We start from the raw sequence: 57,671 nt of genomic DNA, 5'->3' as shown, positions 1-57,671 counted from the left end.
TTCAGGGATACCAGTCCTCCGCCGCGCCATTGCCTCCCATCAAAAACGGTTCTACGACCTCGAGCTGGACCCAGAAACCCAGGTAGTCGTCACCACAGGCGCCACCGAGGCCATCGCCGCTGCAATCCTCGCTTTCGTTCAGCCCGGGGACGAGGTTGTCACATTCGAGCCTTACTACGACTCGTATGCGGCCATGATCGGGCTGGCGAACGCAAAACACAACGTGGTCCAGTTGCTGCTACCGGATTTCCAACCAGACCTGGCCAAGCTCCGCGCAACGGTCACTGACAATACCCGGATGATAATTCTCAACAATCCGCACAATCCAACTGGATCCGTATTTGGGGAAGATGTGCTCAATGAGATCATTGCACTGGCTCATCAGCATGATTGCATTATTCTTTCCGATGAGGTGTACGAGCACCTGACATTCGGAGTAGCCCATCTTCCCGTCGCCACCCTGCCAGGTGGATTCGAACGGACGATTACCATCTCGTCGGCGGGCAAGTCCTTCTCGTTTACCGGATGGAAGGTCGGCTGGGCGACCGGCTCTGAAAAACTGATCACCGCCGTCAGAACGGTCAAGCAGTTTCTCACCTACTCGTCGGGACCGGCATTTCAACCAGCAGTGGCACATGCGCTGGATCTTCCAGACGAATTCTTCGCCCAGTTTGCCGGCTCGCTCGGGCACACCTGTGGTCTTCTTGCCGACAGCTTGGAACAATCGGGCATTCCCGTCTTCCGCCCCCGCGGAACATACTTTCTCGTCGCCGACATTAGCCAGCTGGGCTATCAAGACGCGACTGAGCTCGCTCGACTGCTCCCCGAGCGGCTAGGAGTAGCGGCAATACCAATGTCAGTTTTTGTGCATCCGGAAAATAGGCAGGCTTACTCATCTCTCTTGCGCTTCGCATTCTGCAAGAAGGAAGACGTGATCTTGGAAGCGGCTCGACGCCTGAGCCGACTGCCGGAGCTGGCCCGATGACCACTTTAAGCCAGAAGCGCTGGCTTGGGTTTGTCCAAGCGCATGCAAACATTTATGACGATGACCTCGTACCCGGAGCGAAGATCCTGGCTATCGGCGGCGCCGAACAATCCCATGTGAACCTCGCCCATCCGGAGGAGGTTTTCTATGAGTACCTCGCCAGGATTGCGAACCATCTCAAGGTACTGCGAGGACCCGACGAACCTCTGAGGATGCTTCACCTAGGGGCGGGGGCGCTCACCCTTGTCCGTTGGGCTAGTGTCGTCTTTCCGAAGAGCACACACGTGGCAGTCGACATCGAGCGGGAACTACTTGATTTCGTAATAACGCAACTCCCTCTGCCGAAAAACTGCTCTCTTGATACCATCGTCGCCGATGCCCGCGATGTCCTGCACAACCAGCTGGACGGCCGGACATTCGATGTCATCATTGTCGATATTTTCAGCGGCCCCGAGGCACCCGAGCATCTGACGGTACCCGAGTACTATTCGGAGCTGTACACGGCGCTTGACGACCAGGGGCTGTTGTTCGTCAATATTGGCGACGATCCGCCCCTGGCATTCACGGACCGGCAGGTAGCGGCCGCCCGACAAAACTTCGACTTTGTCATGCTGAGCTCCTCGCCGGAAATGTTTACCAGGCGATACCCGGGCAACTTGATCCTGACTGCCGCCAAACACCGCTTGGACGATTCAAGCATCAACCAATGCCAAGCCTCGGGACCTTTTCCCTCGGAAATCAAGCACTCACTCGGGCTGGACAGGTTCGGCAAACCATAGGTGCGTCTCGCCGTATTTCTTGTCGGCGAACGGCTGCAGGCTAACGGGCCAAAGAGGGCGCGGAGACCGGCTGGATCGCTCCACGATGACTGTCGCATCGTCAGCAAGCACGCGGGAAACCTTCAGCAGCGTGGTTTCGAGTTCCGCGTCGGTCAATGGATACGGAGGATCCAAAAAGACCACGTCGAATGTCCTGCGAGGCATCCGAGTTGATTCGTCAAAGTAGCCGTCAAGAATCGAGTCGGCTGATCCGCGCTGGACGGAAGCAATGTCACTCTTCAGGGTTTTGTTGATCATCGCAGCATTCTGCTGGCACACCGCAACCGCCTTGGGAGCTTTTTCGACGAGAGTCACTTGACGCGCTCCCCTGCTTGCAGCTTCCAGCCCCAAAGCCCCGGAGCCGGCGAAAAGGTCCAGCACCCGAGCGCCTTGGAGAATATCCCAACTCTCCAGCCGCGAGAAGAGTGCTTCTTTGACCCTGTCCGTGGTTGGTCGCGTAGCGTCGCCGGGAACGGACTTCAGCGGGTTGCCGCCGGCCGCGCCGGCAATGATTCGGCTCATTGATTCTTGCCGCTTTCACTTAGTTCTTGTTGAGGAATTCACGGGTGGATTCATCGACCCAGTTCTTGGTGGTCGCCAGCAATACGGGGTACTTCTCCTGCCATGCCGGCATCGCCATAAGCGCCCTGACATCATCCCGTGCCTTTTCAATCAATGCCCGGTCCTTGATGATGCTCAGCTCGCGAAGCGCCGATTGGCTTCCCGATTGCTGGACGCCCAGGATATTTCCTTCCTTGCGCTCCGCCAGGTCGGCCTCCGCCAGTTCGAAACCGTCCAGGGTTGATTCGATGACGCGCAGGCGATTGACCGACGGATGATCTGCATCCAGCCATGTTGAGAGCAGGCACGTGCCGGGAAGGCCGCCACGACCCACACGTCCGCGCAGCTGATGCAGCTGGGAAATTCCGAAGCGTTCGGCGTCCATGATCACCATCAACGTTGCGTTGTGGACGTCCACACCAACCTCGATGACCGTCGTGGAGACCAGTACATCGATGTCCCCCGCCGCGAAGTCATCCATGATTCCCTGCTTGTCGTTGGAGTCCAGCTGAGAATGCAGTCCCTGCACCCTGATCGACTCGAAGTCGGGCAATCCACCGAGCAGTTCCAGCATCTTCTCAACGCTCATCGACTGTCCGGAAGTGTCCTCGTAGGTCGCCAGCAATACGCCTTGCTCACCGGCTGAATCGCTGATGCGCGGGCAGACAACATAGACTTGGTGGCCTTTTGCCACTTCTTCGCTGATACGCGTGTACAGGCGGTTCCTGTAGCCGGAAAGCTGCATCGGAACGATGTGGGTCGAGATCGGTGCCCTGCCGATGGGAAGGTGCTTGATTGTCGAGGTGTCCAGATCGCCGAAGACCGTCATCGCAACGGTGCGTGGAATCGGCGTGGCGGTCATAACTAGCGTGTGGGGCACCGAGTCGTTGGCCTTGGCCCGCAAGGCATCACGCTGCTCAACACCGAAACGGTGCTGCTCGTCGATGACGACCAACCCGAGTTCTGCAAACCTTACCTGCTCCCCCAGCAGTGCGTGGGTGCCGACAATCAGACCGGTTTCGCCGCTGGCGATGCCCAGCAGCGCTTCGCGACGTTGGGCGGTTTTCGCCGAGCCCGTCAGCAGCGCGACACCGGTTCCTTCACCTTCATTGAACAGGCCGGGGTCGGCCAATGCTCCCAGCATCTTGGTTATGGAGGCATAGTGCTGGGCTGCCAGGACTTCGGTGGGCGCCAGCAACGCTGCCTGCCCACCGGCATCGATCACCTGAAGGATGGCCCGGAGCGCGACAACGGTTTTGCCCGAGCCGACCTCGCCCTGCAGCAAACGGTGCATCGGATGGTTCAGCTCCAGATCCTGGCTGATCTCGCGTCCTACCTGCTGCTGGTCATTGGTGAGAATGAAAGGCAGCTGGGCATCAAACTTGTCGGCAAGCCCGCCGCTACGACGCGGCCGGGCGACGGAGTGCTGGGTGCCGATTTGGCGGTTTCGTTCAGCAAGCGAAAGCTGGAGCAGAAATGCCTCTTCGAAGGCGAAGCGCTGGCGGGCAACGTATGCATGCTTCAACTCGCGCGGGGCATGCCGGTTGGCGTAGGCCTGGTGCCGAATCGGATAATGATGGGCGTCCAATAGCTCCTGCGGGAGGAATTCCGGCAGATTCTCCTGCGTCATCTGCTCCAGCAGGTGAGCCATCAGGTCGCGGATCTTCTTGTTCGGCATCTTGGCCGACGCTGGATAAATCGGTATGGGGCGTGGATCTGCTTGGGAGGCCTCGTCGAGCACGGCGTAATCCGGCTGGTTCAGTTGCAGATGGTTCTGGTACCAACCGACTTTGCCGCTGAACATGGCAATCGTTCCGACGAGCAGATCCGAGCGTGCTTGATATCCGTTGAAGAAAGTCATCTTCAGCTGCTGGCCGGCATCGCCTAGTTCATCGCTGACGGTGACCTCGAAGATAAATCCCTTGCGCGAGTGCATCTGGCGCTGGCTAACGTTGACGACTTGCGCCACCACCGTGACGTGTTCATCGAAGGGAAGCTCCGCAATTGGGGTCAATTCCCCTACCTCGACGTACCGCCGAGGAAAATGGCGGAGGAACTCCCCTACCGTGCCGTAGCCGAACGCTTTCTCCAAAGCCGTTGCATTCTTGGGTCCTAGAACTTGGGAAAGCGGCGAGTTCTCAAAATCCTGCATCCTTGTTTCAGCCGTCATGGATGCAAAGATCGGTCACACTGATGTTTACCGGGTTACCCTGTTTTCGAATGAGCTCCAAGGCCGCTTCGGAATCCGTTACATGCACGTGCACCCGCCACCGGTAGGTGTCTTCTCCAAGCTGGTTCACCGGGGACATGATCACCGAATCACCCAAGGCATCCAGCTGGCCGCGAAGTGTTGCCGCGCCCAGGGCATCCAGCGCTACCGTGCACATGACTTCCACACCCTCGATTTCCTCGAAATCGAAATGCACATGCGGATCTTGAACGCTGTAACCGTGGAATCCCTCGTAATCGTCGAAATCCGTGTGTTCGTTTCGGATGGCGGCGCAAAGCTCGTCAACAATCACCAGCATGCCGATTGCTCCAGCGTCGACAACACCTGCTTTGACCAGGCTAGGCAGGGTGCTTTCTGTGCCTTTGACAGCTAGTCTGGCAGCTTGCGTCATCTGCGTCAGCAAGGTGTCTAGCGCGGCACGGCTGTCCTTGTCGACTTTCAGATGCATCAGCGTGGAAGCGGCTGCCAAGGCCAGCGCGTTGATCACTGAAAGCATGGTTCCTTCCACTGGCTCGCTCAGTGCGGACCAGGAACGGACCTTCGCCCGTTCAAGTCCCAGTGCCAGCAATGGTGCTGTCAGCCGTTCCTGCCCCTGCCATGGCTCGCTGAGGCCGCTGAGGAAGACAGCCAGCAATGTTCCCGAGTTGCCGCGGGCGGACTCCATGGCGGCGCGCGCGGCAATTTCTAGGAATCCACCAATGTCGTCACTTTCCAACTTGCTGACGGCATCATGGCCGGCACGTGCGGTCAGGTAGAGGTTGCTTCCCGTATCACCGTCGGCAACCGGAAAGACATTGATAGCGTTGAGGCGATCCGAATGATTCCCCAGGCTCTTGACACTGCGCGCCAGCCAATGGCGGATAGCGCGAACCGAAGTATCGAGTTTCTGGGTGGTCATAAAGAGTGGTTCCTTCAATGGTTACTGAGACAAGTCAGTAGAAGCTACAAATTCGTCTACCGTATCGTTTTGGAGTGCTTCTCCAAACTTGTTAATCGTATCCATATCCGGGATGACAATCGACTGTCCGTCGGCCGATCGTCCAGGTCCCTTGTTTGGGAGGGTGAAGAATTCCATATCGCTTGTTCCGATATTTCTCATGGAAGAAGCGATATCAACGACCTTTGCCGCGTCCAAGGTCTCATCAACTGCAATAAACGGCGAAAACTCACTGACGATATTCTGAACCTTCAAGGGGTTCGTCAGGGTATCTTTGGACAGGATCTGACCAAGCAATGCCTTAACGTACAGCTGCTGGTTTTTCACGCGCTGATAATCGCTGCCGGGGAATGACTTTCGTTCACGAACAAATGCCAGAGCCTGTTCTCCATCCAAAGTCTGTCTACCCTCGGGGAAGTACATGCCATTGACAATGGACTGGCGGAATGCCCGGGGGTTATTGATGGTAACTCCGCCAACAGCATCTGTCAGCCCCTTGAACCCTTCAAAATCTACGGACGCAACGTGATCGATGCGTACTCTGAAAAGGCCTTCCAACGTTTCAACTGCCTTCGGTACTCCCCCGTTGGCGAAAGCGCGGTTAATCTTTGCCTCACCGATCCCGGGGAGATCCAACCATGTATCGCGCATGATTGACGTCACGTAGACCGCGGAGCGATCGGTCGGAATATGAACCAACATCATGGTGTCGGATCGCCCTCCGTTGGGCAATGTACCGAATTCTTCGCTTCCGCCGTCCAACTCTTCGTCACGTTCGGCACGGGTATCACTACCGAGAAGCAGGATATTCAGCGCGTCTTCGGACTCCTTCTTTACCTCTGGCCGCGATTCCTCCGCTGGAAATGCGTTTTCAAGCTTCTGGCTATTGTCATTGAACGTCCGGCCAAGGTTCCATACGTATCCACCAGCTACCAACGCAGCGATGACAACTAGCGAAAGCACGCTGAGAAGTACAATCCGTCCTGTGCGCTTCTTTTTTGTACGCGGTCGTGTCACTGGCTCTTCGACTGACATATGCTACCTTTCACAGAATCAACTCAATACATCTTATCTTTCAGATTCGCACGGTACGCTTACAACGTGTCCAAAATCAGTTTGAACCCGGAACCGTCACCAAAACTTAATCGAAAATTTGGTCGAACCACGGTATTGATCGCCTTATTCGCTGTTGTCGGGCCCGGTCTGGCCGCTTGCGAATCTGTTGCATCCGTTGATGCTGCTCCTGACGCCGCCAACCCCTTGTGCGCCGAAATGATGGTCGTGCTGCCCGAAGTCATCGGAGACGCCGAGCGCCGTCCCACCTCGTCTCAAGCCACCTCAGCGTGGGGAGACCCGTCCCAGGTGGTCTTGCGCTGCGGTGTCGAAGTACCGGGACCGACCACCGACCCCTGCGTATCAGTCAATGACGTCGACTGGATCGCCCACGACGGTGCGGACGGCATCTGGACGCTGACCACCTATGGTCGCACTCCCGCAACTGAAATCATCATGGATCCGCAGGTCATCCCCTCAAGCACGGTTCTAGCCACGCTGTCTGATGCAGCCTCCCGGATTCCCGCAGAAAAACAGTGCGTCAGCATCCAAAAGGACGAGAAACTCTAGGTGCCGGTCGAGGCACCCAAGCTGCGGTCTCAAAGAGCATAAGTAAATGCGTCTTGCATCAATTCATCGGTAGGTGAGTTGAAGCAAGACGCATTTCAGCTACTGCCCTTTAGCGCAATCCGACCTTGCGTTCGCTGGCCAGCGCGATCAGTTCGTCGATCAGTTCACGATAGTTGATGCCGGTTTTAGCCCACATTTGCGGGTACATGCTCGATGGCGTGAAACCTGGCATCGTGTTGATTTCGTTGATAATCCACTCGCCTTCGGGAGTGTAGAAAAAATCAACCCGAGACAGGCCCTCGGCGTCAATGGCGTCAAAGGCCTTGACCGCAAGGTCCCGGATCTGCTTGGTCGCTTCCTCGCTGAGCTGGGCGGGGCAGCTCAATTTCGCTGCGGCACCGTCAACGTACTTCGCCTCGAAGTCATAGAACGTGTGGCCATTGTCGGCCACCGAAATCTCTCCAGGCAGTGACGCGCGTGACGGGGTCGAACCGCGGCCTTCAAGGACACCGCACTCGATCTCTCGACCAACGATTCCCTGCTCCACGATGACCTTGGGGTCTTCACGGCGTGCAACCTCGATGGCGTCCCTCAGTTCCGAAGGAACATCGACCTTGGTGATGCCAACCGACGAACCAGCTCGGGCTGGCTTGACGAACAGCGGGTATTCAAGCCCTTCGCAACGCTGGAGCGCCGACTCGCTGTCTCGCAGCCACTGCTTGTTGGTAATGACTTCGTAGGGGCCGACCTTGAACCCGGCGCTTTCGAAGACCACCTTCATGAAGTGCTTGTCCATGCCCATGGCGCTCGCGGCAATACCGGAACCCACATAGGAGACACCAGCCATTTCAAGCATGCCCTGGATCGAACCGTCCTCGCCGAACGGCCCGTGGAGCAGCGGGAAGACCACGTCGATTTCGCCAAGCTCGGAAATGGCCGACTGGGACAGGGACATCAACGAGGTTTTGTTCGGATCCGTCGAGAGCTGCACCGGGTTGTCGACATCGGAGATCTCCGGCAAGGAGCCAGTGTTAAGCGCCCAGTCCTGTGGACCTTCGGTCAAGAGCGTCCATTCACCCTGACGTGTAATGCCCACTGGCACGACATCGAAACGTTCCCTGTCGATCGCGTGCATCACGCCGGCCGCGGTGACACACGAGACCGAGTGCTCGGATGACCGGCCACCGAACAGGAGCAGGACCCGAGGTTTGCGTTCAGTCATTACTGCAATTCTCCTTCAGACTTCAATTCGCGAGCCAGCAGGCGCCGCGCCATGTTCTCGACGCTGAGCGTGCCTTCGAGCACCATCACGACGGCCTCGGTAATGGGCATGTCGACGCCGTGCGTACGGGAAAGGTCGAATACCGCTCGTGCCGACTTGATGCCCTCGGCTGTTTGCGACATCCGGTCGTTGACCTCATCGAGGAACAGGCCCTGTCCCAGAAGGCGTCCGGCGGTGTTGTTCCGCGAAAGCGAGGACGAGCAGGTGGCCACCAAGTCGCCCAAGCCCGAGAGGCCTGCCAACGTGTCCAGGCGGCCGCCCAATGCCAAGACCAGGCGAGTCGTTTCCGCGAGGCCGCGGGTGATGACGGTGGATTTGGTGTTATCCCCCATGCCCATGCCGTCGCACATGCCAACGGCCAACGCGATAATGTTCTTCACGATGCCGCCGAGCTCCACGCCCAGTACGTCATCGTTGGTGTACGGGCGGAAATAGGGAGCCGAGCACAGCTGCGCTATCCAGTTGGCGGTCGCTTCATCCGAGCAGGCGACAACGGATGCCGTAGGTTGCTCGCGAGCGATTTCCATGGCCAGGTTCGGTCCGGACAGCACCGCAATACGTTCTGCGGGCAGTTCCGCGACGTCGGCGATCACTTGGCTCATACGCAGATCCGTGCCGCGCTCCAATCCCTTCATCAAGGACAAAACTACTGCCTCCGGCTCGATGAGGTTCTTGAAACTCTCCAGTTCTGCACGTAGCGACTGGGATGGGATCGCCAGCACCACCAGATCCGCCCCGGCGAGGACTTCCTGGCGGTCGGATGAAGCGGTGATGTTCTGCGGAAGCTTCGTATCGCGCAGGTACCTGGAATTGGTATGGCGCTCATTAAGCTCACGCGCGGCATCGTCCCGGCGAGCCCAAATTTGAACCATGATGCCGTTCTCGGCCACGGCATCGGCCATCACCTTCGCGAAAGTGGTTCCCCAACTTCCGGCACCCATGACGGCGATCTTGCGTGGTAAAGGCTTGGTCACGATTCTTCTTTCGACGTTGCTGACGCGTTCTTACTTGTCAGGGTTCTCAAAGCTTCGGCCGGTCCGGGCTTGGCCATGCTCGCTGGGATCCCATGGCTTGCTCGGCGGTGTCTCACCGCGGATTTCTGCCTGGAGTTCGGTGATCGATGCCATGATGCGTTCTGTCGCTTCTTCCAGCACCTTGCGGGTACGCGGCCCGTTGCGCAAGTCGTCGAGGTCTACCGGTTGGCCAACCGATACCGTCACGTGTTTGCGCGGAAATAGGTACATCTTCTTGGAGTAGCGAGGCAGCAGCTCCTGGTCGCCCCAGTGCGCCATGGGGATCACCGGCGCACCGGTCTGCAGCGCCAGACGGGCAGCACCCGTGCGGCCGACCATTGGCCACAAGTTCGGGTCGCGAGTCAGGGTGCCTTCGGGGTAGATCACTACGACTCCCCCGGCGTCCAAGACTTTTTTGGAAGCCTTCAGCGAATCGCCGGCGCCCGCGGCGCTGCGCGCCACCGGGATCTGTCCGGTTTCGCGAAGGATCCACCCGAGCACCGGCGGCTTGAACAGCGATTCCTTCGCCATCCAGCGCGGCAGGCGGCCGTGGCTGTACACAGCATGGCCGACCACCAGCGGATCGATTTCGGTCAAATGATTCGGGCAGAGGATGTACCCACCCTGCGGGAGATTCTCGAAGCCTTTCCACGTTTTCCCCATCAGGGAGTTCATCAAGGGACGAACGATATTTCCCAGGACATTGAAAATACGCTTGGTTCGCGGGCTTTCGCCGGGAGCCTGGATTTTAACCACGGGCCGGTATCCTCTATTCGCTCAGTTCAACATTGGCGCCAAGCGCGGTGAGCTTGTCCATGAAGTGCTCGTATCCCCGGTTGATCAGCTCAATGCCGGTGACCTTGCTGGTTCCCTCGGCAGCCAAGGCCGCGATCAGGTGGGAGAAGCCTCCGCGCAGGTCCGGGACGTCGATTTCCGCGCCGACCAGCTTGGCCGGTCCGACAACCACGGCGGAGTGCTTGAAATTGCGGTGACCGAAGCGGCATGGGGTGGATCCGAGGCAATCGGTGTGGACCTGGACGGTGGCACCCATGCGAACCAGTGCGTCGGTGAAGCCGAAGCGATTTTCATACACGGTCTCATGGATTACCGAAACGCCGTTGGCCTGAGTCAGTGCGACCACCAGGGGCTGCTGCCAGTCGGTCATGAAGCCAGGGTGGACATCCGTCTCAAGGATCAACGGGTTCAGGTCGCCGCCCGGGTGGTAGAAGCGGATGCCGTTGGCCTTGACCTCGAACTCGCCGCCAATCTGGCGGTAGACATGGAGAAAAGCAGTCAGGTCGCGCTGCTGGGCATCCTGGACGAAGATATCGCCCTTGGTCACCAGCGCTGCGGAAGCCCACGAGGCGGCCTCGTTGCGGTCAGGCAGCGCGGTGTGCTCGTAACCGTTGAGCTTGTCGACCCCCTGGATGCGGATCACGCGGTCGCGGTGCACGGAAATGATGGCGCCCATTTTCTGCAACAGCGAGATCAGATCCAAGATTTCGGGCTCGATGGCGGCATTGCTGACCTCGGTGACACCCTTGGCGCGAACGGCAGAGAGTAGCACCTGCTCGGTGGTGCCGACGCTCGGGTACTTCAAATGGAGCTTTGCGCCCTTGAGGCCCAGCGGTGCGGAGATGCGGATACCGTCGGTGGCCTTGTCCACGACCGCGCCGAATTCGCGCAGTACTTCGAGATGGAAATCAATGGGACGGTCGCCGATACGGCATCCGCCGAGGTCCGGGATGAATGCCTCACCCAGCGAGTGGATCAGCGGGCCGCAGAAAAGAATCGGGATGCGCGAATCGCCGGCGTGGGCATCGATTGCCTGGTTGGAGGCCGACTTAGCCTGGCTCGGGTCCATGGTGAGGTCGCCGGTTTCCGGATCCTGCTCGACCTTGACCCCGTGGATCTCCAGCAGGCTGCGAACGACGGTAACATCCTTGATCTCTGGCACATTGCGGAGCACCGAAGGCGTATCGCCTAGCAGCGCCGCCACCATGGCCTTGGGAACCAGGTTCTTAGCTCCGCCGACTCGTACGGTGCCCACTAGTGGCACACCGCCATGGATCGTCAGGATCTTACCCATGTATGAAATACCTCATCGCGTAGTCGTTATTGCCTGCTCCAGCCTGCGGGCCGTGAACTAGCAGGACTAAGTAAGCATACCGCCTAAGACAGCATGCAATGGGACCGATAGTCGCGTGGCGTGGGTATTGTGAGGATGCTTTCAGCCTTTGAATTCAAGGAATACACCGGAGGAACATCCAAACATGAAACGGCCCGTTCGCATTCAGCACAATGCATTGAACTGAATGCGAACGGGCCGTCCGGGAACCATGGCAGAGCGTCAAGATTAGCTTGATGCCGCACCCAAGATGCTGCCGTTTAGTCGGCGAATCGTGCTGGAAGCGTCTTCGGCTTATGCGAAGGCCGTGCAGCCTCGAATTCGGTGATGTCCTCTTCATGCTGGAGGGTCAGGCCGATGTCATCCAGGCCTTCCATCAAGCGCCACCGCGTGTAGTCGTCAATCTGGAATCGCGCGGAAATGGATCCGCACTGTACCGTGCGGGATTCCAGGTCAACCGTAATCTGGGTGCCCGGGTTGTTCTCCAGCTCCTTCCAGATCAATTCGATATCGCTCTGGGCGACCTCGGCGGCTACCAGCCCCTGCTTCCCGGAGTTGCCACGGAAGATATCCGCGAAACGAGCCGAAATGACTGCCTTGAACCCGTAATCCTTCAGCGCCCAGACTGCATGCTCACGAGACGAACCGGTGCCGAAGTCGGGGCCGGCCACGAGAACCGAGCCTTCGTTGAATGGCTCCTGGTTCAGGATGAAGTTCTCATCGCGGCGCCACCCGGCGAACAAGGCATCCTCGAACCCAGTGCGGGTGATGCGCTTGAGATAGACGGCAGGGATGATCTGGTCAGTGTCGACGTTGCTCTGACGCAGTGGTACACCGATTCCGGTGTGGCTAACAATCTTTTCCATGACGGTGATCCTTCCTAGACCGCTACCGAGGTATTGACGAGGTCGCTGGGCGAAGACAGCGTGCCGCGGATTGCCGTTGCTGCAGCCACCAACGGCGAAACGAGGTGGGTGCGTCCGCCCTTGCCCTGACGTCCTTCGAAGTTTCGATTCGAGGTCGAGGCGCAACGCTCCCCTTCGGAGAGCTGGTCCGGGTTCATGCCAAGGCACATGGAGCAGCCGGCGAAACGCCATTCGGCGCCGAAGTCCTTGAAGATCTGGTCCAGACCCTCGGCTTCGGCTTCCAAGCGGACGCGCGCCGAGCCGGGAACCACGATCATGCGGACATCCGGGTCCTTTTCCTTGCCCTTGATCACAGCGGCGGCTGCGCGCAGGTCCTCCATGCGGGAGTTGGTGCACGAACCAAGGAACACGGTATCAACGCGGATTTCCTTCATCGGGGTACCACCGGTCAGGCCCATGTACTCGAGTGCGCGTTCGCAGGCCTTGCGGTCGTTTTCATCTTCGAAGTCTTCAGGAGTCGGCACCGAGGCGGAGAGCGACACACCCTGGCCCGGGTTGGTACCCCACGTCACGAATGGTTCCAGTTCGTCAGCATCCAGGAAGACCTCTGCATCGAACTGGGCCCCCTCGTCCGAATGCAGCTGTTTCCATTCCTCGACGGCCGCGTCCCAGTCCTCGCCCTGAGGGGCGTGTGGACGTCCGTTGACATAGTCGAAGGTGGTCTGGTCCGGAGCGATCATGCCGGCTCGGGCGCCTGCTTCGATCGACATGTTGCAAATGGTCATGCGTGCGTCCATGGACAGGGCCCGGATGGCGGAACCGCGGTATTCCAGGACATACCCCTGCCCTCCGCCGGTGCCGATCTTGGCGATGACGGCGAGGATGATGTCCTTGGCGGTCACACCCGGCTTCAAGGTTCCCTCGACGTTGATTGCCATGGTCTTGAACGGCTTCAGACTCAATGACTGGGTCGCCATCACGTGCTCGACCTCGGAGGTGCCGATGCCGAAGGCCAGGGCCCCGAAGGCTCCATGGGTGGAGGTGTGGGAGTCGCCGCAAACCACGGTCATTCCCGGCTGGGTCAGGCCAAGCTGCGGGCCGACCACGTGGACGATGCCCTGCTCCTTGTCGCCCAGTGAATGCAAGCGCACACCGAACTCCTTGCAGTTCTCCCGCAAGGTGTTGATCTGGGTCCGGCTCGTCAGGTCCGCGATCGGCTTGTCGATATCAAGCGTTGGCGTGTTGTGATCTTCCGTGGCGATGGTCTGATCTGGCCGGCGCAGTTGGCGCCCGGCCAGGCGCAGTCCTTCGAATGCCTGCGGAGAGGTCACCTCGTGCAGCAAGTGCAGATCGATGTAAATAAGATCCGGCTGGCGGGCTTCGCCTTCGCCGGTTCCACGGCGCACAACATGCGCATTCCAGACCTTCTCGGCCAGTGTCTGTGGCGACTGCGTGGCAGACATGCGACACACTCCTCAAGCTACGTACTTTTGATATCTCAACTGTGACACTTCATAGAAGGACATTTCCAGTATGCGGACTTGAATCTCAAATGCTGAGACGGGAGAATTGAGATATGACAACAGGAAGCGGCGTAGGCGTGCTCGATAAGGCAGCCGCCATTCTCAATGCGTTGGAGAACGGGCCCACCACGCTCTCGCAGCTGGTGGAACTGACACAGATTTCCAGGCCAACCGTGCATCGAATCGCGCAGTCCCTGGCTCACCACGGGCTTGTAGGAAGGGATCTGCACGGCCGTTTCGAGCTGGGCAGCCGCCTGGTGGAACTTGCCAGCGCCGCCGGTGAAGACCGTCTGGTCAGTGCCGCGGGACCCATCCTCCTCAAGCTCCGCGATCAAACCGGCGAGAGCACCCAGGTCTTCCGCAAGCAGGGCGACTTCCGCGTCTGCATTGCCAGCGCAGAACGCCCGGTTGGACTGCGCGACACCATCCCCGTGGGCACCCAGCTATCCATGAAAGCTGGTTCCGCTGCACAGGTCCTTCTGGCTTGGGAAGACAACGAGCGGATGATCGACGGCCTGCATCATGCCCGGTTCACGCCAACGATTCTGGCCGGAGTACGCCGACGCGGCTGGGCGCAGTCGCTGGGCGAGCGTGAGCCCGGAGTTGCTTCGGTATCGGCGCCGATCCGAGGCCAGTCCGGTCGGGTCATTGCCGCATTGTCGATGTCCGGCCCGATCGAGCGCCTCACCCGCCAGCCGGGAAAGATCTTCCATGAATCGGTTGTCGCCGCCGCGAATGAGCTGTCGGAATTGCTCCGGGCCCAGGCCGAACGCCCCTGAGGCCGGGGCAGCATTTAGCCCTCGCGGTTCAGTGCGGCGGAAAAATGGTCGAATCCGCGCGACCCATTGACGATCTGCCCATCGATTTTCACCAGGGCCCGGCGGCCAGTCTGGGCGCTGGCCTCGCCGATAACTGTGAATTCTTCAGGGATTGCGGCACCCTTCGGGAACACCGCGAGCAGACCGAAATCCTCTCCGCCTTCGAGAACCCATTGCATCGGATCCGCGTTGAGAAGCAGCGCCGCCGGCTCCAAACGGGCGGCGAAGTCCTTGAATGAGTCTCCGTTGAGGTTCAGGTTGACGCCGCTGGCCTTGGCCAGGCGCGAAGCATCCTTGATCAGGCCATCGGAAATGTCCATCATGGCGCTTGCCCCGGCGTAGGCCGCACGGGGACCCGATTCCAACGGCGGGGTCGGTTTGCACTGGGAATCAACAATCCTGCGGACCGACCGGTTCCAAGTCTGCCATTGCGTACTTCCGTCGAGTACCGCGAGCCCGGCGCCGGCAGAACCCACTCGGCCTGCAATGGCAACACGGTCCCCTGCTTTGGCACCGCTACGCAGCACCTTGCCGTGCTCGCATTCTCCGATGACGGTAGTGGTCACGGAGATTTCGGTGGCTTTGCCCAAATCTCCGCCGATGACTGCCAGCCGGCCTGCGCCCAGGCCTTCAACCGCTGCGGAGATTCCCTTGGAGAATTCCTTGACCCATTCAATGCTGGTGTGTTCGGGCAGCGACAGGGAGATGACGGCGCCCGTGGGAACGCCGCCCATTGCATTGATGTCCGAGACATTTTGGGCGATTGACTTCCACCCGATGTCAAAGGCCTTGTGCTCGAAACCGCTGTCCCAATACAGTCGAAAGTCCTGATTCTCAACGAGGGTGTCAACGGACACCACGATCTCTGAGCCCGCAACGGCCAACGCCCCGGCGTCGTCTCCAGGGCCAAGGGGCGCTTGTTTGGAGTCCAGAAGAGGCAGCATGGCATCAAGGATTCCCTGCTCCCCTAGGTCGCCGACAGTCGGGAACTTGCTAGCTTGGTGATTCGTCACAGAGTATTAATCGGCTTTCTTCGCGGCCTGGTTAATGAGATCCGCATAGCTGTTGAATTGGTCCAGGTGCGCAGCGACAGGATCCACGATGTTCTGGCGGACAACGCCTGCAACCGAGCGTTCGAGATTCCGGTGCACACGCTTTCTCTTCATCTTAGCGACCATTCGATTGACAAATGAACCGGCGATCCCCAGGACGATACCGAGCAGTAGCCCGAGCAAAAGCATGAGCGTGGGGACCGGGAAACCTTCCACCTTCGGGGGCTCCGGAACATCGAATTGCAGGTAGCCTGCTACGGCAAGGGCACCGAGCCACAGGGCGCCAGCCAATGCCACCACAATCGAGGCCCATTGGAGAACCCTCGTCAAGGGCCACCACCACGACTTCTTGTCCACGGCGAGGTCCGTAGACGCAATGGCCAGGTCAATTTCCTGGTCCATTGTCCCCAGTCGGTCAGCAGCACTCGCCCTGAGATTGTCTGTCCAGCCCGCGGGCAATCCGTCCGATGCCCTGGAGAGGTAGGTGTTGACCGAATGCCTGATGCCTGCTGATTGCGCCGCGGACAGCGGCGGCCTGGAAGTCAGGGCCAGCTCGGGACGCTCGTGGTTCCGACCCAGGTTCATCCGCTTCAGCGGGTCGTTCTTGAAACGAACCAGCCAGCTGGTCAAGGGCCAGCCGGTGTGGGAGGAGGCTCGGAGCAAGTAGGATTTGGCCGCCGCGTCTGCAATCACATTCACTCCGTGGGCGGCGGCGATGCCTTGCTCCAGCTCAGCCTGATCAAGCTTCCCCGGAGCGTTGACCTGTTCCACGCCAAGTTCGGCAACGAGACGATGAACCACTTGATCAACGTCGGCCTTCAGCCGTCGAATCGACAACGCCTTGTTTTCCGCGAGCTTTGCGATTCGCGCCCGCAAGGCGTCGATACCTTCGCCGGTCTTTGATGATACCGGCAGGACCTCCAGTCCCCTGAATCCGTCTTGGGCAAGAAGCCCTGTCAGCGAATTTTGGATCTCCGCTCGATCGGATGGTGCAACAAGGTCAATCTGGTTCAGCACCACCAGCAAGTTGCCTTCCAAGGATGCCAAACCATCAAGATAGCCCCGGTGTATGGATGCATCTGCGTACTTCTGCGGATCCAGCACCCACACCATCACGTCAACCTGGCCGGACAACCTGTCGACAATTTCGTGGTGGCCGAGCGCGGTTGAGTCCATGTCTGGAAGATCCAGCAGGATGAGCCCTCCGCTCGTGCCAGTGCCACGCGAAGCTCTGCCAGTTCCGAGCATTGAATCAACCACGTGCCGCTCGTCAACTTCGAGCCAATCCAGCAATTCTCCTGACCCATCAGGGTTCCAAATCGCCGCGATGGTTTTCGTGGTTGTCGGTCGAATGACCCCGGTCCGGGCCAGCTGCGCTCCGGCCATTTCATTAAATAGGCTCGATTTCCCGGAACCCGTAGCTCCGAAGAGACCGATGACCACGTGGTCAGCGGACAGCTGGCGCCTGGTTTGGGCGCGGGAGATCACCGTTGCCGCAAAGTCCACAGTTTCCGGGTCGAGGTGAGGCTCGCCAAGCTGCACCGCCTCGGAGATGGCCTCGATCTGGCTCATGAGGCTGGATTGCGCCCTGAGTACTTTGCGCTCGCTCATACGTGATGACCTTTCGGGCCTTGGGCGCGAATAAACTCTGCGAGGGCTTTTAGTTCTTCGGGCTGCTGGTGGGTCGTGATGACGCTACGGTAGACGTCGGCGTTCGTGGTGATCAGCTCGCGCGCACGCTCTTCGAGCATGACGCTGGCCCTGGCCGCCATCCGCCGCACGGCGTCTTCACCGAATATGGCTTCCAGCAGTTTTTGGCCGACGACCGCAGATCCTCCGGCGACGCCGAGCTCCAGTCCGGTCAGTCCCGCGGTCGAGGCGAAAACGACAACCATGAGAATCACCGCGATACCGTTCACGCCGAAAGCCGCCATCCGCGCGGTCTTACGTTTTCCAGCGCCTTCTTCCCGGATCATTGTGAGGATGTCTTTTTGCCATTCGCGCACGGTCTGGCTTGCCAGCTCGCTCAGGTCGCCGGGCAGTCTCGGAGTGGGCAGTTCGCGACTGAGTTCCTGCCCCATGGGCGTCGTGCGCCAAACCCGGTCTAGGCTCGCTGCCGCTTCGGTAATCTCTGCAACGAATATCGCATGGAGGCCCGTTTCAATCGCCTGTTCAACTTTGTTGCTCGCCGGTGGTCGCCCGGAGAAGAAGGAACCAATGCGGTCGCGAATGCGGCCTACGCTTCCTTCAATTCCACGCAGCAGTTCGCCTGCACCGACAAAATCCTGCCATCTGGCCAAGATTTCTCCGCGCAGCAAGGAGCCACCCTTCAGCGCAGACTTCACCACGTCCAGTGCCTGGTTGAAGCGCTGGTCAACACCGATGATCAGTTCCTGCAATTGTGCTTCCTGGTCTTCAAGCTCTGCGTAGAGTTCGCTCACGTCCGCAGCAGACCGCTTAAGCGCACCGTCAAGAGTCTGCACCGCGATGCGTTTCCGTTCCTGAGCGTCTTCGGCCAAGGCTCCAAGCCAGCTAGAAATTGGTTGCGTCAGCTCTCGCGGCAATAATTTGCGTTGGTCGAGCTCCATCTCATGAATCACGTGGATATCAGAAGATCCCAGTCCCCTTTCTGCGAGCAGCCGTTGTAAATCAGGGAGGATTTCCACTTCTGCGCCGGCCGGCACACGATTGAGCACGATGCTGACCGTGATGTTCCGCGCTCCGGCTTCCGTGAGCAAATCCCAGGGCAGCGCGTCCGCGTAGCGGTTAGCGGTCGTGACGAATATCCATAGGTCCGCCGCGTTCAAAAGCTGCGCCGCGAGCGCGCGGTTTTCATCCGAAATGGAATCAATGTCCGGCGCATCAACGAGGGCTATCCCGGAGGGAACTTTTGAGTGTGGAGCGAGCCGCACTGACTGGGAATTCGTTTCGGCGTCGTGCTGTTGATACCCGGACTGAGTCTGCCTTTTCAAGGCGGGAAGGATCCGTCGATCTTCAAACCACGACGCATCGGAGGGATTGTAGGCAAGGACAGGCATGCGAGTTGTCGGCCGAACGGTACCGGACGCGCTGACCGACTCATCAAGCAGTGAATTCACCAGGGTGGATTTCCCGGCGCCGGTGGAGCCGCCGACAACGATGAGCAGTGGCGCATGGAGATTTTCCAGCCTCGGAACAATGTAGTCGGCGATCTGATGAATCGTCTTGGCTCTGAGTACTTCGCTGGGAAGCATCGGATTGGAAGCGGCAAGCAGAAAAGTGAGCCTGTCTAGTGCGGAGCTCAGGGCAGTCAGCTGCTTGATGGTTTTGAGTGCATCACCTGACTTCTCTGGGGTAGCTGCACCTCCAGCAGAACGGGAATCCGAATATGCCTCCATGTGACCATCTTGCCCTATGCGGGGAGGTTATTTGAAACACATCGAGAAGATTTGGCTGGATATACAACAAGCCACAGATTTACCTGTGGCTTGATTGGTGACCCCAACGGGATTCGAACCCGTGTTGCCGCCGTGAGAGGGCGGAGTACTAGGCCGCTATACGATGGGGCCGTATATTCCCTTGCGGGAGGGCCTGCGAAGAATGCTTGGTGACCCCAACGGGATTCGAACCCGTGTTGCCGCCGTGAGAGGGCGGAGTACTAGGCCGCTATACGATGGGGCCGTATGCCAAGAATTTCTTCTCAGCTCATCAAATTACCTTGATGAAGCGCTGGGATACCAGGACTCGAACCTAGAATGACGGAACCAGAAACCGTTGTGTTGCCAATTACACCATATCCCATAGTGACTTGGGCTTTCAGAGTAAATTGATGAATCAATTCTCACTGATCGCTTCAGCACGAGATATAACTATACCGACGTTCTGGAATCAACACAAATCGACGGCCGTCCTAGGAATCAGCATGAATCCTGTCGAAACCTTCATCGATTAACTCTGCCAAAACCCATAGGTCGCGGATTCGAAACCCCGAGAAATCCTGGTGGACAGGCCCGCGGTCGAGTAGTACCGCGGGAAGTCCTGCATTGCGGGCTCCTGCATAGTCGTTGACAGGATTGTCCCCCACGTAGAGCGTCCGTTCTGGTCGACTGCCGAGTCCTTTGCAGCCCGCGAGAAACGGTGCGGCCGCAGGCTTCGGGGCGCCGGCAGTATCGGAACCGACAACAACGTCAAATCCGGGCAGCCCAGCAATTTCCAATTTTGCCCGTTGGTAGGATTCAAGGTTGTTGCTGACCGCGCCGAAAGGAATTCCCATGACCTTGAGCTGTTCCAGGTGCGGCGTGACGTCGTCAAAGGGGCGCCAATAGCTACGCACGGTTTTCTCGTAAATTGCAGCCCACGATTGGTACTGCTCCCCCGCCGGCGGCTCCGCATTCACGAGTCCAAATGAATGCCGCAGGCGCATTTCACGCTGCTCCAGGAAAGTCAGCTCGCCTGCCATGTAGCGTTCGTAGGCTCCGGCTTTGTCATCGGCAAACGCGGCGGCAACAGCACTTGCCCCCGCTTCGTCCACGTGGCCAAGCTCTTCGGTTGTGAGCTCCAAGAATGCCGCGATTGCCGCTGCCCGAAGGTCCACCAGGGTGTCGTCAATGTCAAAAAGTACGCCTTGGATGGATCCCGTACCGGATCCACCCAAGGCGTTGCGTACTTCGTTCACGAAATTGGAGTTTTCCGCTACCGTGAAGCGCCGAAGGTGCGCAGACGGTTTAGGCTCGAATCCCGGCCAAGGATTTCCATGGATTCAAACAACGGCGGCGAGACGCGCTTGCCGGAAACGGCAACGCGTGCCGGTCCGAACGCCTGGCGCGGCTTCAATTCCATCTCTTCCACCAGCTTGGTCCGCAGGGCATTCTGGATCTCTTCCGCGTTCCAGTTCTGCACGCCTTCCAACGCCTCAAGCGAGGCATTCACCACTTCACCCAGGTTGGCTGGCATGCCTTTGAGCGCCTTGTCTTCAACAACAATCTCGTCATCATTCTTGAAGAGGAATTCAAGCATGTCTGCAGCTTCGCCCAGCAGGGTGATGCGCTCCTGGACCAAGGGCGCGGCCTGGTCGAGGATCTCGTTTTCATGGTCAGTGAGTTCCTCACCGACGAGGCCTGCGGCCTGGAGGTAGGGAACCAGACGATTGCGGAAGTCCGTCGGTTCCAGCATGCGAACGTGCGTGCCGTTGATGGCTTCGGCCTTCTTCACGTCGAATCGAGCCGGATTCGACAGCACGTCGGTCACGTCGAAAGCCTTGATCAGTTCTTCGCTGCTGAAGATGTCCTGATCCGCGCTCAGGGACCAGCCGAGCAGCGCCAGGTAGTTCAGCAGGCCTTCGGGAATGAAGCCGTTCTCGCGGTGCAGGAACAAGCTCGATTCGGGATCGCGCTTAGAGAGCTTCTTGTTGCCCTGGCCCATCACGTATGGGAGGTGCCCGAACCGCGGCATGTACTCGGCAACACCTACATCATGCAGCAGTGCGTAGAGGACGACCTGTCGCGGCGTGGAAGACAGCAGGTCCTCGCCGCGTAGCACGTGGGTGACTCCCATCAGCGCGTCATCCACCGGATTAACCAGCGTGTACAGCGGCTGGCCGTTGGCGCGGACCACGACGTAGTCCGGCACGCTGCCGGCCTTGAAGGTGATTTCGCCACGGACCAGGTCGTTGAAGGTCACGTCCTCATCCGGCATGCGCACACGAAGCACTGGTTCGCGGCCTTCGGCCTTAAAAGCGGCAATCTGCTCCGCGGTCAGTTCACGGTCGAAGTTGTCGTAGCCCAGCTTTGGGTCGCGGCCGGCGGCCTTGTGCCGCGCTTCGACCTCCTCCGGCGTCGAGTAGGACTCATACAGGTGCCCCGCCTCGCGAAGCTTGGCAATGACGTCCTGGTAAATGTCGCCGCGCTGCGATTGACGGTACGGCTCATGCGGGCCGCCCACGTTGACGCCTTCATCCCAATCGATGCCCAGCCAGTCCAGCGCGTCCAGAACCTGGTTGAAACTTTCCTCGGAATCCCGCTTTGCGTCGGTATCCTCAATACGGAAAATCATCTTGCCACCGGTATGGCGGGCATAGGCCCAGTTGAACAGGGCCGTACGAATCATGCCTACGTGTGGAGTGCCGGTAGGCGATGGGCAGAAACGGACGCGAACAGGAGTGTCTTCGGTCACGGGTGGAATCAGGGAAAGATCAGTCATGATGATTCCATTCTATGCCTTCGCGCCATCGTGCCGAATTCACAGCACTAAGGCCCCCGGTCTTTGATGACCGGGGGCCAGTGCAGTACCGCCAAAATGATGATGGGAAGTTGGTGGTTTTTCAAGTTGCAATGAAAACCACGTTTGCCCAAATCGCGTTATCGGCGGAACACCGAGCGAAGGGTTCCGAGGCCCTCAAGCTCAATCTCAACTATGTCGCCGGCGTTGACAAGACCCACGCCTGCAGGGGTGCCGGTCATGATGACATCGCCGGGAAGCAGCGTGAAGGCTTCGGAAGCCCGCGCGACGAGTTCGGAAACCGGCCAGATCATGTCCCGAGTGGAACCATCCTGGCGGACCTCGCCATTCAGGCGCGTAGTGATCGCGACGTCATCAGGATCTTCCAGTTCGGTTTCGATCCATGGTCCGAGCGGGCACGAACCATCGAACCCCTTGGCACGAGCCCACTGCGGGTCGGTGCGCTGCGCGTCCCTGGCAGTAAGATCGTTGGCAATCGTGTATCCGAAGATGACGTCGCTGGCCTTTTCTGCCGGCACGTCCTTGCAGATACGTCCAATGACGACGGCCAGTTCTCCTTCGAAGGAAACCTCCTGCGAAAACGCCGGAAGGGTCACCGGTTCGCCGTGACCGACCACCGAGGTATTCGGCTTCAAGAACATCAGCGGCTCCGGCGGGACCTCGTTGCCGAGCTCCTTGGCGTGCTCACTGTAAGTTCGGCCGAATCCGACGACCTTGGATCGCGGAATAATCGGCGCTACCAGACGAACGTCGTCAAGGGGGTGCACAGCACCGGTGGTCTTGATGCCTTGGAAGAACGGATCCCCGGCTAGGACGTGAACGTTTTCTCCATCGACAACTCCGTAAAGTGGGTCGCCGTCAACTACAAATCGTGCAATGCGCATAATTCAACCCTATCTCGCTCTGGCCACTGCCTGGCAAGCTCTGGCGGCTTACTTGTTGCAGATAAATTCGTTTAGTTCGTCATCACTCATCGTTTGGAACTCAAGGTCCGGGAAACCTGTCGGGTTCTGGCTCTGCCAGCGCCACATGTCGCCCACCATCTGCTCGAGTCCGCGCTCGGCCTTCCACCCAAGATCAAGGCGGGCTTTCTCCGGGTCGGCATAGTTCTCAGCAACGTCGCCGGTCCGCCGTTCCACGATCTCGTACGGCACAGGGCGCTTCGAGATGCGGGCGAACGCATCGATGACCTCCAGCACGCTGGATCCGGCTCCGGTGCCCAGATTCCAGACGTGGGCACCAGTTGACTGCTGCAGGTACCCGAGGGCCGACAGGTGTCCTGCCGCTAGATCCATAACGTGGATGTAGTCCCGAACGCCGGTTCCGTCGGCCGTCGGATAATCACCGCCGAAAACATTGACCTTTTCCCGCACTCCCACGGCAACCTGGGCGACAAACGGCATGAGGTTATTCGGGATGCCTTGCGGATCCTCGCCGATCTCGCCGGATTCGTGGGCTCCTACAGGGTTGAAATATCGCAAGTTGGCGATGGACCAGCGCGGGTCTGACGCCGCCAATTCTTCGAGCATTTCCTCGATATGAAGCTTCGTGCGTCCATAGGGATTGGTAGCGCTACGGGGCGTTGATTCCAAAAGTGGCAAGGCCGTCGATTCGCCGTAAACAGTCGCGGATGAACTGAAAACGAGGGTCCGGCAATCGACTGCTTCCATCGCATCCAGAAGATTCAGCGTACCGGTAACGTTGTTGCGGTAGTACCGCAACGGTTGGGCTACGGACTCTCCCACGGCTTTCAATCCGGCGAAATGGATCACCGCATCCGGACGCAGGGACTCGAAGATCGAGTTCGTTGCCGCGGCATCGAGCAAGTCGACATGGTGAAGCTCCGGCGCCCGTCCCGCTAGCTGCGTAACGCGGCGAATAGACTCCGGCGAAGAATTGCTGAAGTTGTCGATAATGGAAACACGGAAACCCTCCTGCAACAACAGAAGGACGGTGTGGGAGCCAATGTACCCTGCTCCACCGGTTACCAGAACGTGCATGCCAAAAATCCTCACTCAAGACGAATTGCCTGTGCAATTAATATTGCACAGGCAATTCTACTAATATTTTTCTAGGCGTTAGGCCAAACGCTCCAGCCAGCCGTGGCGGTCTTCGACCGTTCCGCGTTGGATCCCAAGCAGTTCCTCACGGATCGACATCGTGACCTCGCCGGCTTTGGCGTTCTCCTCGCCGATGAGCTCCGTGCCGTTCTTCAGAACGCCAATCGGGGTGATCACTGCAGCGGTCCCGCAGGCGAAGACCTCGGTGATTTCGCCACTGGCAATGCCTGCACGCCATTCATCGAGGGTGATGCGACGTTCTTCGACGTCCATTCCCCGGTCCTTGGCGAGCTGGATCACGGACGAGCGGGTAACGCCTTCAAGGATGGTTCCGGTCAGCGCCGGAGTCACGAGCTTGTTGTCCTTGGTAACGAAGAACACGTTCATGCCGCCAAGTTCTTCAACCGCATTGTCGTTGAAAGGATCCAGGAAGAGCACCTGCTTGCATCCGTTGTCCTCGGCTTCAAGCTGGGCAACGAGCGATGCCGCATAGTTTCCGCCGCACTTGGCCGAACCGGTACCGCCCCGGCCTGCACGCGCATAATTCCGGGACACCCAAATAGCCACCGGCTTCAGTTCTCCACCGAAGTAGTTGCCTGCTGGCGATGCGATGACCCGGAAGGAAACTTCGCGCGCTGCACGAACGCCCAGGAACGCCTCGGTGGCGATCATGAATGGACGCAGGTAGAGAGCCTCGCCGTCACCCGTTGGCACCCAGTCGATATCGGAAGCAACGAGCTTGCGCAGCGACTCCACGAATACGTCCTCGTCGAGCTGGGGCAAAGCCAAGCGTGCTGCCGATTTATTCAGTCGGGCGGCGTTCGCGTGGGGACGGAACGTCCAGACAGAGCCGTCCTCATGACGGTAGGCTTTCAGGCCTTCAAAGATTTCCTGGCCGTAGTGGAGCACAGAGGCAGCAGGATCCAGTGCGATAGGGCCGTATGGTTCGATGCGAGCATCATGCCAGGTACCGCCGTGGCCTTCACCGCTGGCCGACCAGTCAATGACTGCGGTGTGGTCGGTGAAGAAATCCCCGAAGCCCGGGTCGGCAAGAACCTTTGCGCGGTCCGCTGCGCTCTTGCGGTTCGTTGAGAGATTTTCGGTGAATTCCATCTAACCTTGGACTTCCTAATTCAAGTACGAGCAACGGGTGTCCCACAAATTTGCGGAACACCCGTTTGTGGATTAGCTTCCGGTTACTTAAAGACCGGGAACTTCCCTTTTAGCTTATGCCAGCAGGGCTACAATTGCATCGCCAATTTCGCTGGTGGTGCGGTGATCGGTCAGTTCCTGACGTGAAGTGATCTCTTTTTCGACTGCCCGTTCAACAGCCTTGGACTCTTCAGAGAGTCCCAAATGATCAAGCATCAACGCGACGGACAGGATCGCCGCGGTCGGATCGGCCTTCTGCTGGCCGGCAATGTCAGGCGCGGATCCATGTACAGGTTCGAACATCGACGGGTAGGTCCGCGACATGTTGATGTTGCCGCTGGCCGACAGACCAATGCCGCCGGTGATTGCGCCGGCCTGGTCCGTCAGGATGTCACCGAAAAGATTGTCCGTGACAATGACATCAAACCGGGCAGGGTCGGTGGTCAGGAAAATCGTCGCAGCGTCCACGTGGAGGTAATCATGGGTTACCTCCGGGAAATCTGCTGCGACCGCTTCGACAGTCCGGCGCCACAAGTGGCCGGCATGGACCAACACATTGTGCTTGTGAACCAGAGTCACGTGCTTGCGCTCGCGCCGGGAAGCGCGCACAAAGGCATCACGGACAACGCGTTCCACGCCGTAAGCGGTATTCACCGACACTTCGGTGGCAATTTCGTGCGGGGAGCCCGTACGCACGGAGCCGCCGTTGCCCACGTAGGGACCTTCGGTGCCTTCGCGCACAACAATGAAATCGATATTGCCCGGATTGGCCAGCGGGCTTTCAATGCCCGGATAAAGCTTGGAGGGACGCAGGTTGACGTAGTGATCCAGCGCAAAGCGAAGCTTCAGCAGCATTTCACGCTCAATCAGCCCCGAAGGAATGCGGGTGTCGCCGGGCGCGGCACCTACCGCACCGAACAAGATAGCATCGTGCTTCTTGAGACTCTCCAGGGTCTCCTCTGGCAGAGTTTCACCGGTTTCCAGCCAATGCTCGGCCCCCAACTTGTAGGTGGTCAGGTTGACCTCCTTGCCACCACCATTGGTGACAAGGTTCAAGACTTTGACGGCTTCCGCGACGACTTCTGGTCCAATGCCATCCCCAGGGATGACTGCAATTTCAAAAACTTTTCCCATAGCACCAAGCCTATCGAATCAAGTCCAACATGTGAGAGCCCGTCTCAAATAGTGAAAAATGTTAGCTTTCCGCTCTTCCGACTTCAGACTCGGGTATGAGGTATCTCTGCATGGGGGCAACTAAACTTAAATGCGATGCACCGTTCAGGGCATTCGTGGCAACCGTGTGCAACAGCACGTATTCCTATATCCAGAGGCGTAGTTGATCCTTTCAAACCCGCATCGCCGAATTGATCGGTGGATTCGCGAAAATTCGAGCAAAGTGGATTTTGCAACGGGCCTAACCTATACGCTCTTTTGCCTGCTCTTGACGGCAACCCTCGGGTTCAGCAGTTCGCTATTGACTACTCTTTCGCTAGTTGCCATTTCCTTGATGCAAACCGCACCCTTGATGATGCGCCGTTCCAAGCCATGGCTCGCGACACTCATTGTCACGTCAGGGCATCTGCTGCAGCTGGCCTTTGCAGGGCTAGTCCTGCCCTCGCAGCTATCCGTCCCAATCATGGTCTATACGATGGCTGTCTATGGAAAACGGTGGCAGTCCTTCACCACCTTGGGTTTCGGGTTGCTTGGAGCCTTGTTGGCTACATTCAGCATGTTCAACGGCGCCAACTCGTCCTACAGCTTCTTCAGCTTCGACATGATGGTGTCATTCGTCGGGCTGGCCCTGGTCGTTACCGTTTCGTGGACCTTCGGCGACCTTGCGCGTAACCGCCGTCTGACAATGAAAGCCTTGCAGGACCATGCCGCGCGTCTGGAGAATGAACGCATCATCGAACGCGATCTGGCTGCCGCCGATGAACGAAACCATATCGCACGTGAAATGCATGACATCGTAGCCCATTCCTTGTCCGTCATCATCACACAAGCTGATGGTGCCCGCTACGCCGCTGTGAAGGATCCATCAGTAGCCATCGACACCCTGAAAACTGTCTCTGATACTGGGCGTGCGTCCCTCCGTGAAATGCGAAGATTACTTGGCGTCTTACGCAAGGACGAAGAAGTCGAAAACCGTCCGCTGCCCACTTTGGAGAACTTACCGGATCTCGTCCAGAACGCTGAAACTGCCGGGTTGGATGTTCGTTTCGGCATTGAGGGATCTCCACGAAAAGAACTGCCGGCAGGCGCTGAGCTTACCGCCTATCGGAGCGTCCAGGAAGCACTGACGAACGTAGTCAAGCATGCAGGACCGAACACCACTGCATCCGTACAGCTCAGTTGGATCTCGCGTGGGCTGGAAATCCGCATTGAAGACGATGGTCGTGGTGCTGGTTCCCTGACTTTCGACGGGCAAGGCTACGGGTTGCAAGGCATGAGCGAACGTGTCGCCCTATACGATGGAACCTGCAGTGCCTCTCCGAGAACAGGTGGAGGATTCACAGTTTCCGTATTCATTCCCTACTCGGAGGACTAACACCCAATGGCATCAGGCAGCACAATTAAGGTCGCACTTGTTGACGACCAGTTGCTGGTTCGCAGCGGTTTCCGAATGTTGATTAATTCGCAGCCCGATATGGAGGTCATCGCCGAAGCCGGCAATGGACGCGAAGCGCTGGCAACACCCTCCCTGCAGCAAGCGAATGTCATCCTGATGGACGTGCGCATGCCGGAAATGGATGGGATACAGACCACCGAGCGCCTGCTGGACCCAGCGAAGAAAGCCGCGGAGGGGCCCAAGGTCATCGTCCTGACGACTTTCGACATGGACGAGTATGCGCTGAGTGCCATCCAAGCAGGAGCCAGCGGTTTTCTCCTCAAGGATGCACCGCCGGAGGAGCTGCTAGAATCCGTCCGCACGGTCAACCGTGGAGATGCTGTCATTGCTCCATCGACGACGCGGCGATTGCTGAATCATATGGCTCCTATCCTGAACAGGTCCGTAGCGCAGGCCGACAACTCGCTGATGTCGGCGGTGGAGTCCCTGACCCCACGTGAACGTGAAGTCTTCGGACTCATCGCTGAAGGGCAGTCCAATCCAGAAATCGCCGAAGGCCTCTTCCTGTCGGAAGCCACAGTCAAAACTCACGTCGGCCATATTCTGGCCAAACTCGGTGCACGAGATCGTGTACAGGCAGTCGTCATCGCCTATCAGACCGGAGTAGTCAGCCCGTAAATCGGCGCCCAGCGGAAATCGGCCGTGGCGCTATTCTGATCTATCGATCGGAATAGCGCCACGGCCGTTTCAACTCAACGAGCGAAGACTATTTTTCTTCCTCATAGCGAGGAAACACCGGGGCCGGTGCGGGAAGCTCGGTTCCGGGAACCAATGCTGTTCCATAATTCTCGAAATTGCGTGCCGACCCTTCGCCTACCGCAAGGACGTTGAGCAGTAAGGTCATGGCTTGGGGAAGCACCGGCTGAAGCAGGATAGCAACTTGGCGGACAATCTCTATCGTCACGTAGAGGACGGTCTCCATACGGGCCGGATCCGTCTTCTTCAGTTTCCAAGGCTCTTGATCCGCGAAGTACGCATTGGTATCTCCGAGAACATGCCATACGGCTTCCAATGCTCGGCTGAATTCTTGGCGGTCATATGCCTCCCGGTTGACCTCCAACAGCTTCGCGGCGGCTCCCAGAATCTCGTTATCAGCCGCCAGCAATTCCCCTGGAGTTGGCACCAGTCCCCCGCAGTTCTTGGCTATCATCGACAGCGAACGCTGTGCAAGATTGCCGAAGTTGTTCGCCAAATCACCATTGATGCGCGCCACGATAGTCTCGTGGTTGTAATTTCCATCGGCGCCAAAAGGCACTTCACGCAAGAAGAAGTACCGAACCTGATCCAGGCCATACCGGGTAACAAAGTCGTCAGGGGAAACCGTGTTGCCCAACGACTTAGACATCTTGACACCGTTGTTATGCAAGAAGCCGTGAATCATGACTCGCTTGGGCACCGGCAGTTTCGCGGACATCAGGAACGCCGGCCAGTAGATCGCATGGAATCGCGAAATGTCCTTGCCGATCACGTGGACGTCTGCTGGCCAGTATTTTTGGAAGGCTGCCGACTCTACGTCGGGGAATCCAACGCCGGTCAAATAGTTCGTCAGGGCGTCGACCCAGACGTACATGACGTGTTTGTCATTGCCGGGCACCGGAATTCCCCAGTCGAAGGTGGTGCGCGAAATCGAAAGATCCGTCAGACCACCTTCAACGAAACGGACAACTTCATTGAACCGAGAGCGTGGTGCACCGAAGTCCGGATTCTCCTCGTAGTAAGCCAAGAGCTTGTCCTGATACTTGGACAGTCGGAAGAAATACGATTCCTCCTCGGTCCAGGTAACCTCAGTGTCGGTTTCCGTGGCGTAGCGGATTCCGTCGGCACGTACATCGGTTTGCTCATCGGTGTAAAACGCCTCATCGCGCACCGAGTACCAGCCTGCGTACTTATCCAGGTAGATATCGCCGTTTGCTTCCATGCGGCGCCATAGCTCCTGCGCAGCAGCGTGATGATCTGCATCTGAGGTGCGGATAAAACGGTCATAGCTCGTTCCGAGCTCGTCATTCATTGCTTGGAAGGCATCCGAATTTCGCTGCGCAAGCTGGGCGGGGGTGATCCCTTCCTTTTCCGCAGTCTGCATCATCTTCTGGCCATGCTCATCGGTACCAGTCATGAAAAAGACGTCGAAGCCATCCAAACGCTTGAAGCGTGCCAACGTGTCGGTTGCCACTACTTCATAGGCATGCCCAATATGGGGAGTGCCGTTCGGATAGGAGATTGCAGTTGTCGCGTAAAAGGGTTTCTGCTGAGAAGTCACGATCTAAATTTACCTTAGTCCCGGCGGGAAAGTAGTTTCCAAGTAATTCGGCGAATGTCACATGAGCCGATCAAGGTAATCCCAGAATGCCCCACGGAGTGCCCGTCGAATCTTTTGCTGGTCGGTCTTCCACTCGCCCAATACTTGAGCGCAATCTTTCAGCAGAGTCCGATCGATCTCCAGAGGCAGCTGGGGCTTGTCCGCTAGGAGTTCCAGCACTTCCGCTTGGGTCGTTAAAGCCAACCACGATTCTGCGACCTTGCCACCAATATCCTCCGCTGCAGCAAGCTCCTTCTGCTCATAGGCCGCGCTACCTTGGTAGCCTTCCATCGCGGACCCGCTGGTATAAACGATCTCAACAGGCGGCAATGATTCCGTGGGACTTGACTGCGGAATTTTCTGTGCCATAACCGCCGGTGTGGGAACTGCTGGTTTGCTATCTTCAAGGATTTCATCAGTATTGGATGCGGCTTTGGCAATCGTCGCCGATTTTTTGGAATGATTCTGATCCCACTCGATTACCCGGGTGAATGCAGAGTCCAGGAGCTGGTCTGAGATCGTCTCAATCGAATCCGCGGTCAGTGCAAGGTGCTCTGCCACTGAGGCCACTCCCAATCGACTTTCCGGTTTCGCTATGCCAAGGAGGACAACCTTCATTCCAAGATCCTGGGCTTCTTCAACTGCCTCAGCCAGGTCATCATCGCCCGAGACCAGATAGGCGATAGTTGCAGCACGATTTCTCGCTACACCAACAAGATCCAATGCGAGTCTGAGATCTACGCCTTTTTGCTCACCGTTGTAAGAAATGCGACCCAGGCGTACTTTGACGCCTGGAATAAGTCCAATCCGCTTGTGTTGCTCCGTGAACAGTCCATCTTTCGAAGCGTCATACCAGTAAACTCGCAAATTGGTGAGGCCGGTATTTTTCTTGACCGTTTGGACTATCCCACGGACCAGCGACTCGTAGTGAGTCGTGAATGCAGACCGCAATGTAGTGCCGGCGGCACGATGCCCACCCAGCGACAGTAAGAATCCGGCATCGATGAAAATTGCAGTTTGGCTTGGCATACTTCGATCGTACTGAACAACCGCGAGACTTTCCTAACACCAGACTTTACGCTTACTCTGTTTTGGCACGACGTCTTAAACGAAATGGCTGTGCCCAAGTTCATGGTGAACACGGACCCAGCCATTGCAGGAGATCTCTAGATGCTAGTTGCGCGCATCATGTCTTCAGGATCCGAAAGCCTCGAATCGAATTCTTCGATGCGTGACCCGACACCCAGCAGTTCGGCAATTGCGGCTACCGTGCGATCAGCGGCTTTACCGTCGCCATAGGGGTTTACGGCATTTGCCATTTCCTCATAAACGTCAGGATTGTGAAGCAGTTCGGTAACCGAATCGACGATTCGCTGTTCATTGGTACCGATGAGGCGAACGGTCCCCGCCGCTACGGCTTCGGGGCGCTCAGTGTTCAATCGCATAACAAGGACTGGCTTGCCCAGGCTCGGAGCTTCTTCCTGGACGCCACCGGAGTCGGTCAGCACAAGATTTGATGCATCAATGATTCGAGTGAACTCACCATAGGCAAGCGGCTCGGTTAGCGTAATGTTCGCAATTCCTTCAATCTCCGGAAGCAAAGCCTCGCGTACTGCAGGGTTGCGGTGCAGAGGCAGGATGAACTCAACGTCCGCTTCGGCTTTCGCCAACCGGGCAAGCGCGCGGCCGATCCCGCGCATTGGTTCACCTTGGTTCTCACGGCGGTGAGTGGTGACCAGGACAATCCGTTTACCGGAGTTGACCACTTCTTCGAGCTTAGGGTCGGAGAAAGGAACCTTCTTTTCCACAACAGTCAGAAGTGCATCAATGACGGTATTGCCTGTGATGACAATATCCTTGGTCGGAAGGGTTTCCTGTACCAGATTGCGCTTGCTGAGCGACGTTGGGGCCAAATGCAAGCTGGCGATTTGGCTTGTGAGCTTTCGGTTTGCTTCTTCCGGAAAAGGCGAGAAGATGTCATAGCTGCGCAAGCCAGCTTCCGCATGCACCACAGGAATTCCTCGGTAAAACGCCGCTATGGCACCGGCAGTCGACGTGGTCGTGTCACCCTGCACGACTACGGCATCCGGCTTTTCCTTCTCGAAGATCTCGTCCAGACCAGCGATGGTTCTGGTCAACAATCCGTTGAGGGTCTGGCGTGGCTGAATGACATCCAGGTCATAGTCTGGGGCGATTCCGAACAGTTCGTTGACCTGATCCAGCATTTCACGGTGCTGTCCGGTAACGACCACTACGCACTCGAACTCATCAGCGTCTTGAAGTGCCTTGACAATCGGAGCAACCTTGATGGCCTCGGGACGAGTGCCATAGATCGGCATGATCTTTTTCATGGGATATACCTTGTCAATTCTTGTAGCTTAGCGCCACAGACCGCGAGTGTCGATGATTTCCTTGCCCGCAAGCACCGTAGCAGGAACTGACTTGAACTGATCGTGATCAACCAAGAGGGTCACAACCCCAGCAGATTCGAGAGCTTCGTCAGTAGGCGTCAAGGTCAAGTTAGAGATACCTTCAAGCTTCTTTGGCAGGGCGTCCACGTGTGGCTCAACTGCCAAAAACTCAACGGTCGGGTTTGCTTCAGCAAGCTGGCGAGTAATCTCGATAGCAGGCGACTCACGCATGTCATCAATATTCGCTTTGAATGCTAGACCCATCACGGCGACCTTGCCATTGAATCCAGCGCTCTTGGTCGCAGCCACCACCTTGTTGACAACCCAGTTTGGCTTGGAATCGTTCGTATTGCGGGCCGTGCGAATGAGCTGTGATTCTTCAGGGGCCGCTGAAACGATGAACCAGGGATCAACTGCGATGCAGTGACCTCCAACGCCTGGGCCTGGTTGCAGGATGTCGACTCGGGGATGGCGGTTGGCAAGTGAAATAAGTTCCCAGACGTCGATACCTAGTTTGTCTGAGATGACAGAGAGCTCATTGGCGAAAGCGATATTCACATCACGGTAAGAATTCTCAACAAGCTTTGCCATTTCGGCAGTTTTTGCATCAGTGGTCAAGATGTCTGCCTGGCAGAAAGTCTCGTAAAGCGCCTTTGCCTTATCCGCGGCTTCAGGCGTGATTCCGCCGACGATGCGGTCGTTGGTGACGAGTTCTTCCATGACATATCCGGGCAACACTCGCTCAGGGCAATGCGCCACAAGCAGGTTGTCAGCGCTAAGATCCGGTCGCTTATTCAGCAGGTAGTCGAAGAGATGCTGGGTCGCCCCTGGAGGTGAAGTCGATTCAAGAATCACAAGCTCGCCCCCCTTAAGTACGGGAGCGATACCGTCCGCGGCTGCTTCAATGTAGGAAAGATCTGCGGTGTAGTCGTCGTTGAAAGGGGTCGGAACTGCGACGATGTATGCTTCGGCTTCCGTAGTCTCGAAGCTTGCCGACAGGGTTCCAGCGCTTACTGCAGCCGAAACAAATTCACCCAGTGCGGGTTCAACGAAGGGAACTTCGCCCTTGTTAACTGCCTCTACCGTTCGCGGAGTTACATCTACACCCCTGACGGTGATGCCCCTCGAGGCAAGAATTGCGGCCGTTGGCAATCCAATGTACCCCAAACCGATAACGGCGACTTCTTTAATGTTATTCACTAAAGTGACTTTCCTTCTGGTGCGAGCGATTTTCCCTACTTGAGGGAGTTTCGGCTGATCCTATAACACGAGGAGTGCGAGATAAGCCCTATAAACCATATCTCATTGCTGTGAAATGGTGTGGTTTCATGGTCACGATGTTTGATTTACTACTCGACAGTAGATTTGAATTATAGTTTTTGCGTTTTGCGCCCAAGTTCGGCTGGACAATACGAATTCACGGCCCGACTTGCCCATTTTATACGCTCTGGAAGGTTCTAAAATCATCGTCCGAAGACTACCTGTCCAGTCTTCGACGTCCTCAGGCCGTACCAAGTGACCGTTCTCACCGTCTGTAATTAGTTCTCTTAAAGCGGGGAGATCAGAGGCTAGGACAGGAACTCCGGAAGCTAATGCTTCGACGGGCTTGAGTGGAGTCACGGAGCGGGTCACAGCTGATTCGACACGAGGAACCGCAAAAGTATTAAGTGACGAGTGATAAAGATGAGCCTGCTCGCGAGGTACACGTCCGGGAAATTCGCAACGGGATTCAATGCCCAGTTCCCGTGCAAGCATGATCAGGTTTTCGCGATCTGTTCCATCGCCAACGATCAGCAACCGCAAACTTGGGAATTCATCCGCAAGACGGGCAACAGCCCGGACTAAGGTGGAAAGTCCCTCATATGGGACCAGGCTACTGACTGTACCCGCATAAAATGCTTCAGGGTCCAGTCCCAGTTGCCCACGAGCTTGAGTCCGGTCTACTGGTTCTTCGAGGAACTCGTCACCAATGCCATTCGGCAACAGCGAAATCTTGGATTCCTTGACACCCGAGCGAATCAAATTCTGTTTCATAGCTTCACCCAGAGTAAATACGTGGTCGGCATGTCGCGCGACATACGATTCACGCTCCATGAACAGCTGATAACGCTCCGAAGTTTCCGACCCATCCGGGCGAGTAGATAGCCATGTATCAGCCAATTGCCCCCGCACTTCATAGATCCAAGGAATACCAGTTGCTTCAGCGACAGCCTTCACAGCTAGCGCGTTGGAGAAATCCGTTGTCGTGTGGAGTACAGAGGGATTATCTTTTTTTACGCGGGCAAGCAGATCTTCGGCCTGTTGCTGGATGCGCCCGGCAAAGTCGTGTTGTGCAGGGAACGGAAGGCAACGCTCATAAGTAATTCCATCCACAGTGTCCTGAAGATCCGCGGCCAACTTCCCAATATTGAGAGGATAGTTCACCCGCGTCAGCGCCTTTACAGCCCAACCTTCATCGACCAGAGCTTTCAGGATTGAATGCGTCCGCTGAGCGTATCCGCTTCCGGTATGGGGCAGAGAATTGGTGGAGACATACATTATGGAGTTGCACTTCTTCGCCCCGAGCATCGTTTCCGTGGTCGCAGGCAGGTTAGGTTCTAGCCCCCTGAATACCGAAAATTCTGACCGGTAGTGGCGCAGCTGCCGCCCGCCGTAGCCTGACCCGAGAACCGCAATTGCCTCAGACATGTGACCCCGCGCCCACAACAGACGGGCTCTGGATTTTACCGCCGATTTAGTTTTCGCTGATTGGTCTAGCAGCATGTCTGCTAAGATCCACTCGTCGGATGCAATGCATAGATTTGCGAAAAATACTGACTGTCGAGAAGATCTTTCTGATTGGAGGTATCGCTCGCAGACTGAACGCAGGCAGCTGCGGTCGTCAGTGAGCATCGCAGCCAGTGCACGCAGACTGAGGCTAGCCCGTTCGGAGCTCAATCGATCGATGACCTGACGAAGGATTGGGCTGGAACGGAACCGCCGTGCCACTTGCAAAGCGAAGTACGTCGGGTCGTCTGCAACATTCGCCAGAACCAGCTGAGCGGTATTGGCTATGTTGGAAATGATGTTGGGCTTCAAGACTACCGTTCTATCTATTTGAATTCGCTCGAACCACTTCTGCAAGTAGCTTTGAATATTCACGGCCTGATTTTCGGAGCGAGGCGTGTGTCTTGACCCATTCCCTACCTCTACGTGGCGTTTGCCATGATTCTGGGTTAGACACCATAAAGTTGATGTATTCCGCGAACCCTCCAACACATTGTTCAACGACTATCCCGGATTCGGAGGCAATGATGATTTCAGCGGCTTCCCCTTGAACTAATCCAGTCACGTGTTGGTTCAGGTAAAGAAGTTCGTAGAGTTTAGACGGGACTGTATATCTGAAGCTGGCCCAGTCCGGCCGGAGCGAAACCAAACAAGTATCTGCCCATGAATAGTTCTCGAGGACATCCTGCCCATAAACCGGTTCTCGAAAGTCAACGTTGACGCCTAATTCGTCGGCCAGGGCTATCAATTTGTTCTTTTCAGTTCCTTGTCCAACGATACGCAGTTGCACTGAGGACGGAACATACTTCATCGCTCGAATCACGGTGTCCAGTCCTTGGCTGCGCCCAATATTGCCCAGATAGAGAATATGTAATTTGCCATCATGAATCCTCGGTGCCACCGTGAGGTCGGCACCCTCAGTTTCGACGCCATTGGAAATAGTGGCTACATTCATGGCGCCATTTATTTTCATCTTGTGTGCCAGACCGTGCGTGACAGTAATCAGCATCTCACTGCGGTTTACCACGAAACTGATGAATCTGGACACCAGAGGTTCGAGCCAGCGGAACTTGATGACTTGGGACTCTCTCAACAAATCAGGCCAAGCATCACGCAAGTCAACGACCATCGGAACTCGGCGCAAGCGACTCGCTACATAACCGACCACTAACGTAGGGATAGCCGGCACAGTGGCGATGATGATATCCGGCTTTCCACCAGTTAGTGCGGCGGGCACGCTCAGTAATGCATCAACCCCGTGCTTCAGGACTTTGCCCATCATCGTTCGAGAACGACGTAGAGATGGATAGTTCTGCAACTTCACGCGAGGGTTATCCAGCAGTCGCTTGTGGTTGTCCGTCACGACACGACTGGATGTCGGGGTTACTACGGTCACGTCATGACCCAGCTGCGCCAATTCGTCCGCGATGATCGACCAACGTCGTTGGGGTGGTGAGATTTCAGGCGTAAACGAGTGTGTCAGAAGCATAATCTTCATCTGACGCGCTCCCCCTTTTTCGCACGGCTCGGACATTTCGTACTAATTAGACTCACTTAGAAAAACACATGCTTATCATTGCGTCCAAACCATTGGATAATACCAGTAGCAGTTAATTCCGCATCGCTGAGATCCCAAGTATGGGCTTTGCCGTCACCGCCGCGCACCTGCGTAAAGTTGAACCGATCTGCGGAGTACACAGTTCCGCCGTGATCAATGACATCCTTCAGGAATTGTGTGTCTTCGCCGCGGTTACGTGTTCCGAATGGTGTTTCCTTGAATACCGAGGCGTGCCCCAATATGGTCGGCCCCATGACAAGATTTGTGAAACGATGTTCTCGGTCTGCAAAACGCAATAGTGTCGCGTCAGAATCCATCAGGTACATGTAGTGTGCCTGCTTGCCGACGATTGATGCGCCACTGTATCGCAAGGCGGCTACCTGGTCGAAAAGGTAGTACTCACCGTATAGGTCGTCATCGTCCATCTTAGTGACGAAGTCACCAGATGCTTCATTGACTGCGGCATTCAGGCAATCACCCAAGGTACTCTCATCGCCAAGTTCCAGGATCCTGTAGTTGGATACCCCGCTTGCATTTGCTAGGTCAGCCACTTCGTTGGGGTCGGCGATGAATTTGTGGGTAACCAGGATGAGTTCGACGTCAACGTCCTTCTGTCTGCCAACGGTTTCGAAGATGTGGTTTAGCTGATGCGGGCGAATCGTGGAAACAACTGCGCTGACTTTTGGGGTGGTTGTCATGGCCATCGGATTGGCAGGTTGAGACGCCAAACCGATAAACTGCGCAACTTCACGAGCACGATGCGCGTATGTGTGGTGTCGCCAAATTCGACGCTGGCCCAAGTGAACCATGCGGTCACGCAATTCAGGACTGCGCACTAGACTGCGAATGGCATTGGACGCATCCTTTCTGTTACCAACCTGGACGACTTCGGACGATGAGAAAAAGTTCTCAATGGCGGTACTCGGCGCTGAAACTACTGGGGTTCCCGCTGCAGTGATTTCGAAAATACGGCGGGCGCACATACTTGGAGAATCAACTACAGAGTTCACATTGAGGAATACATTATAATACTTGTACGCGGTCAGCATCTTTTCGTAGCTAAGGGATCCTACGACACTCAGATCGTAGGGAGCTGGGAACTGGTATTTCTCATCGCCACCATGCTGCCGTGAGAAAATGTCTAAGCCAGTAGATAACCGCGAGGCAACGTCCATCGCTCCCCCGAGAACAATTTCCATCTGGTCCCGGCGTTCTGGGTACTTCTCCGCAAAGTACATTCCCGCGAATGCCACATCGCGGCGTTTCTGTGTTAAGGGGCGAACAGGATTATGGAAAGCTGGCTGTGCCGCGAAACTGAGTGCAGCCACATTTTCGTGCCCCAAGGCCTCATGGTACTCCGGGATCTTCCTCGAATCTGAAGTACACACAAAATCGAACAGTTTAGCGGTTTCCAAAAAATCCTGGAAATGCGGAGGATCCTCCTTGTTCCAGAATACTGTCGGCACAGAGCGTTCCCTGAAACCTTGGACCATTTCGACGAACGCTGGCCGAGGAGCCGTAGGCCCGGTCAAATGATATTGCCACGACTTATTATTTCCGGCCCAGGCAGACTCAACAAAAAGCAGATCAAATTCTTGTGTGTCTAAATCCTCTGCCCAAGAATCTGGTGAGATAAAAGTGCAATTCCATTCAGGAGAAAATGCCTTAGCGCTGAAATCATCTAAAATCACCGCTACGTCAAGCTTCTCGCGCTTGTTCAGGCTGCTATCGAATACAACTGCGGGGAACTGTAAACCAAGGTGTCTCTCGGTCTCCGTCATCAAAAGTCGGTGTTGCACTCCTGTACGCAAATCGTAATCGCGGCGTTTGTACCATTCCTGCAATTGCTGCGGACCACCCTGGCGCAAATGCCATAGTGCTTTTCGAATGTCCCCTAATGCAATCTTCAATTCTCAACTCACTCTTTATTCGATACAGCCAAGTCCAATAATACAGTGAGGTGCATCCCGTAGCGATTGCCGCGGAACACACCCCATATACCCATAGCTCTATGTGGACTTCTAGCTTTCAATCTCGTTCAAGATTCGATTCAAGACATCTGCCGAATCGTAGCGCTCAACCGTGAACTCACGGGCCGAAGCAACTTGTTTACCAAGCATTTTTTCATCCTTGAGCAGGCTTACTACGTAGTCCGCTGCTGAAGCCGTATCAGCGTGCAGCCAATCGTTCGGGTAAAGCCATTCTGAACCCGGCCAAGCCAATCCAACTGGCAACGCACGCGACGCAGCCCCGTCAGCCAAGGTGAAATGGAAGGACTCGAAATCACTAGTGGATACAGCGATTCCGATCTGCTGGTACCACATAGCCATGTCATCGCCTTGAGGATCAAAGGATACTGCCCCGCGGAGCAACTCGGACTCTCCGATTCGTGCATATTGAGCCCTATAAAATGCCATCTCATCATCGCGAGCCGCCATCCATGGGTAGTCCTCTGGACGTTTGCCCTTCACACGCAAAGTGAACCGACTGTCAACTGCACGCAGCTTCTCAAGAAGATCCAAAACAAGGTCGAACCTCTTCATTTGAGGAACCATTCCAACGAAGCCGAGTACAAATCGGGATCCTTCCGCTTTCGGACGATCCAGCTCACTCGTGTCAACAGAATTTGGAATGACGACGGTCTTCTCGGCAGGAATTCCAAACTTCTGGATAGCCATGCCCCGGATTAATTCGCTGACAAAGATAACCATCTCAACCTTCGTGAAGTTGACCGATTTCGGATAGTCCGTGAAGAGTTCCTGTGAATGGAATCGAGTAACGAGTTTCTGGTGTGGCATCAGGTTCTTGGAGTACCAAGCCAAATTGCCCAAGGACCACTCGCAGAAGACCACGTCCGCACTTTCAAGAAGGGCTTGACTTTCGTCTACGTCGTGCTGTGCGTGACCATCCCATTTGTCAACGACGAGGTTGTGACCTCGGCTAGAGATCGCATTCATGATCTGTCCTGCGAACTTCAGATCGTGCCCGGCAACCAGGATAGTTTGCTTGTCCTTCGACTGCCGTTCTTCTGCGTTATTTCGGTCAGTCTGCTCGCCATCCAGCACCCTACGAAGAACGAGAGTGGAGTCGGCATCGCGATCAACAGGATCGCGCAGCTGCAATGAGCCCTGGCCCGGATCATAGGCGTCTTGCATCCACAGCGGAAGCCCTGGGGTATCTACCAGTCGTTCCGAAACCTGTACTCGCGAAACATTGCTGTAGGCCAGAGCCGTCAGCATGTCCTCGAGGACTTCGTGATCCTTAATTAGATCGTCGATGTGGGACGCCAGAACTTCGGTTTCACGCGGTGCCGTGGCATCAACCACGGAGATGCCGGCAGCTCTAAGAATCCCCGCAGCGGGCTCTTCTAAGTTCAAGCCAGCCACATAAACATAGGCAGGTCGTACGCTTGCCGAAACTATATTCGCTGCTATTTCTTCCGTCAGCACTCCAAGTTCGATGCCCAAGGAAGGCAACGTTGGAATTTCAACTGCAATACCTGCCATGCGCAGTGCCACAGCTAGACGATGGTGTGCCAGGTGCTTTTGGTACGTCACACGCAGCGGACCCCATGCATCGGAGACTCGGTCGGATTCAGAGTTCATCCATAAGGTAGTGATCAGCTCAGAATCGCGGCGTGATCTAACCACAGGAACTCTACCGTCAAACATCCAAGTGACGCCAAAGCTCTTGCCGCTGACGACTGGAGTACCACAGGCTGCCAGTTCAAATACACGACGGGAGAACATAGTTGGTGAGTCGTTGACGGAATTCACGTTAACGTGGACAGGATGCGACTTGTACGCCTCTACCATTTCGTCATAGGTCAATCCGCCATGAACGAAGTCTTGAAGCACCGGAGGGAACTTGTATGGAGATTCAGGAGTGTCAGCCTGGCGGTCATAGATGGTCAGCCCGTTAGGACGTGCGCCTTCCAGAATTGATCGCAGTTCCTTCGATCGTTCTGCATATCTGTCTCCATAATAGGAACCACCGTATGCGACGGTGTGGGAGTACTCCCGCTTAGAACCCATTGGATTATGGATTTCAGCTTGGGCCCAGAATGAAAGGCTGCCCAAGGCTTTAAGATTGTCGCCACGATGATCCCAGTATTCACGAAGGCAGTTGGCGTCGGTGGTGAGGACTACATCGAAGTACTTGGCCGTCCGGCGGAATCGATTGAAGTGAACTGGATCTTCCTTATTCCAGAAGATCGCTGGAATGTTCTTGCTGCGGCAATAGCGGATTAGTGCTACCAGATCCGCGCATTCCTCATCTTCGTAGTAGCCGACTTTGCGGGTCCATGTACCATCGTTGCCGGCCCAGGCGGATTCTACGAAGAGCACGTCAACTGGATTTGTCTCCAGGACATCTCGCCAATTCCCTGGGGTTGGGCAAACCACACTAACTTCACGGCTGATGGTGGACGTAGTGAATTCGTCCGCGATGAGAGCCATGCGAATCTTCGCCAATTGCTTGCCGGCGGCGCCGTGTTCTTGGACCTTGGCAATCTGCTCGACAAATGTCTTTGCGACAATCGGCCAAGTCCTGTTCTCGACAGTCCATTTGCGGGCACGGCGTCCCATATCTTGTGCCATCTTTGCATTCTCAGCCAGTTGGGCGATGGCACCAGCTAAGGAATCGACGGAGTCGGCATCAAAGAGCAGACCGCGCGAGCTGTCGGTGCCAAGTAATGTTGCGATCGGAGAAACACTGGAGCCGATCACCGGACGGCCTGCTGCCATCGCCTCGATAGGCTTCAACGGTGAAACCAGCTCTGTGACAATGTTGGATTTGCGCGGGCAAACCACTGCATCGAATATCGCCAAGTAATCATTAATCTGTTCGTTCGGCACTCGTCCGGTGAAACGAATACGCTCTCCCAGGCCAAGTTCGGAAACCCGCTGCTTGAGCACGGGCAGAACCGCGCCATCACCGACAATCAAAGCACCAACATGCGACAGAGAATCGGGCAGTTGAGAGACGGCCTCGATGAGCAGGTCTAGTCCTTCGTAGTCAACGAGGCTACCCGCATAACCAAGCAGGAACTCTTCCCTGTTCTTTTGGCTGGTGGCCTTGGAACGCTCTGCAGGGAGTGGAACATACTGGAAAATGTTTGCGGCGTTCGGAAGAATTTCGATCTTATCCCGATTTGCACCACGCTGAACCAGTTCTTCGCGAACTTCCTCAGTGATTGCAAAGGCAAGGTCAGCTTCATTTGTAACAAGTGCTTCCAAACGCCGGGCAAGTTCGAAACGCTCGGAATCACACCAAGTTTCGTTGCCGGCAGCGGCAGTAATTTCCCACAGTCCACGAACCTCATAAATGAACGGAATCCCCAGCCTGCGTGCAGCAATCAATGCTGGCAATGCGGTAATGTGGTTCGACGCAGAAACGATAACGGACGGACGATTTAACATTGCTTCGCGCACGTAGATGTCTGCGGCGAGCTGAAAAAACTTGTCGAGTGGATCATTTCGCAGAGACACACCCGGATTGTAGTAGGTGTCGACTCCGTAAAATTCACGGATAAGACGCGTCTGTTTCGGCATCTGTTTATCGACCTTGGAATCCCATGGGTAACCAGGTCGTGCCGCGATGAACACATCCAGGCCTGAATCGGCTACGGCACTGGTCAGCCCGGTTGTACGGGTCGAATATCCGTTACTGTTGTACTCGCCAGTACTGTGTGCGCAATACATCACCTTGTCGGGCTGCGGAACGTAAGCCGGCGTGGAGGTCTTCGCTGGAACCTCGGGCAAGGACTCGAGAAGTCTCGCCTGCCCATTGACTTGCTCATGCATCGCTCCAAAGCCTTGTGGAGCGTTTTCGCGCGTAGTAAGTTCTCGCAAGCCCTCTGCTGGAGTCGAAATGGCACCACCGTCTCGATAGAGCGCCAAGTAAATTGCAGCTTCAGCCTCAATCGCTGACAGCATAGATTCTTCGGTACCTGTTGCATGGGACCGTGCATTGGCGCTCGGGTTGGTGTTGGTAATTGGCGCCTGCTTCCGCGGAACCGACTGGACCTGCTTGCTGGAAGCCTCTGGCTTGGGTGTAAACGGGCTCTTCAGCCCACGAGCAGCGCGTAATATTGGGTGGTTCTTAAGATTGCCATACGCGTTCTTGAATTTTTCTGCACGCTCATGTTCCTTTACAAGCTGCTTCTTGAGAATCGATGTTTCTCGACACGACTTTCGATGCGCTTCAGAAGTAGTTTGCAGCTCTCGTTCAAGACGCGCAACCCGGCCTTCTAACCTTGTCTTACGCGCCTTGAGCGATTCGTTTTCTTCCGACAGTTTTGCAGACTTTACTCGATGCTGAGACACTTCGTCCAACAATTTGGCTTCGAGATCACCGTCGAATGTTGAATACTCTTTTTTTATCTTGAAAAGCTCAGCACGTGAAGTAAGCCCTTGGGCTATCGTATCCTTCGACCGTTTCAACGAGGAAACTCCCTAAAATCTAGAATCTTATCCAGAAGATAAGTCTAGCTGTTGGACACGGAATAGTGCTTGAAGATACTCCTGCTCTTGCAACTGGGTACGTAAACCGCCTGCAAGTGTTGAAGCCGTCTTGCCTGGGACTAGATGAGTAATTCAAAGGGGTCAGTGATCATACGCAACCAGCGAACGACGCACCGCCAGCCCTAACGATTCGTTGTGCCAGATCGCTGCGGTCAACGCCAAAAGGCGCTGAACCACCCGCGCAGCCACCCCGCTGGGAACCCGGCCACCATGCCGCTCCAAGTCAAGCTGCGCTTTCAACGTCTGGTTGACCGACTCGATGATCTGGCGCAACGGCTTGAAAAACCGTGCACCAGCCCGCGATGCCTCGCCGACGCGCGCCGGGCGTAGCAGTTCGATCCCCGACTCATCCAGGATCCGCTCGAACTCCCGGCCGAAATAGTTCTTATCCCCGATCAGCACCTGCCGGTGCCCGTCGGCCTGCACCCGATTCATCACCTCGTCAACGGAAAGGATATCCAGCAGGGTCTGTCGTTCATCGGCTTTGGCCCCGGTCAGCGCGAACCCGACCGGCAGCCCGTGCACCGTGCACACCAGATGCAACCGCAGCCCCCAGAAGTACCGTGAATGCGAAGCACAGTACCCGTACTCGGCCCACCCGGCCAGCTCCGAACGCTTGACCGTTTCCCTGGAGCGGGCGCATTCGACCGGGGTGCAGTCCACCAGCCACACATCGTCGCAGCCCACGTCAGTGCGCTGGCCCAGCACGCTGATGAGCCATTTCATGCACTGCCCCAGCTTGCGCAGGCGCTTGTTATAGCCTGATTGGCCAGGCATGTAGGGGAAAAGGTTGCGGTGGTGTTCGGTGGCGTAACGCAGCCATCTGGCTTCGGAGACGAAGCCTTGCAGGCCTTGCATCAGGGCCAGGGTGATCAGTTCGGCGTCGCTGATTTTCGGGCTGATCCCGATTCGTGGACGGTAGGGAAGATGTTCTGGGTGACTCTTCAAAATGTCGTCGATGACGACATAGAATGCAATAGCAAGGGAGTCCAGATCGGTGTCCACCATGACCTCCGGGTCGTGACTGTGGGTTAAGTACGCCGATCATGGACCCCCTTGCTTTGTTCAGGGGTGCGCCACGCCGTGGTGGGACCCCTTGGAATTACTCATCTAGCTGGCAGAGTAGTGCCAGCTCCCCGCCCAGGTGTGGCGTGGGTATGGGATCGAGGCCCCACTGATGCTTATTGAGAAAACGTGCGCTTGGCCAAGCAGATCATCGGTCTGGACGGCGACCTAAAGGACAACTAGGCCCGGCTCGCCGAACTGACGACCAGGCATGCACCGTCGCGGCTGGCGATGCACGGCGTGAGCGAGGTAAATGCCGCGGCCATCATGACAGTTTGCTCGCGCCATGGACACATCCCTTCAGGTGCCGCCTTGCCACGTCACAGGGACCTGCCCGATGCTGGTATCCGTAAGAAACACGGTCCGGCACCGGCTCAACCGCGGTGGTGACCGACGCCTGAACCGGGCCATCAATATCATAGCGTTGACCCGAATGCGTCTTCTCCCCTTCCCCCCGCGAATACGTCGAGTGCAAGATCGACCAAGGACGCAGCAAGCGCGAGATCATGCGCAGTCTCAAGCGCGATACCACCAGGATAATCCTTCGGATGCTGGCAGGAGAACTGCCATCGGACCCTTCAACATGCCGTACTAAACCCGTGTACGCTAAACCATCTGCCAACCCCATTGAGTCCTTAATTCTCCAGATCCAGCGTGAGCAACTATTCGGGAAAACATGAACCTCAAGACAGGGGCAAAGTTTTTGGCTAATAGATGGAAAGACATCTACACTTATAAACGTCGCCCTAGTTCTGTGGATAGAATAAGGTCGCCCCCCCCCTTTTGGGATGAACGGGTTAGAGAGAACCAATTTTCTATCGCATAGTTACCGGACTATCCAGTCGGGTCCGACTGAGTGCGTTTAAGAATTAGTTTGATTGGAGAACTCCATTGTCCGAACAGCAAATACCACAAACCGGAAAGACTGATCCCTACGGGATTGCAACCGTTCAACTGGAAACTCTGGAAAACTTTAGTCCATCTGAAACATCCTCGGCCTCAAGGTATAGATTCACGTTCATGAACGATCTTCATCTTGATGCATTACTCGTCAATCGAAAGAGTGACACATTGGTCGTTTCATTGCACGGTGCCCTAGACCGTAAAAGGTATAGACTCCCGCGATTTGAACGTCTTGCATCGATCGATCAGTTTAGTGTGAGTGCTCTATACATCAGCGATCCCTCGCTTTGGGTGGATGACGAGCTCACCCTTGCTTGGTACGCAGGATGGCCGGGCATGGACCTTTACCCGCGCTTAGCGACGCTTATCAACGATACTGCGAAAGCGATAGATGCAAAGAATATTGTACTGACAGGAAGTTCCGGCGGTGGATTCGCGAGCTTGCAAATCTCTGCTCTAATCGACAAATCCCTGGCTATCGTCTTCAATCCACAAACATCAATATACGCCTATGAACATCCAAAATGGCCCCACATGCCACAGCGCTGGCTCCTTCGCAAAATCTGGAACAACCTCCCTGGTATCGATCCGGAAAAGTTCGACTTCTCTTACGATTGGACAGAACAGCTAGGCGATCGACTTTCGGCAGTCCGACGGTATATGTTGCCCAGAAAGAACTATGTATACTACCTCAACAATACTCAGGACACCCATCACTTAGACAAGCATTTTTCACCTTTAGCTAAGGTGCTAAGGCATGTAAACTCGGATCACTTTAGGGTCGAGAACTACGTGGGCGGAGAAGGCCATCGGCCACCATCCCCTTATGAATTCCATAGTGGGCTCACCAGTGCTGCGAGCTGGCGAGGATTCTCCCTAAGTTAAAGATGAAGCTTGACGGTACCTTTATTCTCGCAACTGGGTTTGTGTTTTCGTCGCCCTATAGATACTGAATCGCACCACTTCGGTAATATGCAAATCAGGTGATACCTAAGGGTACTAAGTGGCAAGCATTTCTTGATCTTCCGCTTGGTCCACCGCATAGTTATTCCAAGCAGTATCGGGCGTCTGTGGCTTTTTCGCCCCGCATCGCCGTTCGAACCCTACGGCGTGTTCCGCCCAAACCTTTTGCAAAGAAATGAGCCTGAGGCTCCCCGCAATTAGTAGACTCTCATGCCCCGGGTTTAATAGGCTCTTAAGAGTTCAGCGTGGTGCAGGATGCTCAGCACGGCCGTAGCCCCGCCGTATACGACAATATCCGACGCCGATAATGACCATGATTCCGGTAGCCTCGACCGATCCGTTTCAGGTTCTTCGCCGTCAGATTCGCCGCCTCACTCCGCGCGTTCGTCAGCCTCGTTCGGATGAAGACCAGCAGCTAGCTGCGCCACGCGGCCAGTGTGCGGAACAACGACTTCGCCTTAACCATTTTCGTGGCCTTCACGGATTTCTCCAGCACCGCCCATCGCGACTGGAACTCATGGATATCCCTGGTTTTCAACAGCTGCCGCACGTGCTCCTTGATCCCGTAGACCACCCCCAGTTCGGGATCTGACTCGAGGATCAGCTTCAGGCGTTCAACCTGCGTGATCGACAGGTTCTCCAGATTACAGGTCAATAATTTCCGGTACTTGTAGGCCGGATCCGCCACTCTTCCTCGGCGTTCATGCACCTCGTGGGAACGGCGCCGGCGGACCCGGGTGATCATTAAATTCGCGCGGGCAATCACATGAAAATGGTCCACGCTGATCTTCGCCTTGGGCAAGGGTCTCCCGCACCGGCTTGCGGAACTCGGATGACATGTCGATCGCCACGACCTGCACCCGCTGGCGCCAGTACCGCGGCCGGGACTTCAACCAGCGTTTCACCGTGGCACCGCGGTGTCCGTCCACGATCTCCAGGATCGTGCCGGTATCCAGGTCCGAGAACACAATGGACCACGGATCGATCCGCACGACTTTCCCGCTCCGACCGCGCGCGTAGCGGACCTTGCGAAACCGGTGCTCGTCAATGCTAAGGGCGCCGAACGAACATTGTCTAGCAGACACATTTGAAAGCGCCTATGCACCGAAGCGGTAGCAGAAGTGAGTGGATCGAATAGCTCCTATCAACCTTAGGGATGTCCCCGACATGCTAGACAAGGACCTGAAGCTCAGTCATCGCCGCTGCTGGCCAGTGTCGCTGGTGCAGCCATCTGCAGCCGGAACCGTCCTTGCCAACGCTTGCAGATCAAGTTGGAAAAGCACGTGCGGAGACCTGCTTATCAAGCCGAGCCTTTCTAGGTTTGAATAGCAATAATTTGCGCGTCTCGGACGGTTTTCGCCTCTCGTCGAAGCGGATCCGGCAAATCCAGGAAGTAACGGCGAGCGATTGGGATTCCACTATGAACGTCAACAACCGAGTAACGGTCTGAGCAGAGATTTTCGCACTGCAGGCTAACTCTGGACGGCGTTCACGAGGCACTACCCAATTCTTACAGCAGTGCTATCCGATACGCGCACAGGTGCTACCAAATACCTCTGCTAAACACCGGTTCGCCTCCTATGGCGACCGCAAAGCGGTCAGCGCCCAGTTGAAGAGCATTTACACGGCACCGAGCATCGAATCAGCTGCGAAGGCGTTGGATGATTTCGAGGCCAGTGCGCTGGGGCAGAAGTATCCGTCGGCGTTGGGCACGTGGCGCAACGCGTGGGAACGTTTCACCCCGTTCCTGGAGTTCGGCCCCGAGCTGCGCAAGGTCATTTACACGACGAATGCGATTGAGTCGATGAACTACCAGCTGCGCAAGGTCACCAAGTCCCGGGGGCACTTCCCGTCCGATGCTGCGGCGGTGAAGATGCTGTGGCTGGCGATCTGCAATATCGAGGACAAGCGGGCCAGGGAGCGGTTCAAGGATGCGCAGAAGAAGGGCCGCACCCCGAGGGCCGGCGCCGGGTCGCATCTGGTGGAAGGGGGCGGGACGAATGGCTGGAAGCAGGCGTTGCAGCAGCTGGCCATGGCCTATCCGGAGCGCATCGAGCCGTATTTGAAGTGAGTGTTACGAAGGCCTGAATAACTGACGTGACTAGGGGCTTACACAAACACTCTGACAGGCTCGTTGGCGACGAATACCCGGTGGATCGTTCTGGGGAATACTGACATGCGGAAGTTGAAGCATGACGAGGCCCGAGCAGCTACCGATTATTGGGAGTAGTTTCGACGCAACCCACAGATAGGTAACGCTCAGGCGCTCGCTCATCATCGAACTGTCTCAGGCTGACGCCTGAGCCAGTAGCATCTGACCGGAATCCGGGTACCGACTGGCCGGACTCGTGGTACCCACTAACCGTATTTAGCAAACAACTCCTATTTTTCCAGTTCAGGTCACCTATTCTTCTTTTAAGTCAGTTATTGACTGCCGTTGTCATGAAATACCCGGGCTAACCAGCGTTTTTGACACAACTACCAACAGCTCCGAGCCTGCTGCTGGTAGTTGTGCACAAAATTCTGAGATCCACTGTCCACGAAGTGATGAGTTACTGTGTCCACGATGTAGCGAGATTACACACCATCTGACCGGAGTCCGGGTACCGACGGGCCGGACTCGTGGTACCGACTAAACGTATTTGGCACCACGTGATCCTATTTGGCACTTATGGAAGGTACTAAGGAAAATCTAAAGACTTTCTACTAAAGATTCCACATTCGTTGACTGTATCGTTCGCACATCGCCAGTTTGCGAGAACGATTACAGATACAGACTTCTTGTTTCCAGATCCTGAAACTAGTGTTGTTACTATGTCTTTCTTGTCGACGAATCACGACCTTAACATATAGTTACGTCGAGATCCCGAATGATCCCAAGTAAAAACAGCACTCTTAGTTTAGCTTCGTAGAGATAAACAATTAAATCAACACCATTAGGCTACCAAAAGAAATATATTCGTTGCGAACTAATATTTATAACCGAATTTCAAGGGCATCATACATAGAATTACGAACCATAGTTTCATTTCGATGCAGACGACAAGAATCCCGAGCAAAGCTGACGGTATCATCGTAATCACCGTGTTCAACGATTTGGGCAATGTCAGTGGCGACATCTGTAGCTTCAAAACGAGGGCAGCCGTGATCACCAAAATTACTCCAGATACCAGCACGGAGGTTCTGCCCAGTTTGAACGCCAACTAACCCTTGGGCCCCCACACCGACAGTCAGCGTACCTGCTGCTAAAGCGCGGACGCCCCCCATACCTGCGACGCATGCTGCTACGGATCTATTCATTCGTCGCGGTACTTCATCAGGTTCAACCCAACCGGAAAAAACGATTTGAACGTTCTTCAATGAATCAAGACCGTCTCGGAACGAATTGTGGAACTTGGCACGTAACGGACCATCTCCCATCACGTCTAATGTCCATTCAATGTCAGGATATAGGCGCGCGAACGTCGAGACCGTCTCGATGGTTGGACGGATTTGATTCACCTTGTCGGGCGATAGTCGCGCTGCTGTAACTATAGAACCAGCGCCACCACCAATCTTTTCGGCCAGGGGTAACAATGGCATGTCGAAGACTTGATCAGGTACGCCATTAGGAACCACACAGACTTTCCACGGTTCAACCTTACCGACACGTACGACAAAGTCTTGAACAGAAGGACTAGCGACAAGAACATTTCGAACGTATGGAGACCACCTATCTACCTGATCCAAATACGCCCCGTGGATCATGTGATAGACAGGAACTGCCGTCAAAGCAGACATTTTTAGGGCCAAGTTTCTCGCTAAAGGGCCGTGAGAGAATATCTTACTCCACGGTCCGGAAGCCATAACTCGATCAACTGATTCTTGCCAATTGCTCCAATCAACTTCAATAAACTTCGCACCAGTCGAAAGAATGCGTTTCTCGAACACCCCACTTTGACCAGCAACGATGACATTCCATCCAATAGCTTGCAGATCCAGCACCGAATGATAAACCCATTCGTGGAGCCCACCCCATTCTGCAACTGTACGTACAGGAATCAGGATATTGTTATTTATCATTAAACTTCTCCGACCACCAAATTAATCTCAATGCTTTGTAGTAGCTCCACTAAGCGACTAAGTTCCGTGGCAGTAATATCGCCACACAGATCTTCAGGAAGACTGATTCTAGAAACGCTTAAATCACTGGCGAAAATGATGGCCAAAGCAAGTCGAGACCAAAGTCTGGGAACTGGATTACCGGCACATACTTCTGAACTGAAAAGATAGGAATTCGATGCCATCTGAATAGCTTCGAAGTCCATGAGTCGACCAGCAAATTTATCGGTTGGCAGATCGACAAACAAAAGCCTTTTTCGGCCCATTTTATCTTCAACAGAATCTAACCTGGAAAGATCTGATTGCAATACGAGCTCGACACCACCACTCAGATAAGCTGGCGGCGATTTAACTACATTGCTGATTGAAACAAATTGTTCGTTCAGGAATAAGTTAATCGCAGAAGCGACTCGACTCGAAACATCACGGCCTACATCAAGTGTGTGTGCGATCGCATTACCCACGAGTAGGATGGATGCCACTGCAATACGATCACCAGTTAACTGACGCGGATGCCCGTGGGCAATAAATTTTGGACCATAATTCTCTGGCCTTCCATATATGTCTCGTACAAATTCTAGATGAAATTCTCCCAAAGGAGATAGAACAGGTTTGACTTTCATCGATTCTCACCCAAGAGTTCTTTCCAAACGATATCGAGATCCACGCTTCCAGAAGTAATCACCAGTGCATCATTCGCTTCCGAATCAAGCTTGTCCAAATAATTGAATGCATATTTCTTATTGCTAAAACCAAGAAGGATCCGGCTATCCCGCAAATGAGGCTCGTAATTAATTGTCAAGTGACGAGCCAATATCACGCCGTCTATTTTACAAACTTCTTCTGGATTATCGACTTCCATGCGAATGCTCAAGATGACTCCAGACGGACTCAACTTTTTTACTTGATTAAGTACTTGAGCGATCCGCGACGAGATATCGACATTTGAAGACTCGATACTTGGTGATATATCGTAATCATGTGTCACTTCCGGACGCTTTTCGAATGTGAAATCACAACCTACGAATCCACTCTCACGAACGCGAACCATATCACTCCAATCAAGATCCGAAGCGCCCCCAAATTCTAAAGTTGACTTATCAGTAATCAAATCCTGTTCGGCAATGATGTGGGTGAACTTATCATGAATGTCCAGTCCCAAAACTTTTTTGCCAACGAGACCAGATATTTTGAGATTACGTTTGACTAGATGATCGGGAAGATATAAGCCAAAAATTTCGAAGAGGTTATTCGAATTAACAGGCTTGGGGAACTTAAGCGCTTTACCGCGTTCGACACTCGCGTGGTGCGCTTTAGCCGTCAGTGGGAAGTTAGAAGCATACTTCGTCAGAATAGCTGCGCTACGTTGACGCCTAGAATCGGTAACGCTAACCTGCGTCTCGTGGATGCGCCTGATGAATAGGACCTTCTCAGTATGTTTCCATGTCAGACCGCTCATCAGGCTTCTAACAGCAAGATTGTGATCCACGGAACTCGTTAGGGTCTCGTCATACCGCAACGTCCTGATGACAGCAGTTGGTAGTAGCCAAGTCGCGTGACCTGGTGCCTGCCCGCTGTACGCAATTAAATCCTTGCTGAAGTCATTTTTTGTTATATGAAGAACCATATCGCCGGATGTGTTCTGGAAGTTCACCCAAGACCCATATGTCGCTTGTGCATTGGCAGTAATCGAAGAAATACTTGTCTCGAGCCGCCATGGAAGCATGATGTCATCATCATCGTGAACAGCAGTGTAGAAGCCTCTTGAGTTTTCTGCTGCCAAATTTCTAGCTCGACTAATGCCGGTGGGTTCCTGATAGATGTATTTTATTCTAGGATCGTTGAAGGATTCCACGACAGCTTGAGTGTCGTCGTCGGATCCATCATCAACCAAGACCACTTCCCAGTCTTCAAAAGTCTGGTTCTGAATCGAATATAGGGAGTCTCTAAGATATTCTCCGCGGTTTCTAGTAGCTATTGCAACACTGACTAATGGTCGCCGCGCGATTTTCGGAGCGCTCCAAGAAGTTAAGTTGCGGTATATTGATACGTCGCTGGCTACCAAAGCAATCCGGCGATTGATCTCCGCGATGGACACCGAGTCACTCGCTTCCGCCATGACATTTAGCAAGCTGTTTAGATCTAAGGCGAAATAGCAAGGCTGGAGCTCTTGTGAGCAAGCACCGGCACGCAATAACCTTGACATCAAATCCATAAACAGCACGGATTTAAATGCCGGTCTCTCGTCAAAACCTCTTATGCGCATGAAAAGGCTTTTCTTAAGAACTAATAGAGACGGATTTTCGTTTGCATGCTTTTTTGAAAAATCCAAGTCGACTAAGTTATTGAGAATGAGCTCATCATCAAAGTTTGGCGGAATGATCGGCAGACGCGGAGGGACAGTCACGAAGGATTTCTCCTGAAGCCCATCCAGGCGGGAGGCACCCTGCTGAACAAAGTTTGGAAGGACGAGTCCTTGACAAACATAGATGGTAGAATTATCCGGGAGTTCTGCAATTAGTGCATTGAATATTTGCGCCCTATTATACTCTTTCGGAAATGACTTTACATTCTTGGATACATAATCATGTTCCTCGCTTATGCCGATTGTTACAATAAAATCGGAAGGGATTGATTGATGTACAATCTGGCAAGCTCTTCTGATTACTTCCGAACTTTCCGATTCAAAGGCGAAAATTATATACGAACTCACGACGTAACCCTTCCGGAAACAATCACTTTTTCCTCCGCGTAACCAAATGAATCTACTTTGGCAGAATATTTGAGTTCCCTGAAGCTTGGCGCTGGTAACAAAGTTCGCTTTTTAGCCCAAGGAACAGAAACAAGTTTTATTTCAAAATTATTAAATGGAACTTCAGACTCGATAGGCTTTAGGGCGCAAAAACCTTCCGATATTTCATCCGGAAAATTCACGAACTTCTCGTCCAAAGCAGACGAGTAGTACGCGTTAAATAACGCGGAGTCAATTAATCCATCAGAATCAAACAGACGCACGACAAATATCCATTCTCGCGGATTTTCCACCGATCCTTCTATTTTCGCGGCCGTGAGCAATCGGTTTGTATTTCCGGGTAATTCTACCCTCATCCTTATCCTCTAATCTCGCATATATTAAAAGTAAATGTTTGCAGGGATGTCCTGCCTTAATCGTATTTTGAAAAATTAGTCAGTACCATAAATATCTCGTGAATAGACTTTCTCGGCCACCGACTCCAGATCCCGTGATCTACGGTTGGCAACGATCAGGTCAGAACGATCAGTGAATTCTTGGAAATCCACGATGACCTTTGAATGAAAAAATTCATCATCTTTCAAATTGGGTTCATAGACGACCACCTCTATACCCTTGGCCTTAATCCTTTTCATGATGCCTTGAATCGCAGATTCACGGAAGTTGTCTGATCCTTCCTTCATCACAAGACGATATATACCTACAGTTTTTGGCTGCTTCCGCAAAATATCATCGGCAATGAAATCCTTGCGAGTTCTGTTTGCTTCGACAATTGCCGAAATCAGGTTCTGTGGCACAGAACCGTAGTTCGCCAGCAGTTGTTTGGTATCCTTAGGCAAGCAGTAGCCACCATAGCCGAATGACGGATTGTTGTAATGTTCTCCAATACGCGAATCCATTCCTACGCCGTTAATTATATGTGCAGTGTTTAAACCTCTTGAAACTGCATAAGTATCCAATTCATTAAAATACGCAATTCTTAGGGCTAGATACGTGTTTGAGAAAAGTTTTACTGCTTCTGCTTCTGTTGAATCAGTAAGTAGGACCGGTACATCTTTTTCCTTACTACCTTCCAAGAGCAACTGAGCGAATTTATGACCGTGTTCTCCCCTGTCACCAACTACGATCCGTGACGGATGCAAGTTATCGTAAAGTGCTCGTCCTTCCCGAAGAAACTCCGGGGAAAAAATGATTTTCGCCGCCGGGTAATCTATACTAATTTGCTCTGTGTAACCCACAGGGACCGTGGATTTGATTACTATGCACGCGTCATGATTTTTGGCCAGCGACTCTGATATAACAGAATCGACACTAGATGTATCAAATTGATTTGTTTCTGGGTCGTAGTTCGTCGGAGTCGCAATGACAATATAATCAGCCTTGGCGTAGGCTTCAACCGCTTCTTCCGTAGCACGTAAGTTTAAGTTTCCATTTTTAAGAAAAGATTCTATTTCAACGTCTGCAACTGGTGAAAGCTTCGAATTAACCATTTCAACACGTTTTGGGTCAATGTCGAGAGCGACAACGTTGTTGTGCTGGGCTAAAAGGACAGCAATAGACATACCTACATATCCAGTGCCAACTACAGTGATGTTCATACAACAACTACCTGCTTATCTCTTTATGATTGCATCAATTTATCGATTTTGAATTAAAATAACTATGTCTGGTGCATCGAGTATTTTAGCCAGGTACTACGCCCTATTGATTCGTGCATGGCCAACTGGCCGTCTTTGTGTGAGTGGCTGCACTCCTCGATCCAGTTATCGATAATACGCTGTTCTTCTCCTCGATCGGTATCGTCTAACACAACCATCGAATTGTCTGCAAGCTTTCTCCGCAAGACAGGGAAGGCAGGAAATCGAGATTTTGGACCCTCGTTTCCCGGGGGGCCATCCACTACTAAAAGATCAATGAGCTCCTCGTTACTCAAGTACCGGTTAATTTCATTTAAGTCATACCATTTTTGATTATTACCTAAACCACTGGTCTCTGTTAACTCCGCTAACACTATGTCAACATATTCACACAGACCCAACTTCTTGAGTGTATATTCGGTAATTTTTTTATATCTAGGGTCATGATCAACGGATATCAGGCGGCCCTTGCCAATCTTTTCAAGGGCCAGAGCTAGCCAGCTCGTAGAAACGCCGCTACCAAGTTCGACGATGAGTGGATTTTCAATTTCGGTGTTAAGTATATAATCTACGAGTGACGCAATTACCTGGTATTGCATCGACCATCCACCGACCGGAGGCATGTATCTAATAGGGGTGAGTGCCGAAAGTAAATAATGGTGAGCTGCGGATTCAGCGGCGCCTTCCATGGTCGCAAGACGTAGCCGCACGCCCCAACCAGAATTAAAACGCTCACTCATCTCTGTTTTGTGTAATATCGTTTCTATTAGGTCAATATAATTTTTAGTCTCGAATTCATCTTCAGACAATTTACGCCCCTAAGAATATATAACGTTGTCAACTATAACTCGCCCTCGAGACGAGTCATTGCAATTTTCCTTACGATTTGGCTGGGAATAAGTCTGCAAATCATTAGTTTTTCGGGGAATTCAAAAGTCCGGTTGAGAAAAACGGCCGAGTTAAAGCAGATTTATTTCTTGTTATTTTAAAATATAAATCTAGTTTTTGAACGTATTTGCACATTTATCCTTCTGCGTTGTTATATCTTGAATCACTGCAGTCAGCTCCTTTCGAAGCCGATTTTGGATCAAAAGGATCAATCAACTCTGCAAACTCATCGAAATCCTTGATTTGGCGTACGACTCGCGCGGGGACCCCAGCGACTAGGACATTGTCTGGCACGTCGCGGTTAACGACAGCACCAACGGCAACAATCGAACGTTTCCCTACATTCACGCCACCCATTACAGTTGCCCCGGCACCGATCCAAGAGCCCTGGCCGATCCTAATCGCGTCTTTTTTTGGCGTGCCAGTACGACGGGTCTTATGTCCGATTTCATGAGTATCTGTAATGAGTCGAACAAAGGGTCCCAAAGAAACATCGTCTTCTATCGTGACTAGAGGCCGAATGTAGCTTCCCTGATTTACGAATACGCGTTTCCCCACAGTGACGGGACCTGTCCATTCTCCACCACGCCACACTTTCGTATGGTCGCCGAGACAGATAGTAGCATTCTCCCCGCTCACCAGAACTGTAGAAGAATCGACAAAAACATTGTCACCCTTAATCGTCTTTTTGCCATGCTGAGGGGACCTAATGGCAGCAACAGCCGCTGATAGCTCGTCCACTTGCCTTCGAAGCTCGACGATTTCGTCTTCTAGCGTTAATTTTTCCTTAGTCACTAGCGAATAATACCAAAAATGCCGGCGAAGACTGTGTATAGATGTTTTTGGTTATGATTTTTTCGTCAAAGACAATCATCACGCATCGCTATTGAACTATCGCGAACTCGGAGAGTTACTTTGTCTTAGCTGTCATGACCCTTCTATGACTACTGTCAAGCCATATTCACCTGCAACTGACGATAGATGCTCCGAGCGATATAGCGCTTGAGGATCCGTTTGATTTCTTTCGGGCTCAAGCCTTCAGCCGTACGTTTCTCAACATAGCGTTTCGTCGCGGCGTCATGCCCCATCCGCGTCCGCGCGACCACGTCCAACGCCTTGTTCAGTTGCCGGTCTCCATGACGGTTTAGCCGGTGGCGTTCATGGTTTCCCGACGAAGCCTGCAACGGAGCAACACCAGCCAGAGCGGCAAACGCGTCTTCAGAATGAGCACGCGCACGGTGAGAATAGGCCATGAGAATCCATACTGTGGTCACAGGTCCTAAGCCGAAGACCTGCTGCAGTTCCGGGGCGAGTTGCTCATCGAGCTCAGACATGGCTCAGCTGTTCTCCTTCAGCATCTGATCAGCAGCCATGATGCTTGTCGCCAAGAACTTCGCTTCGTCCCGGGCGAACTTTTGATCGATCGTGTCAGCTTCATGTTCTCTCCACCTGCTGACCTGCTTGATCTGGCGGATGCTCAAAGGCTTACGGGCATCCATTCCCAGATCGTAGGTACGCAGCAGCGCTGAGAGCGAGTTACGGTTCACGGTTCGTTGGGCATCGATCCGTGCACGGCTAGCCGAGAGGATGCTCAATGCCGCTCTGGCGCCTTCATCACGGGGTTGCAGCAGCTTGCTGATGTCTTTCGGCAGCAAACTCAGGCTGCGGCGGTCGCGTCGATTTGGTCGGATTTCCCTCGGCCGGCCTGGTTTTTTCTCCGTGGCGGGTTCGCCTCGACGACTGCTACCTGGTGCTCGGTCAGGGCGTGGGTGATCGTCGCCCCGTAGGATCGGGTTCCTTCGACTGCGGCGATGCACCGCCCTTCCGTATTGCGCTGGATCCAGGCGGCGGCTCTGTTCATCCCCGGGGCGCTGACGGGGAAGGTTTGGCAAGCTTCCCTGCTGCCGGTTCGGG

42 protein-coding genes, 3 tRNA genes and 3 pseudogenes (2 of these 48 running past the window's edge) are annotated in these 57,671 nt (G+C 54.9%); 8 read left to right on the top strand and 40 right to left on the bottom strand.

What is annotated here, in order from left to right; all coding sequences use genetic code 11:
• On the top strand, nucleotides 1-985 hold the 3' portion of the coding sequence (locus RF641_RS01780) for an aminotransferase class I/II-fold pyridoxal phosphate-dependent enzyme (protein WP_424572324.1). The gene continues 224 nt to the left of window position 1, outside the view; 985 of the gene's 1,209 nt are visible here — the last part of the coding sequence; its start codon lies beyond the left edge, outside the window; the stop codon is at nucleotides 983-985.
• Entirely contained in the window at nucleotides 982-1,764 is a 783-nt protein-coding gene (locus RF641_RS01775) for a spermidine synthase (RefSeq protein ID WP_424572323.1), read from the top strand. The genes RF641_RS01780 and RF641_RS01775 overlap by 4 nt, the downstream gene beginning before the upstream one ends.
• Here the strand turns inward: RF641_RS01775 and rsmD are convergent.
• Genes rsmD through RF641_RS01755 form a run of 4 tightly spaced genes read right to left on the bottom strand, consistent with a single transcriptional unit; the run spans nucleotide 1,732 to nucleotide 6,566 of the window.
• Nucleotides 1,732-2,325, bottom strand: a complete 594-nt coding sequence (gene rsmD, locus RF641_RS01770) for a 16S rRNA (guanine(966)-N(2))-methyltransferase RsmD (protein ID WP_424572322.1) — start codon at nucleotides 2,323-2,325, stop codon at nucleotides 1,732-1,734. The genes RF641_RS01775 and rsmD overlap by 33 nt on opposite strands.
• A 19-nt stretch (nucleotides 2,326-2,344) precedes the next feature.
• Complete coding sequence (locus RF641_RS01765; protein ID WP_424572321.1) at nucleotides 2,345-4,534, bottom strand: ATP-dependent DNA helicase RecG; 2,190 nt, start codon at nucleotides 4,532-4,534, stop codon at nucleotides 2,345-2,347.
• Entirely contained in the window at nucleotides 4,524-5,492 is a 969-nt protein-coding gene (locus RF641_RS01760) for a DAK2 domain-containing protein (RefSeq protein ID WP_424572320.1), read from the bottom strand. Before RF641_RS01760 ends, RF641_RS01765 begins: the two co-directional genes overlap by 11 nt.
• Nucleotides 5,493-5,513: 21 nt before the next feature.
• Nucleotides 5,514-6,566 (bottom strand): LCP family protein, encoded by a 1,053-nt coding sequence (locus tag RF641_RS01755; RefSeq protein ID WP_424572319.1) that lies wholly within the window; start codon nucleotides 6,564-6,566, stop codon nucleotides 5,514-5,516.
• A gap of 135 nt (nucleotides 6,567-6,701) precedes the next feature.
• Here RF641_RS01755 and RF641_RS01750 point away from each other — a divergent pair, with 135 nt between their 5' ends.
• A complete protein-coding gene (locus RF641_RS01750) occupies nucleotides 6,702-7,154 on the top strand; it encodes a DUF3515 domain-containing protein (protein WP_424572420.1) in 453 nt (150 codons plus the stop codon).
• Nucleotides 7,155-7,263: 109 nt separating this feature from the next.
• Here the strand turns inward: RF641_RS01750 and RF641_RS01745 are convergent, their stop codons facing one another.
• The 6 genes from RF641_RS01745 to leuC form a co-directional block, all read right to left on the bottom strand.
• Nucleotides 7,264-8,376, bottom strand: coding sequence for a D-alanine--D-alanine ligase family protein (locus RF641_RS01745; protein ID WP_424572318.1), 1,113 nt, complete (start codon nucleotides 8,374-8,376; stop codon nucleotides 7,264-7,266).
• The gene (locus RF641_RS01740; RefSeq protein ID WP_424572317.1) at nucleotides 8,376-9,410 is read right to left on the bottom strand and encodes an NAD(P)H-dependent glycerol-3-phosphate dehydrogenase; all 1,035 of its coding nucleotides are present in this window, start codon (nucleotides 9,408-9,410) and stop codon (nucleotides 8,376-8,378) included. The genes RF641_RS01745 and RF641_RS01740 overlap by 1 nt, the downstream gene beginning before the upstream one ends.
• Nucleotides 9,411-9,440: 30 nt before the next feature.
• Nucleotides 9,441-10,124 carry a lysophospholipid acyltransferase family protein gene (locus RF641_RS01735; protein ID WP_188947954.1) on the bottom strand — a complete coding sequence of 228 codons (684 nt, stop codon included), beginning with the start codon at nucleotides 10,122-10,124 and terminating at the stop codon, nucleotides 9,441-9,443.
• A 94-nt stretch (nucleotides 10,125-10,218) separates the two neighbouring features.
• Complete coding sequence (gene murA / locus RF641_RS01730; protein WP_424572316.1) at nucleotides 10,219-11,538, bottom strand: UDP-N-acetylglucosamine 1-carboxyvinyltransferase; 1,320 nt, start codon at nucleotides 11,536-11,538, stop codon at nucleotides 10,219-10,221.
• Between the two features lie 299 nt (nucleotides 11,539-11,837).
• Complete coding sequence (gene leuD, locus RF641_RS01725) at nucleotides 11,838-12,443, bottom strand: 3-isopropylmalate dehydratase small subunit (protein ID WP_424572315.1); 606 nt, start codon at nucleotides 12,441-12,443, stop codon at nucleotides 11,838-11,840.
• Between the two features lie 14 nt (nucleotides 12,444-12,457).
• Nucleotides 12,458-13,906 (bottom strand): 3-isopropylmalate dehydratase large subunit, encoded by a 1,449-nt coding sequence (gene leuC, locus RF641_RS01720; RefSeq protein ID WP_320965165.1) that lies wholly within the window; start codon nucleotides 13,904-13,906, stop codon nucleotides 12,458-12,460.
• A 113-nt stretch (nucleotides 13,907-14,019) separates the two neighbouring features.
• Between leuC and RF641_RS01715 the strand changes: the two genes are divergently transcribed.
• Entirely contained in the window at nucleotides 14,020-14,745 is a 726-nt protein-coding gene (locus RF641_RS01715) for an IclR family transcriptional regulator (RefSeq protein ID WP_188947859.1), read from the top strand.
• Between the two features lie 14 nt (nucleotides 14,746-14,759).
• Here RF641_RS01715 and thiL read toward each other — a convergent pair whose 3' ends face one another.
• The 12 genes from thiL to RF641_RS01655 all read right to left on the bottom strand — a co-directional run bounded on the left by thiL (nucleotide 14,760) and on the right by RF641_RS01655 (nucleotide 26,398).
• A complete protein-coding gene (thiL, locus tag RF641_RS01710) occupies nucleotides 14,760-15,728 on the bottom strand; it encodes a thiamine-phosphate kinase (protein ID WP_424572314.1) in 969 nt (322 codons plus the stop codon).
• Nucleotides 15,729-15,803: 75 nt separating this feature from the next.
• Nucleotides 15,804-17,447, bottom strand: a complete 1,644-nt coding sequence (locus tag RF641_RS01705; protein WP_424572313.1) for a GTPase — start codon at nucleotides 17,445-17,447, stop codon at nucleotides 15,804-15,806.
• A complete protein-coding gene (locus RF641_RS01700; RefSeq protein ID WP_424572312.1) occupies nucleotides 17,444-19,213 on the bottom strand; it encodes a dynamin family protein in 1,770 nt (589 codons plus the stop codon). Before RF641_RS01700 ends, RF641_RS01705 begins: the two co-directional genes overlap by 4 nt.
• Before the next feature lie 95 nt (nucleotides 19,214-19,308).
• A tRNA-Glu gene (locus RF641_RS01695) sits at nucleotides 19,309-19,384 on the bottom strand.
• A gap of 36 nt (nucleotides 19,385-19,420) precedes the next feature.
• Nucleotides 19,421-19,496: transfer RNA gene (locus RF641_RS01690), tRNA-Glu, on the bottom strand.
• Nucleotides 19,497-19,544: 48 nt separating this feature from the next.
• Nucleotides 19,545-19,616: transfer RNA gene (locus RF641_RS01685), tRNA-Gln, on the bottom strand.
• A gap of 109 nt (nucleotides 19,617-19,725) precedes the next feature.
• Nucleotides 19,726-20,490 carry an HAD family hydrolase gene (locus RF641_RS01680; protein WP_424572311.1) on the bottom strand — a complete coding sequence of 255 codons (765 nt, stop codon included), beginning with the start codon at nucleotides 20,488-20,490 and terminating at the stop codon, nucleotides 19,726-19,728.
• Nucleotides 20,491-20,507: 17 nt separating this feature from the next.
• Entirely contained in the window at nucleotides 20,508-22,013 is a 1,506-nt protein-coding gene (gene gltX, locus RF641_RS01675; protein ID WP_424572310.1) for a glutamate--tRNA ligase, read from the bottom strand.
• Nucleotides 22,014-22,171: 158 nt separating this feature from the next.
• Nucleotides 22,172-22,936: a fumarylacetoacetate hydrolase family protein gene (locus RF641_RS01670; RefSeq protein WP_320965158.1), complete on the bottom strand. Its 765-nt coding sequence runs from the start codon at nucleotides 22,934-22,936 to the stop codon at nucleotides 22,172-22,174.
• A 48-nt stretch (nucleotides 22,937-22,984) separates the two neighbouring features.
• Nucleotides 22,985-24,052: a UDP-glucose 4-epimerase GalE gene (galE, locus tag RF641_RS01665; protein WP_424572309.1), complete on the bottom strand. Its 1,068-nt coding sequence runs from the start codon at nucleotides 24,050-24,052 to the stop codon at nucleotides 22,985-22,987.
• Between the two features lie 78 nt (nucleotides 24,053-24,130).
• Nucleotides 24,131-25,225 carry a branched-chain amino acid aminotransferase gene (locus tag RF641_RS01660; protein ID WP_320965156.1) on the bottom strand — a complete coding sequence of 365 codons (1,095 nt, stop codon included), beginning with the start codon at nucleotides 25,223-25,225 and terminating at the stop codon, nucleotides 24,131-24,133.
• A 114-nt stretch (nucleotides 25,226-25,339) separates the two neighbouring features.
• On the bottom strand, nucleotides 25,340-26,398 hold the full coding sequence (locus tag RF641_RS01655) for a 3-isopropylmalate dehydrogenase (protein ID WP_424572308.1): 1,059 nt from the start codon (nucleotides 26,396-26,398) through the stop codon (nucleotides 25,340-25,342).
• 202 nt (nucleotides 26,399-26,600) lie between these two features.
• On the opposite strand from RF641_RS01655, the gene RF641_RS01650 reads away from it, so the two are divergent.
• Both RF641_RS01650 and RF641_RS01645 read left to right on the top strand, forming a co-directional pair.
• On the top strand, nucleotides 26,601-27,812 hold the full coding sequence (locus RF641_RS01650; RefSeq protein WP_424572307.1) for a sensor histidine kinase: 1,212 nt from the start codon (nucleotides 26,601-26,603) through the stop codon (nucleotides 27,810-27,812).
• A 6-nt stretch (nucleotides 27,813-27,818) separates the two neighbouring features.
• Entirely contained in the window at nucleotides 27,819-28,511 is a 693-nt protein-coding gene (locus tag RF641_RS01645; protein ID WP_424572306.1) for a response regulator, read from the top strand.
• Nucleotides 28,512-28,599: 88 nt separating this feature from the next.
• On the opposite strand, the gene metG is transcribed toward RF641_RS01645, so the two are convergent.
• From metG to RF641_RS01600, 9 genes are all read right to left on the bottom strand, one after another.
• A complete protein-coding gene (gene metG, locus RF641_RS01640) occupies nucleotides 28,600-30,150 on the bottom strand; it encodes a methionine--tRNA ligase (protein ID WP_424572305.1) in 1,551 nt (516 codons plus the stop codon).
• A gap of 57 nt (nucleotides 30,151-30,207) precedes the next feature.
• A complete protein-coding gene (locus tag RF641_RS01635; RefSeq protein ID WP_424572304.1) occupies nucleotides 30,208-31,218 on the bottom strand; it encodes an NYN domain-containing protein in 1,011 nt (336 codons plus the stop codon).
• 137 nt (nucleotides 31,219-31,355) lie between these two features.
• Complete coding sequence (wecB, locus tag RF641_RS01630) at nucleotides 31,356-32,540, bottom strand: non-hydrolyzing UDP-N-acetylglucosamine 2-epimerase (protein ID WP_424572303.1); 1,185 nt, start codon at nucleotides 32,538-32,540, stop codon at nucleotides 31,356-31,358.
• Nucleotides 32,541-32,567: 27 nt separating this feature from the next.
• A complete protein-coding gene (wecC, locus tag RF641_RS01625; protein ID WP_424572302.1) occupies nucleotides 32,568-33,800 on the bottom strand; it encodes a UDP-N-acetyl-D-mannosamine dehydrogenase in 1,233 nt (410 codons plus the stop codon).
• A gap of 132 nt (nucleotides 33,801-33,932) precedes the next feature.
• Complete coding sequence (locus RF641_RS01620) at nucleotides 33,933-35,741, bottom strand: glycosyltransferase family 4 protein (protein ID WP_424572301.1); 1,809 nt, start codon at nucleotides 35,739-35,741, stop codon at nucleotides 33,933-33,935.
• On the bottom strand, nucleotides 35,689-36,864 hold the full coding sequence (locus RF641_RS01615; RefSeq protein WP_424572300.1) for a glycosyltransferase family 4 protein: 1,176 nt from the start codon (nucleotides 36,862-36,864) through the stop codon (nucleotides 35,689-35,691). The genes RF641_RS01620 and RF641_RS01615 overlap by 53 nt, the downstream gene beginning before the upstream one ends.
• A 56-nt stretch (nucleotides 36,865-36,920) precedes the next feature.
• Nucleotides 36,921-38,834 carry a glycosyltransferase family protein gene (locus tag RF641_RS01610; RefSeq protein ID WP_424572299.1) on the bottom strand — a complete coding sequence of 638 codons (1,914 nt, stop codon included), beginning with the start codon at nucleotides 38,832-38,834 and terminating at the stop codon, nucleotides 36,921-36,923.
• Between the two features lie 111 nt (nucleotides 38,835-38,945).
• Nucleotides 38,946-43,367 carry a glycosyltransferase gene (locus tag RF641_RS01605; protein ID WP_424572298.1) on the bottom strand — a complete coding sequence of 1,474 codons (4,422 nt, stop codon included), beginning with the start codon at nucleotides 43,365-43,367 and terminating at the stop codon, nucleotides 38,946-38,948.
• Nucleotides 43,368-43,529: 162 nt separating this feature from the next.
• A complete protein-coding gene (locus RF641_RS01600; RefSeq protein ID WP_424572297.1) occupies nucleotides 43,530-44,453 on the bottom strand; it encodes an IS982 family transposase in 924 nt (307 codons plus the stop codon).
• A 1,080-nt stretch (nucleotides 44,454-45,533) separates the two neighbouring features.
• Here RF641_RS01600 and RF641_RS01595 point away from each other — a divergent pair.
• Nucleotides 45,534-46,301, top strand: a complete 768-nt coding sequence (locus RF641_RS01595) for a hypothetical protein (protein WP_424572296.1) — start codon at nucleotides 45,534-45,536, stop codon at nucleotides 46,299-46,301.
• A 337-nt stretch (nucleotides 46,302-46,638) separates the two neighbouring features.
• Here the strand turns inward: RF641_RS01595 and RF641_RS01590 are convergent.
• Nucleotides 46,639-47,450, bottom strand: a pseudogene (locus RF641_RS01590) (ISL3 family transposase); the annotation flags it as partial.
• A 487-nt stretch (nucleotides 47,451-47,937) separates the two neighbouring features.
• Between RF641_RS01590 and RF641_RS01585 the strand changes: the two are divergent.
• Nucleotides 47,938-48,450 (top strand): annotated as a pseudogene (locus RF641_RS01585) (transposase); the annotation flags it as partial.
• A gap of 905 nt (nucleotides 48,451-49,355) precedes the next feature.
• Here RF641_RS01585 and RF641_RS01580 read toward each other — a convergent pair.
• From RF641_RS01580 to RF641_RS01545, 8 genes and pseudogenes are all read right to left on the bottom strand, one after another.
• Nucleotides 49,356-50,441 (bottom strand): hypothetical protein, encoded by a 1,086-nt coding sequence (locus tag RF641_RS01580; RefSeq protein WP_424572295.1) that lies wholly within the window; start codon nucleotides 50,439-50,441, stop codon nucleotides 49,356-49,358.
• A complete protein-coding gene (locus RF641_RS01575) occupies nucleotides 50,441-51,103 on the bottom strand; it encodes a hypothetical protein (RefSeq protein ID WP_424572294.1) in 663 nt (220 codons plus the stop codon). The genes RF641_RS01580 and RF641_RS01575 overlap by 1 nt, the downstream gene beginning before the upstream one ends.
• Nucleotides 51,100-53,193, bottom strand: a complete 2,094-nt coding sequence (locus RF641_RS01570; protein WP_424572293.1) for a glycosyltransferase family 2 protein — start codon at nucleotides 53,191-53,193, stop codon at nucleotides 51,100-51,102. The genes RF641_RS01575 and RF641_RS01570 overlap by 4 nt, the downstream gene beginning before the upstream one ends.
• Nucleotides 53,190-53,525: a hypothetical protein gene (locus tag RF641_RS01565; RefSeq protein ID WP_424572292.1), complete on the bottom strand. Its 336-nt coding sequence runs from the start codon at nucleotides 53,523-53,525 to the stop codon at nucleotides 53,190-53,192. Before RF641_RS01565 ends, RF641_RS01570 begins: the two co-directional genes overlap by 4 nt.
• A gap of 138 nt (nucleotides 53,526-53,663) precedes the next feature.
• Nucleotides 53,664-54,830, bottom strand: coding sequence for a nucleotide sugar dehydrogenase (locus tag RF641_RS01560; protein WP_424572291.1), 1,167 nt, complete (start codon nucleotides 54,828-54,830; stop codon nucleotides 53,664-53,666).
• Nucleotides 54,831-54,892: 62 nt separating this feature from the next.
• Entirely contained in the window at nucleotides 54,893-55,678 is a 786-nt protein-coding gene (locus tag RF641_RS01555) for a class I SAM-dependent methyltransferase (RefSeq protein WP_424572290.1), read from the bottom strand.
• 214 nt (nucleotides 55,679-55,892) lie between these two features.
• Nucleotides 55,893-56,552 carry an acyltransferase gene (locus tag RF641_RS01550; RefSeq protein ID WP_424572289.1) on the bottom strand — a complete coding sequence of 220 codons (660 nt, stop codon included), beginning with the start codon at nucleotides 56,550-56,552 and terminating at the stop codon, nucleotides 55,893-55,895.
• Nucleotides 56,553-56,707: 155 nt separating this feature from the next.
• A pseudogene (locus RF641_RS01545) lies at nucleotides 56,708-57,671 on the bottom strand (IS110 family transposase); it runs 82 nt beyond the window's last position.

The sequence above is a fragment of the Arthrobacter sp. 'calajunan' genome, from assembly GCF_046940185.1.
GTDB classification, from domain to species: Bacteria; Actinomycetota; Actinomycetes; order Actinomycetales; family Micrococcaceae; genus Glutamicibacter; species Glutamicibacter soli.
This window is presented reverse-complemented; position numbering and strand designations above follow the sequence as displayed.

What these genes read in the sequence shown, in the direction of transcription:
- RF641_RS01765 (WP_424572321.1), bottom strand. Translation starts at nt 4,534, where the DNA reads ATGACGGCTGAAACAAGGATGCAGGATTTTGAGAACTCGCCGCTTTCC.
- murA (WP_424572316.1), bottom strand. Translation starts at nt 11,538, where the DNA reads ATGGGTAAGATCCTGACGATCCATGGCGGTGTGCCACTAGTGGGCACC.
- RF641_RS01575 (WP_424572294.1), bottom strand. Translation starts at nt 51,103, where the DNA reads ATGAAAGTCAAACCTGTTCTATCTCCTTTGGGAGAATTTCATCTAGAA.
- RF641_RS01775 (WP_424572323.1), top strand. Translation starts at nt 982, where the DNA reads ATGACCACTTTAAGCCAGAAGCGCTGGCTTGGGTTTGTCCAAGCGCAT.
- leuC (WP_320965165.1), bottom strand. Translation starts at nt 13,906, where the DNA reads ATGTCTGCCACGCAGTCGCCACAGACACTGGCCGAGAAGGTCTGGAAT.
- leuD (WP_424572315.1), bottom strand. Translation starts at nt 12,443, where the DNA reads ATGGAAAAGATTGTTAGCCACACCGGAATCGGTGTACCACTGCGTCAG.
- thiL (WP_424572314.1), bottom strand. Translation starts at nt 15,728, where the DNA reads ATGCTGCCTCTTCTGGACTCCAAACAAGCGCCCCTTGGCCCTGGAGAC.
- RF641_RS01760 (WP_424572320.1), bottom strand. Translation starts at nt 5,492, where the DNA reads ATGACCACCCAGAAACTCGATACTTCGGTTCGCGCTATCCGCCATTGG.
- RF641_RS01700 (WP_424572312.1), bottom strand. Translation starts at nt 19,213, where the DNA reads ATGGAGGCATATTCGGATTCCCGTTCTGCTGGAGGTGCAGCTACCCCA.
- RF641_RS01755 (WP_424572319.1), bottom strand. Translation starts at nt 6,566, where the DNA reads ATGTCAGTCGAAGAGCCAGTGACACGACCGCGTACAAAAAAGAAGCGC.
- RF641_RS01705 (WP_424572313.1), bottom strand. Translation starts at nt 17,447, where the DNA reads ATGAGCGAGCGCAAAGTACTCAGGGCGCAATCCAGCCTCATGAGCCAG.
- RF641_RS01615 (WP_424572300.1), bottom strand. Translation starts at nt 36,864, where the DNA reads ATGAAGATTATGCTTCTGACACACTCGTTTACGCCTGAAATCTCACCA.
- wecB (WP_424572303.1), bottom strand. Translation starts at nt 32,540, where the DNA reads ATGAAAAAGATCATGCCGATCTATGGCACTCGTCCCGAGGCCATCAAG.
- RF641_RS01560 (WP_424572291.1), bottom strand. Translation starts at nt 54,830, where the DNA reads ATGAACATCACTGTAGTTGGCACTGGATATGTAGGTATGTCTATTGCT.
- RF641_RS01580 (WP_424572295.1), bottom strand. Translation starts at nt 50,441, where the DNA reads ATGATAAATAACAATATCCTGATTCCTGTACGTACAGTTGCAGAATGG.
- RF641_RS01655 (WP_424572308.1), bottom strand. Translation starts at nt 26,398, where the DNA reads ATGGGAAAAGTTTTTGAAATTGCAGTCATCCCTGGGGATGGCATTGGA.
- RF641_RS01635 (WP_424572304.1), bottom strand. Translation starts at nt 31,218, where the DNA reads ATGCCAAGCCAAACTGCAATTTTCATCGATGCCGGATTCTTACTGTCG.
- RF641_RS01715 (WP_188947859.1), top strand. Translation starts at nt 14,020, where the DNA reads ATGACAACAGGAAGCGGCGTAGGCGTGCTCGATAAGGCAGCCGCCATT.
- RF641_RS01745 (WP_424572318.1), bottom strand. Translation starts at nt 8,376, where the DNA reads ATGACTGAACGCAAACCTCGGGTCCTGCTCCTGTTCGGTGGCCGGTCA.
- RF641_RS01645 (WP_424572306.1), top strand. Translation starts at nt 27,819, where the DNA reads ATGGCATCAGGCAGCACAATTAAGGTCGCACTTGTTGACGACCAGTTG.
- RF641_RS01660 (WP_320965156.1), bottom strand. Translation starts at nt 25,225, where the DNA reads ATGGAATTCACCGAAAATCTCTCAACGAACCGCAAGAGCGCAGCGGAC.
- RF641_RS01735 (WP_188947954.1), bottom strand. Translation starts at nt 10,124, where the DNA reads ATGAACTCCCTGATGGGGAAAACGTGGAAAGGCTTCGAGAATCTCCCG.
- gltX (WP_424572310.1), bottom strand. Translation starts at nt 22,013, where the DNA reads ATGACTGATCTTTCCCTGATTCCACCCGTGACCGAAGACACTCCTGTT.
- RF641_RS01595 (WP_424572296.1), top strand. Translation starts at nt 45,534, where the DNA reads ATGAACGATCTTCATCTTGATGCATTACTCGTCAATCGAAAGAGTGAC.
- galE (WP_424572309.1), bottom strand. Translation starts at nt 24,052, where the DNA reads ATGCACGTTCTGGTAACCGGTGGAGCAGGGTACATTGGCTCCCACACC.
- RF641_RS01670 (WP_320965158.1), bottom strand. Translation starts at nt 22,936, where the DNA reads ATGCGCATTGCACGATTTGTAGTTGACGGCGACCCACTTTACGGAGTT.
- rsmD (WP_424572322.1), bottom strand. Translation starts at nt 2,325, where the DNA reads ATGAGCCGAATCATTGCCGGCGCGGCCGGCGGCAACCCGCTGAAGTCC.